The sequence below is a fragment of the Paenibacillus sp. cl141a genome, assembly GCF_900109305.1.
GTDB lineage: Bacteria > Bacillota > Bacilli > Paenibacillales > Paenibacillaceae > Paenibacillus_AQ > Paenibacillus_AQ lautus_A.
Genome location: NZ_FNZO01000002.1, coordinates 111,213 through 168,883 on the forward strand (window position 1 = coordinate 111,213; position 57,671 = coordinate 168,883).

At 51.8% G+C, this 57,671-nt stretch carries 54 protein-coding genes and 1 pseudogene (2 of these 55 cut by a window edge); 49 read left to right on the forward strand and 6 right to left on the reverse strand.

Annotated features, from left to right (window positions below; all coding sequences use genetic code 11):
- The 18 genes and pseudogenes from BMX45_RS05610 to BMX45_RS05690 form a co-directional block, all read left to right on the forward strand.
- Positions 1–81, forward strand: partial view of a phage tail assembly chaperone gene (locus BMX45_RS05610; RefSeq protein WP_009594601.1) — the 3' portion only. The gene continues 354 nt to the left of window position 1, outside the view; 81 of the gene's 435 nt are visible here — the last part of the coding sequence; the start codon falls outside the window, past its left edge; it ends in the stop codon at positions 79–81.
- A 23-nt stretch (positions 82–104) separates the two neighbouring features.
- Positions 105–239: a hypothetical protein gene (locus BMX45_RS32090; protein ID WP_302847869.1), complete on the forward strand. Its 135-nt coding sequence runs from the start codon at positions 105–107 to the stop codon at positions 237–239.
- A gap of 17 nt (positions 240–256) precedes the next feature.
- Positions 257–2,089, forward strand: coding sequence for a hypothetical protein (locus BMX45_RS05615; protein ID WP_090908878.1), 1,833 nt, complete (start codon positions 257–259; stop codon positions 2,087–2,089).
- A 46-nt stretch (positions 2,090–2,135) separates the two neighbouring features.
- On the forward strand, positions 2,136–2,780 hold the full coding sequence (locus BMX45_RS05620; protein ID WP_090908879.1) for a LysM peptidoglycan-binding domain-containing protein: 645 nt from the start codon (positions 2,136–2,138) through the stop codon (positions 2,778–2,780).
- On the forward strand, positions 2,777–3,754 hold the full coding sequence (locus tag BMX45_RS05625; RefSeq protein WP_090908880.1) for an XkdQ/YqbQ family protein: 978 nt from the start codon (positions 2,777–2,779) through the stop codon (positions 3,752–3,754). Before BMX45_RS05620 ends, BMX45_RS05625 begins: the two co-directional genes overlap by 4 nt.
- Complete coding sequence (locus BMX45_RS05630) at positions 3,747–4,136, forward strand: hypothetical protein (protein ID WP_090908881.1); 390 nt, start codon at positions 3,747–3,749, stop codon at positions 4,134–4,136. Before BMX45_RS05625 ends, BMX45_RS05630 begins: the two co-directional genes overlap by 8 nt.
- Positions 4,129–4,587: a DUF2634 domain-containing protein gene (locus BMX45_RS05635; protein ID WP_090908882.1), complete on the forward strand. Its 459-nt coding sequence runs from the start codon at positions 4,129–4,131 to the stop codon at positions 4,585–4,587. Before BMX45_RS05630 ends, BMX45_RS05635 begins: the two co-directional genes overlap by 8 nt.
- Positions 4,587–5,741 (forward strand): baseplate J/gp47 family protein, encoded by a 1,155-nt coding sequence (locus BMX45_RS05640; RefSeq protein WP_090908883.1) that lies wholly within the window; start codon positions 4,587–4,589, stop codon positions 5,739–5,741. The genes BMX45_RS05635 and BMX45_RS05640 overlap by 1 nt, the downstream gene beginning before the upstream one ends.
- Positions 5,742–5,748: 7 nt before the next feature.
- Complete coding sequence (locus BMX45_RS05645) at positions 5,749–6,300, forward strand: YmfQ family protein (protein WP_090909520.1); 552 nt, start codon at positions 5,749–5,751, stop codon at positions 6,298–6,300.
- 1 nt (position 6,301) lies between these two features.
- A complete protein-coding gene (locus tag BMX45_RS31710; RefSeq protein WP_254777971.1) occupies positions 6,302–7,600 on the forward strand; it encodes a pyocin knob domain-containing protein in 1,299 nt (432 codons plus the stop codon).
- Between the two features lie 18 nt (positions 7,601–7,618).
- A complete protein-coding gene (locus tag BMX45_RS05655; RefSeq protein WP_090908884.1) occupies positions 7,619–7,966 on the forward strand; it encodes a hypothetical protein in 348 nt (115 codons plus the stop codon).
- A gap of 27 nt (positions 7,967–7,993) precedes the next feature.
- A complete protein-coding gene (locus tag BMX45_RS05660) occupies positions 7,994–8,134 on the forward strand; it encodes an XkdX family protein (protein WP_090908885.1) in 141 nt (46 codons plus the stop codon).
- A complete protein-coding gene (locus BMX45_RS05665; RefSeq protein WP_254777972.1) occupies positions 8,118–8,483 on the forward strand; it encodes a hypothetical protein in 366 nt (121 codons plus the stop codon). Before BMX45_RS05660 ends, BMX45_RS05665 begins: the two co-directional genes overlap by 17 nt.
- 35 nt (positions 8,484–8,518) lie before the next feature.
- Positions 8,519–8,785 (forward strand): annotated as a pseudogene (locus BMX45_RS05670) (phage holin family protein).
- A 395-nt stretch (positions 8,786–9,180) separates the two neighbouring features.
- The gene (locus BMX45_RS05675) at positions 9,181–9,633 is read left to right on the forward strand and encodes a phage holin family protein (RefSeq protein WP_090908886.1); all 453 of its coding nucleotides are present in this window, start codon (positions 9,181–9,183) and stop codon (positions 9,631–9,633) included.
- A complete protein-coding gene (locus tag BMX45_RS05680) occupies positions 9,620–10,405 on the forward strand; it encodes a glycoside hydrolase family 73 protein (RefSeq protein WP_090908887.1) in 786 nt (261 codons plus the stop codon). The genes BMX45_RS05675 and BMX45_RS05680 overlap by 14 nt, the downstream gene beginning before the upstream one ends.
- 387 nt (positions 10,406–10,792) lie before the next feature.
- Complete coding sequence (locus BMX45_RS05685; RefSeq protein WP_254777973.1) at positions 10,793–11,248, forward strand: IS110 family RNA-guided transposase; 456 nt, start codon at positions 10,793–10,795, stop codon at positions 11,246–11,248.
- Between the two features lie 180 nt (positions 11,249–11,428).
- Positions 11,429–11,692: a hypothetical protein gene (locus BMX45_RS05690; RefSeq protein ID WP_244235395.1), complete on the forward strand. Its 264-nt coding sequence runs from the start codon at positions 11,429–11,431 to the stop codon at positions 11,690–11,692.
- A gap of 295 nt (positions 11,693–11,987) precedes the next feature.
- Here the strand turns inward: BMX45_RS05690 and BMX45_RS05695 are convergent, their stop codons facing one another.
- A complete protein-coding gene (locus BMX45_RS05695) occupies positions 11,988–16,952 on the reverse strand; it encodes a CBM96 family carbohydrate-binding protein (RefSeq protein ID WP_090908888.1) in 4,965 nt (1,654 codons plus the stop codon).
- A gap of 99 nt (positions 16,953–17,051) precedes the next feature.
- A complete protein-coding gene (locus tag BMX45_RS05700) occupies positions 17,052–18,371 on the reverse strand; it encodes a polysaccharide lyase family 7 protein (protein WP_090908889.1) in 1,320 nt (439 codons plus the stop codon).
- Between the two features lie 414 nt (positions 18,372–18,785).
- Here BMX45_RS05700 and dgt point away from each other — a divergent pair, with 414 nt between their 5' ends.
- The 3 genes from dgt to BMX45_RS05715 are packed head-to-tail and all read left to right on the forward strand — an operon-like array spanning position 18,786 to position 22,197.
- Positions 18,786–20,201, forward strand: coding sequence for a deoxyguanosinetriphosphate triphosphohydrolase family protein (gene dgt / locus BMX45_RS05705; RefSeq protein WP_090908890.1), 1,416 nt, complete (start codon positions 18,786–18,788; stop codon positions 20,199–20,201).
- Positions 20,202–20,225: 24 nt separating this feature from the next.
- Positions 20,226–21,167 (forward strand): LLM class flavin-dependent oxidoreductase, encoded by a 942-nt coding sequence (locus BMX45_RS05710; protein WP_090908891.1) that lies wholly within the window; start codon positions 20,226–20,228, stop codon positions 21,165–21,167.
- A 49-nt stretch (positions 21,168–21,216) separates the two neighbouring features.
- On the forward strand, positions 21,217–22,197 hold the full coding sequence (locus BMX45_RS05715) for a TRM11 family SAM-dependent methyltransferase (RefSeq protein WP_090908892.1): 981 nt from the start codon (positions 21,217–21,219) through the stop codon (positions 22,195–22,197).
- A gap of 13 nt (positions 22,198–22,210) precedes the next feature.
- Here the strand turns inward: BMX45_RS05715 and BMX45_RS05720 are convergent, their stop codons facing one another.
- Positions 22,211–22,522: an MGMT family protein gene (locus tag BMX45_RS05720; protein WP_090908893.1), complete on the reverse strand. Its 312-nt coding sequence runs from the start codon at positions 22,520–22,522 to the stop codon at positions 22,211–22,213.
- A gap of 149 nt (positions 22,523–22,671) precedes the next feature.
- On the reverse strand, positions 22,672–23,625 hold the full coding sequence (locus BMX45_RS05725) for a D-2-hydroxyacid dehydrogenase (RefSeq protein WP_090908894.1): 954 nt from the start codon (positions 23,623–23,625) through the stop codon (positions 22,672–22,674).
- A gap of 299 nt (positions 23,626–23,924) precedes the next feature.
- Between BMX45_RS05725 and thpR the strand changes: the two genes are divergently transcribed.
- From thpR to BMX45_RS05740, 3 genes are all read left to right on the forward strand, one after another.
- Positions 23,925–24,506: an RNA 2',3'-cyclic phosphodiesterase gene (gene thpR / locus BMX45_RS05730; protein ID WP_175495049.1), complete on the forward strand. Its 582-nt coding sequence runs from the start codon at positions 23,925–23,927 to the stop codon at positions 24,504–24,506.
- 97 nt (positions 24,507–24,603) lie between these two features.
- Positions 24,604–25,500: a cell wall hydrolase gene (locus BMX45_RS05735; RefSeq protein WP_090908895.1), complete on the forward strand. Its 897-nt coding sequence runs from the start codon at positions 24,604–24,606 to the stop codon at positions 25,498–25,500.
- Positions 25,501–25,542: 42 nt separating this feature from the next.
- Complete coding sequence (locus BMX45_RS05740; RefSeq protein WP_090908896.1) at positions 25,543–26,226, forward strand: metal-dependent hydrolase; 684 nt, start codon at positions 25,543–25,545, stop codon at positions 26,224–26,226.
- A gap of 98 nt (positions 26,227–26,324) precedes the next feature.
- On the opposite strand, the gene BMX45_RS05745 is transcribed toward BMX45_RS05740, so the two are convergent.
- Positions 26,325–27,500, reverse strand: coding sequence for an MGDG synthase family glycosyltransferase (locus BMX45_RS05745; protein ID WP_090908897.1), 1,176 nt, complete (start codon positions 27,498–27,500; stop codon positions 26,325–26,327).
- A 326-nt stretch (positions 27,501–27,826) separates the two neighbouring features.
- On the opposite strand from BMX45_RS05745, the gene BMX45_RS05755 reads away from it, so the two are divergent.
- The 4 genes from BMX45_RS05755 to BMX45_RS31230 all read left to right on the forward strand — a co-directional run bounded on the left by BMX45_RS05755 (position 27,827) and on the right by BMX45_RS31230 (position 36,564).
- The gene (locus BMX45_RS05755; protein WP_015737333.1) at positions 27,827–28,408 is read left to right on the forward strand and encodes a TetR/AcrR family transcriptional regulator; all 582 of its coding nucleotides are present in this window, start codon (positions 27,827–27,829) and stop codon (positions 28,406–28,408) included.
- 212 nt (positions 28,409–28,620) lie between these two features.
- Complete coding sequence (locus BMX45_RS05760; RefSeq protein ID WP_090908898.1) at positions 28,621–30,888, forward strand: YhgE/Pip domain-containing protein; 2,268 nt, start codon at positions 28,621–28,623, stop codon at positions 30,886–30,888.
- A 629-nt stretch (positions 30,889–31,517) separates the two neighbouring features.
- Positions 31,518–36,113 (forward strand): glutamate synthase large subunit, encoded by a 4,596-nt coding sequence (gltB, locus tag BMX45_RS05765; protein ID WP_090908899.1) that lies wholly within the window; start codon positions 31,518–31,520, stop codon positions 36,111–36,113.
- 304 nt (positions 36,114–36,417) lie between these two features.
- Entirely contained in the window at positions 36,418–36,564 is a 147-nt protein-coding gene (locus BMX45_RS31230; protein ID WP_009590439.1) for a hypothetical protein, read from the forward strand.
- 98 nt (positions 36,565–36,662) lie between these two features.
- Here BMX45_RS31230 and BMX45_RS05770 read toward each other — a convergent pair whose 3' ends face one another.
- Complete coding sequence (locus BMX45_RS05770; RefSeq protein WP_009590422.1) at positions 36,663–37,031, reverse strand: helix-turn-helix domain-containing protein; 369 nt, start codon at positions 37,029–37,031, stop codon at positions 36,663–36,665.
- Between the two features lie 328 nt (positions 37,032–37,359).
- Here BMX45_RS05770 and BMX45_RS05775 point away from each other — a divergent pair, with 328 nt between their 5' ends.
- From BMX45_RS05775 to BMX45_RS05875, 21 genes are all read left to right on the forward strand, one after another.
- A complete protein-coding gene (locus BMX45_RS05775) occupies positions 37,360–37,770 on the forward strand; it encodes a hypothetical protein (RefSeq protein WP_090908900.1) in 411 nt (136 codons plus the stop codon).
- A gap of 116 nt (positions 37,771–37,886) precedes the next feature.
- Positions 37,887–38,576 (forward strand): CpsD/CapB family tyrosine-protein kinase, encoded by a 690-nt coding sequence (locus BMX45_RS05780; RefSeq protein ID WP_009590428.1) that lies wholly within the window; start codon positions 37,887–37,889, stop codon positions 38,574–38,576.
- Positions 38,573–39,625: a nucleotidyltransferase domain-containing protein gene (locus BMX45_RS05785; RefSeq protein ID WP_090908901.1), complete on the forward strand. Its 1,053-nt coding sequence runs from the start codon at positions 38,573–38,575 to the stop codon at positions 39,623–39,625. The genes BMX45_RS05780 and BMX45_RS05785 overlap by 4 nt, the downstream gene beginning before the upstream one ends.
- Positions 39,626–39,890: 265 nt before the next feature.
- Positions 39,891–40,703, forward strand: a complete 813-nt coding sequence (locus tag BMX45_RS05790) for a hypothetical protein (RefSeq protein ID WP_254777974.1) — start codon at positions 39,891–39,893, stop codon at positions 40,701–40,703.
- Positions 40,700–40,981, forward strand: coding sequence for a PqqD family protein (locus tag BMX45_RS05795; protein ID WP_090908903.1), 282 nt, complete (start codon positions 40,700–40,702; stop codon positions 40,979–40,981). Before BMX45_RS05790 ends, BMX45_RS05795 begins: the two co-directional genes overlap by 4 nt.
- On the forward strand, positions 40,971–41,408 hold the full coding sequence (locus tag BMX45_RS05800) for a signal peptidase I (protein ID WP_090908904.1): 438 nt from the start codon (positions 40,971–40,973) through the stop codon (positions 41,406–41,408). Before BMX45_RS05795 ends, BMX45_RS05800 begins: the two co-directional genes overlap by 11 nt.
- A gap of 18 nt (positions 41,409–41,426) precedes the next feature.
- The gene (locus BMX45_RS05805; RefSeq protein ID WP_254777975.1) at positions 41,427–43,667 is read left to right on the forward strand and encodes an ABC transporter ATP-binding protein; all 2,241 of its coding nucleotides are present in this window, start codon (positions 41,427–41,429) and stop codon (positions 43,665–43,667) included.
- Entirely contained in the window at positions 43,664–44,161 is a 498-nt protein-coding gene (locus tag BMX45_RS05810; protein ID WP_090908905.1) for a DUF1854 domain-containing protein, read from the forward strand. The genes BMX45_RS05805 and BMX45_RS05810 overlap by 4 nt, the downstream gene beginning before the upstream one ends.
- Positions 44,162–44,456: 295 nt before the next feature.
- Complete coding sequence (locus tag BMX45_RS05815) at positions 44,457–45,218, forward strand: YveK family protein (protein ID WP_090908906.1); 762 nt, start codon at positions 44,457–44,459, stop codon at positions 45,216–45,218.
- A gap of 225 nt (positions 45,219–45,443) precedes the next feature.
- Entirely contained in the window at positions 45,444–46,337 is an 894-nt protein-coding gene (gene galU, locus BMX45_RS05820) for a UTP--glucose-1-phosphate uridylyltransferase GalU (RefSeq protein ID WP_090908907.1), read from the forward strand.
- A 16-nt stretch (positions 46,338–46,353) separates the two neighbouring features.
- Positions 46,354–47,058: a sugar transferase gene (locus BMX45_RS05825; RefSeq protein WP_090908908.1), complete on the forward strand. Its 705-nt coding sequence runs from the start codon at positions 46,354–46,356 to the stop codon at positions 47,056–47,058.
- Between the two features lie 204 nt (positions 47,059–47,262).
- Positions 47,263–48,222, forward strand: a complete 960-nt coding sequence (locus BMX45_RS05830; protein ID WP_090908909.1) for a GDP-L-fucose synthase family protein — start codon at positions 47,263–47,265, stop codon at positions 48,220–48,222.
- Positions 48,219–49,217, forward strand: a complete 999-nt coding sequence (gene gmd / locus BMX45_RS05835) for a GDP-mannose 4,6-dehydratase (RefSeq protein ID WP_090908910.1) — start codon at positions 48,219–48,221, stop codon at positions 49,215–49,217. Before BMX45_RS05830 ends, gmd begins: the two co-directional genes overlap by 4 nt.
- Positions 49,214–50,674: an oligosaccharide flippase family protein gene (locus BMX45_RS05840; protein ID WP_254777977.1), complete on the forward strand. Its 1,461-nt coding sequence runs from the start codon at positions 49,214–49,216 to the stop codon at positions 50,672–50,674. Before gmd ends, BMX45_RS05840 begins: the two co-directional genes overlap by 4 nt.
- A complete protein-coding gene (locus BMX45_RS05845) occupies positions 50,671–51,471 on the forward strand; it encodes a glycosyltransferase family 2 protein (protein WP_090908911.1) in 801 nt (266 codons plus the stop codon). Before BMX45_RS05840 ends, BMX45_RS05845 begins: the two co-directional genes overlap by 4 nt.
- Positions 51,461–52,309, forward strand: coding sequence for a glycosyltransferase family 2 protein (locus tag BMX45_RS05850; RefSeq protein WP_015737317.1), 849 nt, complete (start codon positions 51,461–51,463; stop codon positions 52,307–52,309). The genes BMX45_RS05845 and BMX45_RS05850 overlap by 11 nt, the downstream gene beginning before the upstream one ends.
- A 56-nt stretch (positions 52,310–52,365) precedes the next feature.
- A complete protein-coding gene (locus tag BMX45_RS05855; RefSeq protein ID WP_090908912.1) occupies positions 52,366–53,550 on the forward strand; it encodes a hypothetical protein in 1,185 nt (394 codons plus the stop codon).
- Positions 53,547–54,836: a hypothetical protein gene (locus BMX45_RS05860; RefSeq protein WP_090908913.1), complete on the forward strand. Its 1,290-nt coding sequence runs from the start codon at positions 53,547–53,549 to the stop codon at positions 54,834–54,836. The genes BMX45_RS05855 and BMX45_RS05860 overlap by 4 nt, the downstream gene beginning before the upstream one ends.
- An 11-nt stretch (positions 54,837–54,847) precedes the next feature.
- Complete coding sequence (locus tag BMX45_RS05865; protein ID WP_090908914.1) at positions 54,848–56,080, forward strand: glycosyltransferase family 4 protein; 1,233 nt, start codon at positions 54,848–54,850, stop codon at positions 56,078–56,080.
- A 34-nt stretch (positions 56,081–56,114) separates the two neighbouring features.
- Positions 56,115–57,479, forward strand: coding sequence for a sugar phosphate nucleotidyltransferase (locus BMX45_RS05870; protein ID WP_090908915.1), 1,365 nt, complete (start codon positions 56,115–56,117; stop codon positions 57,477–57,479).
- A gap of 34 nt (positions 57,480–57,513) precedes the next feature.
- A protein-coding gene (locus tag BMX45_RS05875; protein ID WP_090909525.1) for a VanZ family protein crosses the window boundary here: on the forward strand, positions 57,514–57,671 show its 5' portion. Its footprint extends 391 nt past the window's final position; only the first 158 of its 549 coding nucleotides appear in the window; its start codon is at positions 57,514–57,516; the stop codon falls past the right edge of the window.

Below are 57,671 nucleotides of genomic sequence, written 5' to 3' on the forward strand. Positions count from 1 at the left end.
GCCGGAGAGCTGGATGCCGTAGGCGATAAAGTGCTGGAGCTGTCCGGCTTCGGGGTCGAGATCGCTGACCTAAAAAACTGATCGGCTCCGGGGGAATGACGACGATGCTGTATCATCTATGGGTCCGGCATCACCTTCGTCCCGGAGATTTTTGGCGGCTCCCGCGAGGCGAGCGCCTGCTGCTGGTCGCTTTCTCCCAGGAGGAGATCGAGGGCATGGCCGGTCAGAGTGTGAAGTGAACAGGAGGTGAAACGAAATGGCTGAAGCCATGAACTACCGCATGAATCTGGTCATCGATCCGAAAAACGTGATCAAGGCCAACCGCGAGCTGCGGGCGATGGAGCGTTATTTTGAGCGGATCCAGGGCCGCGTCATGCGAATCGGACGTACCCGCATGGCGCCTGAAATCGTGCTGAAGGACAGCGCCTCGAAGGGGCTGGACAACCTGCTGGCCAAAATGCAGCGGGTGAAATCGCAAGTCATCCAAGCCTCGGCAAATGTGAAGCTGAATGTGCAGAAACAGGTTGATACGAATCTAAACCTGAGCGTGCAGAAGCAGATCGAAGCGAGCGTTCAGGTGGATTTGCGGGCGGCAGGGCTTGGTTTTTCTCCGTTGATACAGGCGCTGGAGACGAATACCGGGGCGTTGAATCAGCTTACGAGTACGCTTGGATCGCTTGAATTTGGAGGTGGCGGTGGTGGAGAAAAATCTGGATGGGATACTGCTCTGAATTTTTTTGTCAAAGCAGCCATGTGGGGGGGAGCTGTGCGAGGCGGAGCTCAGTTGAAAGGTAAATACAAAGACATGCGGGGAGCTTTCGGGAGTAAAACTGCTGAAAATAAGGCCGCTGAAACTAAAGGCACTGGAAAGCCCGCTGGAACTATAATCACCGGGAATAAGTCCGCCGAGAAAAAAACTGTTATAGCAAATAAAGATAAAAAGGATGGTAAAAATAAGGGATTACCACCCCGTCAAAACACAGCTGCTGCTCCTGAAACTAAACAGGTAAGTAAGTCTTCAACTATGTTAGGAAAGTTTCGCAATAAAGCAGAAAAAGTAGGTGACTTTGTAGAAACTGCTGGCATGTTAGGACAAGGGGCAGTGAATGGGCTTAAATTGGTCTGGGATGGAGCCAAAAATGTATTTGGCGGCGGCGGTGCCAGCGGCATCGTATCCGGCGGCGCGGCGAGCACTGTTAAGGCCGGTGCAGGTTCAGATGCAATAAAACAGGCAGCAGATGGAAGTATTCGAGCTAGCGTAGCAAAAAATGCCGGCAAAAGTGGCCTAGGCTCCGGCTTAATGAAGGGGCTTGGCAAACGCGCCCTTGGCCCGTTGAGTTATATAGCCGATGCAACCGCAATCGCTACCGCTAAGCCTGGGAAGGAACGAAACCAAGCGATAGGCTCTACCGTTGGCGGCGGCATCGGAAGCACAATTGGCGGTCTTGTTGGCTCCGTGATCCCGGTTGCAGGTACCATGATCGGCTCAACGCTCGGCGGCACCGTAGGAAGCTATATTGGCGAGAAGGTGGGCGGCGCCATTACCGGTATCGGTGATAAATTCAACGAGGCTAAGGAGACGGTGTCGAAATGGTTCTCCAACACGTTTTCCTTTGGGAAAAAAGACAAGGAAGCTGCTCGACCGAAGGAACCCCCTTCGAGTGCAGCTGCCCTTCCGGCTCCCATTATCCCGAAACCAGCGCCGGCTGAATTCAGTAAGCCGCTGCTGCCGAATCCAACATTGAACCCGACATACGGTCCATATATGCCGCCTAGCCATGCTACAAGCATGAGTACTATTGGGCCACCCGCGAGTGCAGCGCAAAACCAAGCTTTTGCAGGGAAGCCGACGTCCCCGCAATCCGTTCAGATCAGCCCGGAGCAGATGAGCACGATATCCGGCCTGCTGATGGATTTCAAAACGGAGACAACCGTGAATTACAATCTACCTTCAGGCGCGGTACAGGTAACGGTGCACGAGGAGCACCCGATCGATGTGGAAGGATTGATTCTTCTGATCGGGCAGCGGCTGAGAGGCGAATTCAGCAAAGCAGCCCAGAACCGGAAGCCGACTCCGATGGCCTATTGAAGATGATGCGGTTCGAAGGCATCCATACAGAAAGGAGGGGCCCCAGGTGGAGTTTATTTTGAAGAACGGCAAAGGCATGACATTCCGATTCCCGGTCAATCCCGAGGAGGTAACCATTTCAAGGCAAAAGGGACTGGAAACGGCCACGATTCTCAACTATGGAGAGTTTGATTTTCCGCAAGGGAATCGGATTAAGGAGATATCGTTCTCTTCCTTTTTCCCGCAAGAGTATGATGCAGCTTTTTGTAAAGGCCATGAGAGAGATCATATCAAACCGCAAACCGCGATGAACAAACTCAATGAGTTTCTGGCGTATAAGACTCCTCTGCAATTTGTCATTACCAAGATGGCGGTGAACGTGCCGGTGTACGTCGCCTCCCATCAGTCCACGTTCCGGGGCGGAGAGGTTGGGGATGTGTATTTTGACATCACGCTCCGGATATGGAGCGACATGAAGGTGGCCAAAACGGCAGGCAGCAGCGGGGCAGCAGGAACCAATAAAAAGCCCCGGGCCGACATGAAGGAAAAGAACAAGACGTACACCGTGAAGTCAGGGGACTCACTCTCCAAAATCGCCAAGCTGGAGCTCGGGGACAGCTCGAAATGGAACCAGATCTACAAGTTGAACCAGAAGACGATCGGCAAAGACCCGAACGCCATCAAACCCGGGCAGAAGCTGGTGCTGTTATGAGTTACAAGGTGATTTTGCAGGATCAATACGATCTGTCTCCCTTGGTGGAAGCTATCAACCTGCGGGATTCGCTTGAACAAGTCGCTTACCAGGGAACCGTCAATCTGGTCGTCACGCCGGATATGCCGCCGATTTCGCCGGGAATGGCGATCCGGATCAGCGGGATTCCATACGGCAAAAAAGATTATGTCCCCCTACTGCACCCGGCTGTCGTGTGGGAAGTGGAAACCTCCAATAATGGGGTGAAGCGGATGACCCTCACGCTGTACGATCGGACGGTATATCTGGACAAGTCGGAGGATGAATATCTGTTCCCGGCGAAGCAGACCGCCACCCAGCGGTTCAAAAAGTACGCGGCGGACTGGAACCTGAAAATTGCGGTTTTGCCCGATACCGAGAAGCAGCTGGGGCGTTCCGTTTACCGGGCGCAGTCGATCTACGCGAGCATGTTCGCTGATCTGCGGGAGACGGCCAAAGCCGGCGGCAAGCTGTATCATCCGCGGATGATCTCTTCAGGGCTTGAGCTGTATGAGTTGGGAACGAACAAAGAAGTCTATATCTTGGAGGCTATCACGGATACCACGCAATCGCGGACGTTGGAGGGCGCGGCGACCAAGGTCAAGGTGCTGGCGACAGCCGCCAGCGAGACCGGGCAAGAGGTTCCTTCCAAGGTAATGGCCATCGAGGAGAAGGATATCGCCAAATACGGCCAACTCCAAGCGATCATTCAGGATGATGAAGTGAAGTCGCCTGCGGCTGCCCGCCAGCTAGCACGGAGCAAACTGAGGGGAATCCGGGAGACCATCTCCCTTAATGCACCCGATATCAATACGATCCGTGCAGGTGATGCGGTCATGCTGGGCTCGATGAAGCTGCTCGTGATTTCTGTCAGCCGTGAGCTGGGAAACCCCGGGAGCATGATGCTGGAGCTGGGGAGTTATGACGATGTAAAAAGGAGGTTTTACCTTGAATAAAGACCCCTATGGACAATTGGCGTCCTCCTTATATGCCTCATTGAACAAGCAAACCCGTCAAGCCATGGGCGGCGTAGGGGCCGTTCTCGGCACGATAACCTCGACGGGACTTAAGCTGGATGATTTTAAGCATGAGCTGCAGGATTATATGGTAGCAGAGCTGCCAGGAATGCTGTCCTTGCCCCGTTATACGGCTGCTGGTACCGCCACTTTGGGAGGACAGCCGCAGGAAATGACATTTGATGTGGAAGAAAATGAAGTCGAAGATACCCTTTTTGAGCTAGGGAAAGGCTTGAAACCGGGGGACCGCGTGCTGGCCGTTCGGGTCAACAGCGGCAATGACGTGGTCGTTGTGTGTAAGGTGGTGAGCAGCGGTGGCTAATTTGTTTCCGGAGAACGAGGACATGGTTTGGACGGATGCCACGGATCCGGAGGTACTGGAGGGTGAAGGAGCTGTTTTTGGACGGAGCTGGCGGTATGATTTTGATGCCGGTGAGTTCGTGATGACTCCCACCCGGAAGATTCCGGTTGCGGACGACAAGGAAGCCTGGGTCATCTGGTGCGAAAAAGCGATTCGTACGCCGCGATACCGCCATTTGATCTATACGCGCGATTATGGCAGCGAGCTGGAGGAACTGGTCGGCAAAGGCTATGACCGATCTCTGCAAGAGAGCGAGATTCAACGCATGGTGACCGAGACGCTGCTGGCGGACGCACGAACGGAGAGTGTGGATCAGTTTCTTTTTGAATGGGAAGGAGAAGCCTGCCGTTTCAACTGCCGCATTACGAGCGTCCGGGATGAGACGGAAATCATAGAAAGCGTGGTGATCTGATGGCAGATTTGCCGTTATATTTGTTGGATCAGACGGAAGAGAACATTATGAACCGCATGCTGAACAAAGTGCCTTCGGACATCGACAAGTCGGAGGGCTCTTTTATTTGGGATGCGCAGGCGCCGGTTGCCTTTATGCTGTCTGAGGCTGCCTTGTGGGCGCAGGAGCTGCTGCGTCGTGGCTTTGCGAGCACCGTAGCAAGCGATCATCCCGATATCCGGTCTGCCGAACTCGATCTGAGGACGGCAGAGCATGGGATTACCCGGCGTGAAGCGGTCGCATCGTCCGGCAGTGTTGTGTTTACGGGGAAGCCGGGGACGACCGTGCCTGCCGGAACCTATGTCGCTACGCCAGCAGATGAGGGCTCCGGGGAATCCTCCGTGGAGTATGTGACAACATCAGGCGTTATGCTGAGTGATTTGGGTACCGGTTCGGCGCCAATCCGAGCTGTCATGCCGGGCAGCAGCGGCAATGTTCCTGCAGGCGTCATTCAGCTTATGATGACGTCAGTCAGCGGTGTAACATCGGTTACGAACCCGGAACCGACGCGGAGCGGGACGGATACCGAAAGCGATCAGTCGCTTCTGGAGCGTTTTTACGCCAAAGTCCGAAGTCAGGGAACGAGCGGCAACAAAGCGCAGTACATGCAGTGGGCCAATGAGATTGCCGGCGTTGGCGGCGTGGAAGTGGCGCCGTTGTGGAAAGGGCCCGGCACCGTTGGGCTGTATCTACTGGATACGGACAAGCGTGCGGCAAGCCCGGATATCGTGGATGCCGTTCAGCAGCACATTGACCCGTCCCAGGATGGACAGGGAGAAGGCGTTGCTCCGGCGGGCCCCGTTATTACCGTGATGCCCGCGGCGGAAGTTCCAATTAATATCTCCGTCAAAGTGCAGCGTACGCAGGAGCAGCCTTCGACGATGGACGAAATTCGGAAGCTGATCGAGGATGGCGTTCGGACGTATTTACAGCAGATTGCTTTTAATAGGAAAGATCCGTTGGTAAGATACACTCGTATTGCCGCCGTACTGCTGGATATCCCGATTATCGTCGACTACTCGGATTTGACGATTAACGGCCACACCGAGCAGCAAAACATCGAAATTGGCTCCGGTCAGGTCGCGGTGCTGGGGACGGTGAACGTAAGTGAATAATGTCCGAATGAACAGCTTGCGCGGACGCGAGCTGTTTTCTTATCTTCCGGCTTATTACGAGACCTCCCGCGTCATGCAAGCCGATATGGATGCCAAGGGCAGCGAGCTGGACGCGCTTTATCAAGCGCTGAACTCGGCAGCAGACCAGTTCTTTGTCCGTACAGCGACCTGGGGCCTGGAGCGCTGGGAGATGGAGCTTGGCATTCCCACCGACCGGAACAAGCCGATCGAGCAGCGGCGGGCGGTGCTGGAGTCCAAGCTGCGTGGAGCGGGAACCTTCTCGGGTGCGCTCGTGAAAAATGTGGTGGAAGCTTATGACGGCGGCACGGTCGAGGTATCCTTCCAGCCCGAGGAATGGGGCTTCACGGTTAAATTCGTGGATACGCTCGGCATCCCTCCGAATTTGGAGGATTTGAAGTCTGCGATCGAGGAGATCAAGCCGGCGCATCTGGCGGTGGCGTATGCGTTCAACTACTTGTTGATACGCGATATTCATGACGTGATGACTTTGGGCGAGCTTGGGCAGACGCCGTTAAACAAATTTGCAGGAGGTGTTTGAGTTGTCCAGTAACACACCGAATTTAGGACTATTAAAGAAAGACCCTATGGTGGATGGCAATGAAACCTTTAACATCGAGACGATGCTGAATGAGAATTGGGATAAGATTGATGAGGCTGTGGGGCAGGTCCGGGAGGATCTCGATAATGTGACAGTGACGGTACCGGATGCCTCGTTAATAACAAAGGGTATCACTCAGCTATCAAATGCAACAAACAGCACATCTGAGTCTATGGCAGCTACACCTAAGGCAGTTAAGGATGCCTATGATCGAGGAAGTGTAGGCATAACGGCAGCGGCGGCGGCACAGACCAAGGCAGATGCGGCAGAAACACCAGTAGGTTCGCAGGCGAAGGCGAATGCTGCGGAGACGAATGCGAAAACTTATGCAGAGAATTATACTAAGCAGAATTCGGCCATTGCAGCATGGTCGGCTGGGTATAGATCGGCCAAACATCTGTCGAGTGGTACAGACCTGAATACAGTCTATGACACGGGATTTTATGATGGCTATGGTCTGGGTAACGCCCCTAGCAGTAGTGATTGGTATTTCTATCAGATGATTTCCCACAGTTCAGGACCCACAACTTGGAGGACGCAAATCGCATACAGCTTTAATGATGCCAATTCGACTTTCAGACGTACGCAAACAAACGGAAATTGGTCGCCGTGGATGCGGATAGGTGAGAATCTCATCGATGCCCAGACTATGGATGTCAGCATACAGGTACCAGGACAATACCCAACCATCCAGGCGGCAATTGACTCCCTAAAAAAGGTCAACTTCGGCACTAGAATCATTGAAGTAGCGGCAAATCACATCGAGAGTGGTAATGTAGAGATTAGGGGGTTCATCGGCGGTGCTATCAGCATTTCAACCCTCTGGACGGGGGATGCAAATGCGAGATTCCGCATAAACGGGAATATAAATGTCGTCAACTCAACATGTACGGTGAATCTCTCTAAAATAACCCTCAACACCGCTGGTGCCTTCATCAACTGCCAAGCAAATGTCGAACTATACTGTTTTGATATTTACAAGTCAGTTGGTGGTAATGGCATCTGGGCGGGCAAATGTACAGCCATTATAATTGGAGGTAACATATCCAACTGCACGGGTTCGGCGATCTCCGTGTTTAACAGTGGCCGATGCACAATCAGGGGCGTTACTGGGTCCAACAACAGCATCGGTATCGATTGCACGTCGGGTATTGTTCACATCGGTGGCGGGTTCTCTCTGACAGCCAGTACGTTATTTTCCACATCAGACGGCGGTAGGGTATTCCAAGGTAGAGCTTAATGAAAGGAGATGATTAGGTTGGCTACAGCTTACATTATTAATCAAGAGTCCAGGGTGGTAGTGGTTATTCCAGATGTGGAGAAGATAGAGGGCAACACTGTTTGTGGAAAAAATGCCTCAGCCTCGGGGATTGACCTCAACCAAACAAAAATTATCGTCATCGAGACATCCTTGGATATTAAACGTGGTGATACATTCCCAGATGAATATGAGGATATAAGTGAACAATTCAGGAAGTTAAGCAAGGATGACCAGATCGATGAAATGAACACAACGATCGGAGCACTCTTGTTAGAGAACGCTAATCACAGGGCTATGTTAACATCTCTCGAAGATAATGTAGGGGGGCTCTACTATTTGAAATAGCTGAGTTTAAAGGAGGAGCTATATAAAATGTGGTATCCAACAATTAAACAGTATTATGATAACGGTCACCGGTCGTACACAGACGAAAACCTGAAGACGTTTGTGGTGGCCAAGATGATCTCACCAGAAGAATATAAACAAATCACCGGAATTGAATATGTATCGTAGTGCGCCGCAAGGCGTATTTTTTATGCCCCTGGGTGGTCCTCCGGGGGCTCTTTTAATGCTCAGTGAGTTGGTGGGAAGAAGGATAGACTGGACAGTGCTTACAGTGATCATTTCTGTAATAGCAGCTTTCAACGGCATTCCACTGGGTCGGTATGGGAAGACAAAATCCTTCAAAGATGAGGTAGCTAGAGAAGCTACAACTGATGCATATTTATACACAGATGTATCTTACATCAAGCGCGGTATTGATGATATTGAAGTGGATGTCCGTATTCAAGGACAGCGAATGGAATGGTTGACAGAACGTTTGACTCGAGTTGAAGAATCCGCAAAACAAGCGTACAAGTGAATAGATGAATTGAAAGAATAGGATAGGAAATGAATATGGATTGGCATATGATTTTTGAATTGATTGATCCAAGGCTGCTAGCGGTGGTTGCTGTATGCTGGGTTATTGGGTTCGTTCTTTAACATACGCCGTCTATACCTGATTGGAGCATCGTGTACATCGTGGTTATAGTTGCCGTTATTTTGACCGTCAGCTTGCTTGGCTGCTCGATTGAATACGTAATACAAGGGATCTTGTGCGGGTCCTTTGCAGTGTTTGGGCATCAGGCAGTCAAGCAGGCTAAGAATGGGGCATGCGAATGATCTACTGTAATGACCATATACCCCAAGCAACGCCTTGTAACCGTCGCCCTGGGCTTGCAATGTCACCATCAATAATAACCATTCCCTGACACGATACCCAAAATAAACAGCCCAAACTATAATTGCGATCCCTAACCCCCTATAACCAATAGTTAGTTCCAGATTTTGGTTTGCGATGACTGCCGATCTTGGCGAGAATGCCGGCGGCGTAAACTCGGTCGATCCCAGAAACGGAGCGTAAGCACATGGCGCCAGGTATGCCTTCGAGAATGCGCTCGATCGCTTTGTCTAATTCCTTGAGCTGAGCTTATATACTCCCGATCGCTTGAATGGACGTTCCAAGCATAAGGTTCAGAAAAGCTCTCAAAAGAAATACTCTGCGAGGAGGAAGAATTATGTATGAGCACATCGGTCAGTTGTTTAAGATGCTGGTGGCGGGGACGGGGGCCGTGACAGGGTACGTCTGGGGCGGATGGTCGCTGCCGCTGCATCTGCTGTTGTGGTTCGTGGTGATCGATTGGTTGACCGGATGGGGCGCGGCCTGGATGAACGGCGAGCTGCGCAGCCGTATGGGTTATACTGGAATCGCACGCAAAATGACCATTTTTCTCATCATCGCCCTGATGCATCTGGTAGATCGGGTGCTGGGAGAGATGAATTATTTTCAGAATACGGTGATCTTCTTCTATCTCGCGAATGAGCTGCTGTCTATTATTGAGAACGTAGGAAGAATGGGGGTACCGATCCCCCAGTCCCTGCGTAATGTGGTACAGGTATTCCAGATCAAATCCGAAGAAGGGGATAAGCCAACCGCACGAAAGGAGGAGAAAAAGGATGAAGCCCTCTGAATTTATAGCCAAGCTGGCACCTATTGCTGCACAGGACATGCGTCGGTACGGGGTACCCGCTTCGCTTACGCTTGCCCAGGCAATCCTGGAATCCAACTGGGGAACGAGCGGCCTGACGCAAAAGGCGAACAATCTGTTCGGCATTAAAGGAACCGGCCCAGCGGGCAGCGAGACCATGCAGACAACGGAATACCGGGGACAGACGCCCTATACGACCCAAGCTTCATTTCGAAAATACAACCATTGGCATGAATCGGTTGCCGATCATACCTGGCTGATTCTGAACGGTACGCGTGACAAGCCGCAGCGCTACCATGGCGTGTTATGGGCGAATTATAAAACGGCGGCAACGGAGATTTGGAGAGGTGGCTATGCCACAGACCCCAATTATCCCAAAAAGCTCATTTCCATCATAGAGCAGCATTCGCTCCATCAATATGATGTGCCTAGTCCGGAGGAGGAGGAACGCATGAAAATCGAACAATTAACGGCAGAACTGCAAAAAACACAGGACCAAGTTCGGCAGCTTAACGAGCAATATGCCTCGGCAATGAAACTGCTAACCGAGCAGGGCAATGCCATCAAGCAGATGAATGCCAGGCTTAAGGCGGCGGAGGCGGAGAAGCCTGCGAAGGTTCCGTCTTGGGCGGAACCGGCGGTACAAGCTGCAAAACAGGCAGGAGTACTTCATGACCCTGAGGGCAGCTTCGATTTTTACCGGATCATGACCGTGCTTTATCGTCTGGGGATTATCCATAAAGAGAGTAAGTGAAATCTGAGTTTTCTGTAAGAGACGATTCCATCTAATTAACATGGCAGGGGTTTATTCTTTTGAATGACTTTGGATACAGCTTTCCTTGAACTTGAAGTATATGGAAAAAATAAAAAACCGCTTGGTCGCCAATAGGCGGCCTTTCGTATTATCAGGTTAGCCAGAATCTTCTGGTTGGCCTTTTTTTGTGGTCGTTTTACGATGGGGGGAGCCGGGAGAACGTGGCGGCTTTAGGGGCAATGAACCCGTAATAAAAACTGTTCTCTCACGACCTCCAAAAGACCATGTTTGAGCTGGTAGGGGCGGTAGACCCCGCATCACAAGCGAAGCTATGGATTTGGAACCATCGTGAAAAGACCGGTGAAATCAAGGAGAAGGAGTGAGGAAATGGTGCTGACGATGATCCGGCAGCTGGACGAGTTGGAAAAGCAAATGGAGGACATGGCGGCAAACCTGTCCGAAGTTGAACTCGTGAAAAGCATTCCGGGAATCGGAACGAAACTGGCCGCAGCCATTATAGCTGAAGTGGGTGATGTCAAGCAGTTCAGCGATGCAAAGCAACTCGTGGCGTATGCGGGCCTTGACCCGTGCATCTTCAGTTCAGGAAAGTTTACAGCAACGAATACAAGAATAACGAAACGGGGCTCTAAAAGACTCAGACGTTCTCTCTATTTGGCTGTGCAATGTGGGATGCGGAAAAACGCGAATGCAAGAATTCGTTCGTATTATGAGAAAAAAAGAAAAGAGGGCAAGCCCTACAAGGTGGTCGTGATCGCTTGCGCCAACAAGCTGTTGCATCACATTTTCGCCATCTTGCAGAAGGGGCAGCCCTACCAAGCTTAAACCATATTTAACCAAAACCTCCATAGATGTGGAGGTTATTCGGGTTGGTCGGAAAAAGTATATCACGAAAAGAGAATTCATCCAAGCTGAAATGCTTGACAAACATTAGCTGGTTTTTATTTGGCACGGGTTTTACAGGGAAAATCCCTGATTATATAAACCAGAAGGAGAATAATCATGATGGCAAAGTATCTGTTAACGCATGTAGAAGGGGAAAAGGCTTATCCGGGTGTAGAGGAATTCGATGGGGATATTCATGCTTACATGGAATCAAAGGCATTGTATATCCGTACCATTCCCTTGACTAGCGGTGTGAACGGAAATTATGTCTACGCCGACGGTCAGAAGGACCGCTTCGGTGATTCCGTCACGCTGGGACTTCTGACTTTTGTGCAGAATACGATCCCCGCCCGGCATATTCGCTGGATTATTGCCCCGTTGTAGAAGGAGCTGGCGCATTGGCGGTAGGCGCGGTATAAATTACCGCTTATATGTAATATTTATCGGTCAATATGTTTAACCAAGCATGAATAGCCGGAAAAAGAAAAGTCGCCTAGCGGCGACTAAAATAAAGCAGCGATGCAGTTTTCGATGATTTTTCTACTCCGGGTTGCCATAATGTAATATTTATCAGTCAATATGTTTAACCAACTGGGAAACCAACTAATTTCTCGACGTAAAAGTTAGAATAACGTGCCTCCCCACGCGTTGCAGGCATTATACCTCACCTTACCTCACTTCACTTCACCCTCACCGTCCCCACCGAATTTGCTTGATTCCCCGCATGATCCGTAACGGTATAGGTCACCGTGTAGATTCGGCTTTGACCGCGTGCCGATTTCTCCGCTCGCAGCCGGAAATGAGTGTCATGGGTACCGAAGTCGGCATCCTGAACATCCGGTCCTCGATTACCTCCCTTGCCTTTGCTTTCGCTATTACCTGCGTCCTTATCTTTCTCAATCAAAATATCCTGGATATCTCCTTTCTGCCCTTTGCCACCTGTACTCTCCATGGTGATGGAGGTTAGCACGATGGACGCAACGCCAGAGCCTTCATCGCTGGATTCGAGGCTGGCGCGAATATCGACCATTTTGTGATTCGGCGCCTTCAATAGGGAAGGCGAGAGCGTAACCGTAAGCACCGGGGCGATTTTATCGATGTTCGACACGGTTGCCGTTAGGGTGCCTTCGTTGCCGTCCTCATCTGCATATTCGAAGGTAAATGAACCATTCTCGGTAAATTTGTAAGTTGGAGATCCGTCGTTATTCGTAACGGTAATCGGACTCTCCGAGACCAAGGCAACTACAACGTCCCCATTCGTTGGGGCCGTCGTGCTGTTCTCCAGGCCCACCTTGAAATCGGTATACGTGACGCCAGGTGCTGCCGTGAAGTTCTCGCCGATATTGTCCAGCGTATTGCCGCTTAGCTTGATATTCTTGCCTGCCTGGAGCTGAATTCCGTTGCTGTTGCCGGTGATGACGTTTTCCAGAATCTGCACGTTCTCCGGGTCTCCGGCTCCGATGCCGCCCGCGTTGGTGTCCCCGTTGTCGTGCTCGAGCAGGATGCCCCAATAATGCTCGGCGGTGTTCTGGCGGATCGTGTTGCCTTTGATGATCGTGCCCGGTCCGTTCAGAATATTGATGCCTGCCGCGTTAGGAATATCGATGGTATTCTCGATGCGGTTGTTCTCTATGATGGTATCCGGCGAGCCCATCGATACGACAATGCCTTCCCGGGCATTGCGGATCGTATTGTCGTGGATATAGTTTTTCGGGCCGGATTTGCTGTGATTGGTCGGGGCGGTCCCCCCGGTATTCCCGATGCCGATGCCGCCGCCATACGGCATGTCGGTGATCAGGTTATCGTGGATCTCGTTAAAATACTCCAGCTCCCCGTGCAGATCAATTGCATCCAGCCGGACCTGTTGGAATTCGTTGTGCCGGATCACATTGTTATGGGCCACATATTGAATGAGTGCGCCGTGGCGCAGGTAAGGCCCCTCGAAGGAGGAGTCCTCGACCAGATTCCACCTGGTATCGTTGGCAAACCCGCTGCGGTCGACCTTCGGCATGCCCTGAATGGATACGCCGTACCCGGCACCGCCCGGCCCAAGGTCCGTGGCATTACGGAACGTGGTGCTGCGGACGACGATGTCATGGCTGTTCTCGATACGGACGCCCATGCGGCTGAATTTCTCGATCGTCACGCCGTCGATCGTGATGTTGTACGATGGCGCCTCGCCATAATTGGCGGCAATGATCATCATGTCGGGGCCGCCGGCATCCGGGTTGTTGATCCTGTGATCCGTCGTGTACTGGCCATCCCAGGCAGATGTCAGCGTCAGATTGGAGATGGTCAGATCATGCTGCTTGGCAGATCTCAGCATCGTGCTGTTGCGGACCTTGTTCAGCGAGGTCTTCAGAATCGCGCCGTTCTGGCTTTCCCCGCGTAAATTGACCTCGGATTTCAGCATCAGATTGGTCAGTCCATCGGGCGCACTGTTTAAGTTGTAAACCCCATTCGGGAAAAACACCTCGTCGCCCGGGAGCGCTTCATCCATTGCTCGTTGGATCGCCGGTTGATCGTCCGTTGCATTGTCTGCAGGATCAGCCCCGTAATCGACCACGTTCAACGTCCTTCCGGTAGCAGCAAAAGCCTGGTGCACCGGATGGTCGCTGCCGTCCGCATTCTTCATGCCTGGAGCGGTAAAAGGAACGGTACCCTCCGGCGGCTGCGGCACAAAATCCGGAATGATCGCAACGGGCGTATCCCCCTTAGCGAAAGGCGGATAGATATGAACTTCGGTTAGGCTCGTATAGGCACTGCCGTCCGAATTGCCGCGCCCGGTCAGCTTCACGTAACGCGCACTCGTGTCCGGAACGTCAAAAGGCTGCATCGCGGTAGTGGTTCCGCTGCTCGAACCGTTGAAGAGCGGAGACCAGGTCACGCCGTCATCGGAGGCTTCGATATCGATCTCCGTAGCGCGAACGTCCCCTTTATAGAAGGCGATGCCGAGATAACCGATGTCCCGGGCCTCGCCGAGATCGTACTTGATCCACGGACCGTCGCCAGCAGCAGACCAGCGGGTGTACAGATTTTGGTCCAGGGTATTATCCTCGATGTTGCCGTCGCTGCCGCTTGCCGTGACCGAGGCCACTGGCCAAGGCGCTAAGGGAGCGCTAAGCGTCGTAACCTGCAGCGTCAGCGGAACCGGACTGACGTTTCCGGCGGCATCCACGGCCTCGACCTTATAGCTGTACTCCGTGTGCGGTGATAGTCCCTCCGCTTCATGGCGGATGATGTCGGAGCCGAGCTCCATGACTTTGACGCCGTTTTGATAAACGTTGTACTTCGCGACGATCTTGTTGTCTTCCGCCGTCGGCCATGACAAATGTACATAATCTTCGCCAATGCTGCCGATGGACAGGCGGCTTCCGTCCGGCCAGGACGGCGGCGTCGTATCCTGACTGGAATCCAACCATTCGCTCACGACCATGGCAGGTCTCGGATTGCTGGAGCCGTTGGCTTCCTTGGTATAGATATTGACGCTGACACCGGTATGGGCCGCATCCGCCAGGAGAAACGATACGCTGCCATCTGTTAGGTGACTGCGGACATAGTCCGTCACATCGACGCTGTACACCTCCGGCCGGCCGCCATTCTCGGCCTGTACGGTAAACGATCCGATATAAGCATTTGGATCGAGAACGTTCATGGGTGCATTGTTCCAAGTCAGTTGGCTTTCGCTCCAGGCTGTATCCTCGATCCCGTAGATGGAGAGCTCAAGATCCGTGTTGCTGGTCCCTTTTTTTGCGGCGACCTGGAATTCGTACCGGTAATCGGGATCGCTCAGAGCGGAAGCATCGAATTTGAAATAGACATACCTTTTGATGGTTGTACCGGATGAAACGCTAAACAGACCGACGCTTGTGCCTGTAGCGGAATTGATATTGGCGGCCGGTTTGGAGCTGTCGATCAAGGCATCGTCCGAGGGCTCCAAACGGCCGATCTCAACGGGAATGCCCGGTGAAGGATCGGTCGGGTCGGAGGGATCAGTCGGATCCGTCGGATCAGGAGGCGTGTAGCCGTCTTTGTAGAGAATCGGCGTCGTGACCTCCAGATTTTTTACGTGCTGCTCCATGAAGGCCCAAGCTTCCGCGTCCGCGGTTGTTTTGGCTTCTCCGGCAAAGCCATGGCCTTGGCCGGGAACGACTTCGAAATCGACCACAGGAACATCGGCAGCCGTCAATTGATTGGCGAAGGTGACGCTGTCGGTATAAGGTATGGTGGCGTCCGCGTCTCCATGCCGAATCCAGAACGGCGGATCATCGGGAGTGGCGTACGTTCCGGGCATGGCAAGCCGTGCTTCAATCGGGACGGACAGGGCGTTATGCCCGCCGAGCAGCTTCGTGACCGAACTGTATCGGTCGGCAAAATCGGTCGTGAAATCGGCAGGTCCGTACCAGTCCACCACGGCCTGCACCTTGGTGGAGTATTCCGGCCAGCCACCGGCGCCTTCGATATCAGGCAGATTTACCGTATCCCCGGTATCCAGCGTGACCGTGTCCTCCAGGGTCAGGTCTCCCGTCGTTCCGAGCAGGGAAGCGAGATGCCCTCCCGCCGAAGTGCCCCAGACGCCGATTCGGCTCGGATCGATGTGGTATTGCTCGGCATGGGCGCGCAAATAACGGATGGCCAGCTTCACGTCTTGAATTTGGGCCGGGTAAGGCGCTTCGGGAGTTAGACGATAGCTTAAGGAAACGCCGATGTACCCGCGTTTAAGGACATAGTTGCAGATGCTGCCCAGGGCGTTTTTGCGGTCGCCCTTATTCCAGCCTCCGCCGTGAATGTAGATCATGACCGGCATGGGCTCGGCCGGGGGAGTGCTCGGAACGGCGATGGACGTGTAGAGGTCCCGGTCGCCGGCTTTGCCAATCAAAACGTCCTCATAAAGGGTTACGCCTTCCGGAGCAGGGTAGGGGCCGGTTTCGGCCGGCGGGGGTTCAGGCACGGGATCGATCGCAGGCGGAATGCCCGGGATGGCCTGACCGGACAGCGAGACGTTGTCGATATACATATTGGCGTTCATCGGATCACCTACCCGGAACTGGATTCGCACGTTCGGATTGCTGTTGGCTTCCGGCGGCAGCGTCCAGGTTTTTAACGTGTTGGATTCGCTGCGCGGCGCTTCAGGAGTTCCCGGGGCCAGCTTGAAATCCTCCAGCAGGCTCCAGGTCGCGCCTTCGTCGCCGGACCACTCTGCCACGATGCTTCCGCTGACATAAGAAGAGGCCCTCGTATAATAGCTCAGCTTGATGTTGCCGTAACCCGTCGTATTGACGGGCAGATAGACGGAATCGGTCACGTCGATTTTCATGAGGTTCGGCGTGGACGGCGCGCTGCCGGATACGGAGGTCTTGGCTTTGCTTCCGCCTTCCCCGGTTTGAACCCAGGGCAGGGGAACGACGACTCCTCCGGTGGTGCCATATCGCTCGGAATCGAAGTTATCGGAGAAGAATAGAACATCCGGACCTTCTGGCTCCGGTAGGGGATCGGAAGCTGAGGCAACAGATTCTGCCGCAAGATCGAATTCTGCAACAGATTGTGCAGATATAACAGGAAGCTGCCCTGGGGATGCCATGACGCTCATGGTTATGAGCAGGCAGAGGACTAGGCATGAGAACCGGTAAAGTTTCTTCTTCAACGTTTCATCCCTCGCTTTTCGATTGGTAGTTGAAGCGTGTTTAAGAACGCCCGGAAGCAGGCGCTGGACTGTCCCGGGCATCGGATGGACTAGCGGAGGTTACGGATGCACGTGCGTTAGAGAGAAGAACGTAGCTCTGACATGGTCGGATTGATCGGAGGTGGTATCGGATTTGTTCTGGTTATAGACGCCTGCCTTGAAATAAAGATATTTATCGTTGTAACCGCTTGGGAGGGTATGAGTCACGGTGGTGGCCGATCCGCCCTCCGGGGTTACTTTTACCGTCATGAGCAGTCCGGTCACCTTGATTTCATAGCTCCATGTCTGGCCGAGGGCAATGCCGTTTACAGGGTTAAGCTGGTTCGGTCCGCCGAGAATGTTCACCCAGGTGTTGTTGTTGTCCAGATCATCGGTTCCAAAATAAACGGCCCCCCTGCTGTCCGAAGGACGCTTGTGGTAATAAAGCCGTATCGGCTCGGTGCTGGGTCCATGGATTTGCCCGACCACGACGCGGCCGATTTTATCGGCTTCGCTACCGCTGACCGATACACGATCCACGCGTAAGGTAGCCTTCATCGCTCCATCCACGCCGCCGGCCTGCGACTTAATGGATGGGGAGGAGGTAGAGGTTACCCAATTATTGGCCCATGAAGAGGCGCTGTTCGTCGACGGATTCAGCATTTCCCGAAGCTCGGAGCGGGTGTAGGTGCTGTTCGTGGTGGTCTCGCCGATATTAGGGGATGTGAATACCATGCCGCCGGTGACGGGATCGGTATAGAACCAATCCGGATGCTCATAGCCGCCGGCGAGTGCGCTAGCTGGAATCTCGGACGCGTCAGGCAGGGTGATTTTCCACTTGGTTAGGTCAAAATTGCCCGAAGGGGGTTTAGCCGGGTCAAGGGTTCCGCCTCCTCCATCCGTAGTACCTCCCCAAATTTCGACCTCTGTGTAACTGTTCCAGTCATTGGAGGTGTTGCCGTAGCCCACAATGCGTACATACCGGGCTTCAGCGACGGGGATGGAGAAGGATTGCAAATGGTTGTTTTGAGCGCTAGTGACAGCGTTCCGTGCTTGAAGCCAGTTGGAGCCATCGATTGAAGTTTGGATATCGAAGGTGAATGTGCGCGAATCTCCGTTGTAAAACGCGATCTTGACTAATGAAACCGGTTGGGCGGACCCCAGATCCAGTCTCAGCCAAGTGCCGTCGCCTTCGCCGGACCAGCGTGTGCTAAGACTGCCGTCCACCGCTTTCGATGCATCGCAAGCACAGCGGGTGTCGTAGCTGCTGGCCGATGCGGAAGCCGGGTACTTGCTCTCATTAGCTGCGATGCTCTGTCCTTCAAATAGAGGAGCAAGCAGCATGGCTGCACTGATCAGGCAGAAAGTCATTTTTTTGGATAACGCAAACCTTCGTTTCACGGCGATCCCTCCCGTAGGTTGATTGAATCGTTAATAAATATCATGTCCCTCCTTTCTGCGGTGCGCTTCAGACTGTATGACAGCGCTTACCTAAAACGTAGCAAGAATGTGCGCACAGGTCTTGTGTTAATCCTATAAGCACTTGGTATTTTTGCATAATGGGAGGATTTATTGCGCCTTCTGCCCTCCCGCAGCTTTCCTGGACGGTGAAGCATCACGTATTTGGATTTCGTCATACCTGACTCGGACAGGAAATATCTTGCTTGGCGATAACGGATAGGATGAGCCGGGTATACAATGAGGGAACAGGCAAAAAGGCAATAACATTTTTCTTCGGATGCCGTATGGCATATAATCTAAAGAACGAAAGATTCCGAATCGACCCTAAATAGATAAAAAACAGGAGTGGGACAAATGACACTGAAGGAGCTTAGAGAGCATCGCCAATATCCGGAGCAAACGAAGTCGGATGCTTCACGCGCGGTATACGAGCGGGATTATTCGCGCCTGATCCATTCGCCGACGTTCCGCAGGCTGCAAGGAAAATCGCAGGTATTCGGCGCCGGCACCGGCGATTACTACCGGACGCGCTTAACGCATTCGCTTGAGGTGGCGCAGATTGCGAGAGAAGCGGCACGGAGCCTGACGCGTCTTTATCCCGAAGTGCTGCCGGAGCAGGCCGAGAACGCAGGGCTGATGATTGATCCCGAGGTGGTGGAATGCGCGGCGATCGCCCATGATTTCGGGCATCCTCCGTTCGGCCATAAGGGCGAAGAGGTGCTGCAGGGCATTCTGGAGAAACTCATTGACCGGAGGACCGAGAAGGAGCTGACACGCCAGCCCGGTACGCCGACACCGGAGCAGGCGGCCGAGGTGCAGCAGGCCATGCGGCGCAAATATGAGCATTTTGAAGGGAATGCGCACAATTTCCGACTGATCATGTTTTTGGAGAAAAGGGAGAACGTAAACGGCCTCAACCTGTCGGATGCGGTGCTGCTTGGCATCAACAAATATCCGTTCTCCGGCCTGGATAATCCCAAGGGGATGTACCGGCATGAATGGGAATACATTTCCCATATCCGGAAGGAGTGGCAAATACCCGGCACGCACAGAACACTGGAAGCGCAGCTTATGGATCTGTGCGATGACATCGCGTATTCCGCGCACGATCTGGAGGATGGCATCAAAGCCGGGAAGATTGAGGTGCACGAGCACTTTTTGCGGGACAGCCATCTCAACAAGTTGATCGTGCAGAAGATCATGACGCTGGAAGACGAGGTGTGGAAGGGATGGACCAAGGAGCAAATCCAGCCGAAGGTGGATTTGGTGCTGGACGAGTTTCTGAAGATATGGAACGAAAAAATGCCGACCTGCGAGAATGATTATTCACGTACCCGGCGTGAGGTCAAGGCCTACTGGGTCAGCCTGTTTGTGGGCAGCCTTGGCGTGATCGCGAACGGGGATTGGAAAAAGGTCACGTTTGTCAAAGACGGCGTCGAAGACGAGGATATGCTGCGCACCGTCAGCGTCCTGAAAAGTTTCGCTTGGGTGACCATGATTCGCGACCTGCGGGTTCAGCGCCTGCAGAAGCGCAGCGAATGGATCATCAAGCGCTTGTGGGATGCCTTTCTGGATCCTGTCGCTTCAACGGCGATCATTCCATCCGACTGGCTCCAGCGATACGAAGCGGACCAGAAGCGGGCGAATCCGATCTGGACGTGGGAGCATATGGTGATTGATTATATCGCAGGGATGACGGACGCTTTTGCCGAGAAAATCTATAACGAGTTGTATGGACTCAAGGTAGGTTCAATCTATGATTTGGATTAGTACCGACGATACAAGGGGGATGGCATGAATAGCCAATTGAAACTGAGCGTGCTTGATCTGGTTCCGCGATGGGGAGAGAGCTCGTTCGAAGAAGCCTTGCAGCAAGCGGTGATACTGGCACAGTCTGCGGAACAATGGGGCTACGGGCGATACTGGGCAGCGGAGCATCATGATCTGGAGCATCTGTCCTGTGCATCGCCCGAGATCCTGCTGTCCCATATCGGCGCCCGAACAACGCGCATCCGGCTTGGTTCCGGGGCCGTGCTGCTGCCCCATTACAGCCCGCTGAAGGTGGCGGAGAATTTCCGCATGCTGGCGGCGCTGTATCCCGGTCGCATCGATCTCGGGATCGGGCGGGCGCCGGGAGGTTCGGCCCATACGAGCATGGCGCTTAGCGGGAATTTCCTGGGGCATGTGGCGGATTTGCCGCAGCGAATTCGGGCTTTGACCGAACTGCTGGAAGACCGGTATCGCTACGACGATGTGCCGGTGGCAGCCAAACCGGTACCCGCAGCGCAGCCGGTGATGTGGATGCTGGGCACGAATACGAAAGGTGCCGGGTATGCAGCCGAATTCGGGACGGGCTATGTATTCGGACAGTTTATGAGCGATACGGACGGGGCGGAGATTCTCCGTTCTTACAGGGAAGGCTTTCAGCCAAGCGCTGATCTGAGAGAACCGCGTGCGATGGTGGCGGTGAGCGTGATTTGCGCGGAGACGGAGGAGCAAGCAAGAAAGCTGGCCGCGTTATTTCCACGGCCTGGGGAGAGCGACCTTCCTTCGGAACCGACGGATTCCGATTCTTCAGGTCCATCCCGGAGGCTAATCATCGGCACGCCTGCAAGCGTGAGAGATAAGCTGCAGATGATGGCGGAAAAATACCGGTGCGACGAGTTCCTGGTCGTTACCCCCGTGAGCGATTACGATGCCCGGCTGGAATCGTATCGGCTGTTAATGGGGCAGTAGCGACTGCTGCACACTGCTGCACATATATAATAGAAGAGAGACGAAATACATGATGAATACGAACGACTTTGACATGACCTTCGGTCCGTCCTCCATGAGCGATAAATCATCTTATCTGTATACGTATGCCTGTCATGAAACCGAGCGGGCGCTATGTTTGATGGAGCTGACGGAGCTGTTCGGTCAGGGGCCTGACGGAGCGGACTGGCTGGAAAGCGAGCGGCGGGTCGATCCGGATCGCAGCCCGTTCCTATCGGCCTGCCTTGACGTCAAGATGACTGGAGATTCCATCGAAAGCATCGCCGAGCAAGCAGGCCGCATTCGACTTAACCAAACGACCTTCAAAGTCGTCTGCCTTAAGTCTAGCGACCGTTTCAGCTATGATCAATTGCGCGGTTACGAACGGATGGTAGGTGGCCAAATCGAAGGAACGGCGCAGATGAAATCTCCGGATGTCACGCTCGGTCTGATATCCCTGAACGGAATCTGGCGATTGGGGCTATTGCACGAGCCTGAACGTGCCTGGCTGGAGCATAAGCGGAAGCCGCAAAATTATTCGACAGGGCTCAGCTCGAGGGTGGCCAGGGCACTGGTCAATCTGGCCGTGCCTCGGATAAGCGGTGCCACGCTCCTGGATCCCTGCTGCGGAATGGGGAATGTATTGATCGAGGCCTTCTCGATGGGAATCCCGGCCGAGGGCCGTGACATCAATCCGCTCGCGGTTCGTGGAGCAAGAGTGAATCTGCGGCACTACGGTTATGATGACAACAAAGTTGCCATTCAGGACATGAATACGCTGCAAGGACATTATGATGCCGCTGTACTGGATTTGCCGTATAATCTGTGCTCCGTCTTTCCAGAGGATGAGCAGTTGCGGATGCTGAAAAGCTTACGTCGCTTGTCAGATCGCGCTGTCATCGTTAGTACAGAGCCGCTTAGAGAGCAGCTGACGGACACAGGGTGGAAGGTGGTGTCTCATTGTACGACCCGCAAGGGGAGCTTTGCGAGAGATATTTGGCTGTGCGAGTAAACGGCCATCCAATTTAATCGGCAGGATCATATCGATACTTTTCCAAATCAATGATGCCTTTGTGATTGACGGCAACGCCTTCGTCCTGCAGATACAGCTCCTGCATGAGCCTGGACTCATCGTCTTGGATGGCGATTTCTCCTTTGGCGTTGATGACCCGATGCCACGGCAGCTTGTGAATATGACTGAGGGTGTGAAGTATTCTAACGACCTGCCGGGCGCCCCTTGGGCTGCCGGCCAGTCTGGCCACCTGTCCATAAGTCATCACGTATCCTTCCGGAATGCTCTGAATCACTTCAATGACGCGTTTTGTAAACGGCTGCATTTATGTGTGCTCACTCCATTTTCCATATAAATAAAAAGGGCGTCCCGACAGGCATGGAAAACCTCGGGACGTTCCTTTTTTTGACAAGCTCCTTAAACCAAAGCGCGGATCTAGATACGAAATGGTGCTTCACGACTTGTTGCCTGGTCTTAGTACGACTTGCTGTAATCGATCACATTGCGGGACAACGGCTCTCCGTTTACGTAGTGCTTTAAATTCTCCAGGAAAATATCCACGGCACGCTCGCCGTATCGATCCGTATCGCCTGCCATGTGAGGCGACATGATGACGTTGTCCAGGTTCCACAGCGGATGGTCCGCAGGAAGCGGCTCTTCCTCGAAGACATCCAGTCCCGCGCCTGCCAAACCTCCGGATTGCAGCGCTTGAACCATGTCGTCCGTGACCATGGTCTGGCCGCGGCCTACGTTCACGAAGAAGGCGGAGTCCTTCATCGCCGAGAATCTTGCCGTATTGAACAGTCCGCGGGTTTCATCGGTCAGCGGCAGGATATTGACGATATAATCGCCTTGCGCCAGCGCTTCATCGAGCTGATCGACCTTATACATCGATTCCACGTTAGGATCAGACTTGCCGGAGTTGCGGACCCCGACGGTCCGCATGCCGAACGCCTGGGCCACCCGTGCCGTATGGCTGCCGATTTGGCCGACGCCGACGATGACGATGGTTTTGCCGGCCAATTCCGTGAACGTGCCGGATGTATCCCACTTGTTGTTCGACTGCTGACGGATCGCGAGATGAAGGTTGCGGTTGAAGGCCAGGATCATCGCAAAAATATGCTCCGTGATCGGTACGCTATGTACGCCGCTGGCGTTGGTCAACTGAATGCCTTTTTCCTCAAGTTCCCGGAGCGGCATTTTATCCACCCCGGCCGACCAGGCTTGAATCCATTTGAGTTTACTGTCGGCGGACAATACCTCGTCCTGCATGGAGCGTGACCATCCGATCATGATGTCGGCATTCCGAACGATGCTTCCCGTCAGCTCTTTCGCTTTTGTCACCAACAGGTCATAGTCGGGGGCAATCTCCTTGATTTTTTGCTGCTGCTCGGCGGTTAAATCATGTATGGACAAGATGTTCGGCATGGTACTACCTCCTAAGGAATATGATGTTCAACCAGAATCATAGCGAAAATCTCTTAGGGAACATATTATCAGAAATCATCGCCTTGCGCATGAACGAACGGACGCGATTGGTAAAATTGTACATGAATTATTGTCCGATTTATGGTAAATTGAAGCTTCATCATATTTTTAGGCGAAATTTGATGTACCCCTCATACTATTTTCAGATGTTCTTGCTCAAACTATAAACGAACCAGGAAAACATGGTGGCAGTGCTTAGACTGCTAGCGATAAAAGATGATTGGAAGGAAGTGTCGTAGTTGAGCCATTCGGCTGAGGGAGCTATGGATCGTTTGTTTGTTGCCGTGCGTCTGCCTTCGGAGGTCTCCTCCCGAATACAGGATTGGACGGAAACATTGAGGAAGCAAGCCAATTTCAAAAAATGGGTTCATCCGCAGGATTATCACATTACGTTACAGTTTCTGGGCGATACGCCTTCTCATCGCATAGCGGAGCTGACCGGGGCGCTCCAGGAGGTAGCCAAGGAACGCAAGCCCTTCAAGCTCAGTCTTTATGATGCCGGCGTGTTCGGGGCAAGCGGCTCACCAAGGATTCTATGGGCTGGGGTCGGCGGGGATCTGAATGCGCTCGCTGAGCTGCAGCAATCGGTCGTGTCGCGGATGGAATCTTTCGGATTCGTCCCGGAGGAGCGTCCATTTCGACCGCATATTACGGTTGGCCGGAAATTTCAAGGAAATCAACCATTTTCTATGGATGTTATCGGAAAAGGACCCGAACCTATCCAGTGGGACGTGCTAGAAATGGTTCTTTTTCGAACAAATTTACATGCGAGTCCGATGTACGAAACCGTAGGTGTGGCGCGGCTTTCGACCATTTTCTGAAATTGAAAATAGAATGTTCATAAAATTACCATGTTTTCAACGCCTAAAAATGTGGTTACATAGTGTAGAAATGTGCCGACATCATAGGAGGAAAAATATGGTTATGAAAGTGCTACGGCAAAATCGCTGGGTTGCGCTGCTCATCGGAGCGCTCTTTGTGAGTTTGTCTCTTATAAGTTTGCTTGGAATGCAATCGAAATCGACGGAAGGGAAAGAGCCAAAGCAGGACATGCCCACATTTGTAACGGCTGCTCCGGCTCCGGAAGGCGTCCCTGATCTCTACGTAAAAGCTGCGAGTACGCAGCAGGATAGGGAACCTGTCAACATTTTGTCTTCAATTGTTTTCCAAGAGTGGAATAAGCCGGGGAGCAAGGTCCATGCTTTTTCAAACGCAAAAGGCATTGGTTTAGCCTCCGGGAAGATCGACTCGAAAGCATCATCGAAGACTGCAGATGAGAAGAAGAAAGCAACCAAATCTCAGGCTGCGGACGGGAAACCGGCAAAACAAAAGGGGACTCATGTCGTCAAATCCAAGGCAGAAAGCCTATCACCCCCCACAACATTATTCTTCACAAGAACAAATACGTTAACCCAGGACCAAAAAGACAAAGCGACCTGGACCTATGATTTGTCAGCTGAAGAAGTGCTTCTGCTCCAGAAGATTGTCATGGCAGAGGCGGAAGGCGAACCGTACGAAGGCAAGGTGGCAGTTGCCAACGTTGTCTTAAACCGGCTGCGGTCAGCCAATTTTCCCGATACGATTACCGATGTCATCTATCAAAAGCATCAATTTAGTCCTGTAGCGAACGGGCGTCTTAAACGTGTCCAGCCGAACGAAGAGACGATTAAGTCCGTGAATGCGGCGCTTCATGGCCAAAAAGAGGTGAAGGACGATACGTACTTCTTCCTGTCTTTGAAGCTGGCTCAGGATCTCACGGTGCATCATTCCAGGACGTTTGTTAAAAAAATAGGAAATCACTCTTTTTACAAGTAGTGCCCATAAGGGTAAACTAGGATGTAGGAGGTGTGTTTAACCATGAATATTACGTATTATGGCCATTCCAGCATATTGGTGGAGGAAGGCGGCGTTCGTGTCATCATCGACCCGTTGCTGTCCGGTAATCCCGGTTCCGGCATCGAACCCAGTGACGTGAAAGTGGATGCAGTGGTTCTGACGCATGGGCACTCCGACCACTTTGGCGACTGCATCGAAATTGCGAAGCAGAATGATTGTCCGATTATCGCGGTGTACGAACTCGCCGTGTATTGCGGCCAGCAGGGAGCCAAATCCCATGGAATGAATATCGGCGGAAGCGCGCAGTTCGATGGTTTTAAGGTGAAGTTTACCCCGGCCTTCCATTCTTCCTCCATCTCGGTGGGGGATACCTGGATCTATGCGGGGCAGCCTGGAGGCGTCATTCTGACCATGGGCGGAAAAACGTTCTATCATGCTGGCGACACAAGTTTGTTTGGCGATATGCGCCTGATCGGAGAGATGAACGACATCGATGCTGCCGCGCTGCCGATCGGGGATATGTTGACGATGGGCCCGCAGGACGCCCTGCTGGCCGCACAGTGGATTCGTGCGAAGCATGTCATCCCGGTGCACTATGACACGTTCCCGGGCATTAAACAGGATGCAAGGGCCTTCTGCGACGAACTGGCCCAAACGGGCATTCAGGGTCATCCGTTGAAAGCAGGAGAAACGCTGGAAATATAGATCGATTTATACTTAAAAAAGCTTCCCTGCCACATAGGACAGGGAAGCTTTTTGGTAGAGGATAAGTGCATAAGCGCGTGCTTGGAACAGGATGCATATTAGGGCTGGTCCGCCAATATTTTGACGGCATCTTCGGGATAAACGGGGATGCGTCCTTCGGTCAGCAATCCCATCACCTGGCCGGCGCAGTGGTCGGGCTCCAGATGCGGCGTGCGCTGCCGGACCGCTCCGTTACGCTTCTTCTCCACCTGGTCATAATGATCGGACAGCAGGTTCAACCACTTGTCGATCACGGCAAGGGAGTCGAGAATTTCCCCGTAGCCTTCGCTGACAAAGAAGTGGGAATTCACTTCTTCCTGTCCCGGGATAGGCTCATAGAACAGCATCGGAATTCCCTTGGCGGCTCCTTCCGTGCATGTCATCCCGCCGGGCTTCGTAATGAGAAGATCGGACACGTCCATCAGTTTATGTATATCGTCCCGATAACCGAGAACATGGATGTTGGGATGTTGGAAGATCGGATCTTCGCGCATGCTGGCAACCAGCTTATCGTTCTGTCCCATACAGAAGACCAGCTGGATATCATCGGCCCTGGCGGCCAGCTTGCTGAGCAGCTCCTTGTTGAATACGAGGCCCCATCCGCCTCCCATGATCAGCACGGTGGGCATGTTCTTTAATTCAAGCTCGGCCTGCAGCGCCATCCGGCTGCCTCTTTCCCAGAACTTCGGATGCACCGGAATGCCGGTCACATGGATGAATTCAGGCTCAATCTCCCGCAGCATAAGCATTTTTTTTACAAGAGGCGTCGATACGAGATATTCATCCACTTCCGGATTAACCCAGGTGCCGTGCGCATCATAGTCGGTAATCAGCGTATAAAGCGGAACATCAAGCCCCTGGCGCTTCAGACGGGAGACCACGGCGTTGGGAAACGGGTGGGTGCATATGATCAGATCCGGTTTCAGCTCCTCGATGACCCGCTGGGCCTGCGCATAGAAAATCCGATGCAGCGCGAGCCGCGCCAGACGGTTTAACGATTTCTTATATTGCGAACGGTACAGCATGCCAACAAGGCGCGGCCGGGTGCTGACGGTTTTTCGATAAGCGGACAAGATCAACGGCCCCACGGTGGGATTCAAAAAATTGCCAAGTTCAATGACGCGGCAGTGGATGCGGGGATTCATCCGCTGTATACCTTCAGCCAACGCATACGCCGCTTGCGTATGTCCTGTGCCGAAACCCTCTGAGAAGAGGAGCACTCTTGTATATCGCATGGTTTCACCTACTTCTTTCTCCCTCTATCTTACAAAACAGGAATCATTTTTTGAAGAGCGGCGCGAAAAAAAAGAGTATGCATCCTAAGTATACGCGCAAAAGGGAAAAGCATTTCAATTATTTTACCGGCGGACTTTTTCTTTCATTAGACGTTATGATAAGATTTGAACCCTGCATCCGCATTTTCAAAAAAATTTAACGAAAGATATTGCAACGCATCCGATAATCTGGTAAAGTGATTTTTGACCGAATGACCAGAATTGTATTTTGGTCATTTTCGAAAGAAAAGGCCAATCATTAGAAGATCGTAGAAGGAGGGGTAAGCATGCCAGCTGTGGACCGACGGAAGCAGGTGCTAGATGCTGCCTCCAAGTCGTTTGCTTTGTTCGGATACAAAGCGACGACCATGGAACAGGTGGCGAAGATTGCAAATGTTGGGAAAGGCACGATCTACACGTTTTTCACGAATAAGGATGAGCTGTTCGACGAGATCCTGCTATCGGCCATCATGGAGATGAAGCGACTGGCCGAACGGGAGATACGGAAGGACAGGGATTTCTTTGACAATCTCTACCGGGTGCTGGATGCGCTGCTTGAATTCCGAAGCGAGCATGAGCTGTTCATCAAGCTGTCGCAGGAAGTTCGGGACATCGGCACGCCGAAGGCGCATGAGGGATTGACGAAAGTGGAGAACGGAATCGTCGGGTATCTCAAGGGAATCGTGGAGAATGCCATTTCGATCGGTGAGATCAAGCCGCTGGATGCTCAGGTGGTATCCTTTGTGATGCTGAAGCTGTACGTTGCGCTCACGACCGACTTCAATCAGCTTCACAAGCCGCTCAGCAAGGAACAGATCAAGGAATATATGATGGTGTTCTTGGCTGACGGGCTCAAAGCCTCCTCGTAAGAGGAAGATGCAATCTCCTTCGTGATGAGGAAGGCGGACTCTCTTGGCTTGAGGGATCGCCTTCCTTGCCAGGGATCGTTTTTTTTGGTCTAAACTGACCGAATGAGCATATTGGTCATTGTGTGCTGGAATGAAAATGTGATCTGCCGTAAGCGCAGATTCATGTCGGCTGGTAAGCTGCTGTATCTAGATAAAAAGAGGAGAGAGACTGGATGAAGTCATTATCTGTGTTTGTCAAAGATCTTGGCGCTGCCGTTCGGAATAAAAAAATATTGATTCCGATCATCGCGGTGCTGTTCATACCGGTCATGTACAGCGGTATGTTCCTCGGGGCCTTCTGGGACCCGTACGGAAAGATGGAGGATTTGCCCGTTGCGGTCGTCAATAACGACCAGGGCGCCGTTTTTGAAGGAAAGACGCTTCACGCCGGCGAGGATTTGGTGGCCGAGCTGAAGAAGGGAAAAGATTTTAATTGGCAGTTCGTTAACCGGAGCGAAGCTGAGCAGGGCATGCAGGATAACAAATACTACATGACCATCAGCATTCCGGAAAATTTCTCGCAGCAGGCGACAACGTTAATGGATGAACATCCGCAGCCTGCGCAAATCGTATTTGAGCCGAACGAAGGCTACAACTTCCTTGCGGCACAGATCGGCGGATCTGCCGTGAAGCAGATTCAATCCAAGGTGTCGGCGAAAGTGACGGAAGCCTACACGGAAACCCTGTTCGATCAAGTGGCCAAAGTATCTGACGGCCTAAGCGAAGCGGGGGGCGGCGCCACGAAGCTGTCCGAAGGTGCCGTGAAGCTGGACGACGGCGCGGTGAAGCTCAAAGAGAACCTGGCTAAACTCGTCAGCGGCACGCAGGAACTGCAAGACGGCATCGCGCCATTGACGGAGGGCGTGCAGGAGCTGAATCGCGGTGCCGGCAAGCTGAACGCAGGAGCGGGTACCCTCGCCTCCGGCTTGGATCAGCTTAAGGCGGCCCACAGCCAGCTGCAAGCAGGGGCTGAAGAGGCCGGCAAGGGCGGCGCCAAGCTTCAGGCGGGCATTGAATCGGCTGCAGCCGGCAGCACGGCGCTGAATGAAGGCCTGCAAGCCAACCAGGCAGGGGCGGCCCAGCTAGCCGCTGGCGCGAAGAGCGCTCATGATGGCAGCGGCAGCCTGAAGGCCGGCCTGAATCAATCGCTGGAAGCCACGGCTGCGCTGGAGCAAGGCGCAAAGGCCGTTGCGGACGGCCTGAAGCAGCTGGCCGAGGGCAATCCGGAGCTGGCGCAAAGTCCGGAGGTTCAGCAGCTGCTGGCCGCGAGCCAATCCGTTGCCTCCGGCACGAGTGAGCTGAATGCCGGTCAGAAGCAGCTGGCGCAAGGCGCAGCGGAGCTGAACCAAGGCACGCAGCAGCTGCAGGAAGGCGCAGGCAAGCTGAGCGCCGGCGCGAACCAGCTCGCTGACGGCGGCAAACAGCTCGCCGCGGGCGGCCAAGAGCTGCTGGCCGGCGCCAAACAGCTGAACGCCGGCCAAAACCAATTGGCCGACGGCATGAAGCTGTTCGGCACGAAGCTGAGCGAAGCGGCGGCCGGCGGCAAGGAGCTTGCCAGCGGCGCGGCCGCCCTGTCGCAGGGCACGCAGCAGCTGGCAGGCGGAGCCGGCAAGCTGGGAAGCGGCGTAACGACCCTCGCCGACGGCTCGAAACAGCTGGATTCCGGGGCTGGCGAGCTGGTCAACGGAATGAACGAATTGAAGGAAGGCAGCGGGGAGCTCGCAGGCAAGCTGAACGAGGCTGCCGACAAGACTGGCGGTATCCAAACCACCGACGAAACGGTCACGATGTTTGCCGGACCGGTACAGGTTGATGAGCATAAAGTGAACGAAGTACCGAACTACGGTACCGGATTCGCACCATACTTCCTGTCGCTCGGCTTGTTTGTCGGAGCTCTGCTCTGCACGATTATTCTGCCGATTCGCGAGGCATCGGTACCGAACGCATCGGGCTGGAACCGGTTTGTCAGCCGTACGCTGTCCTTTGCCGGCATGGGATTAATTCAAGCGCTGCTGGCTTCGGTTGTCATGCTGTACGGATTGAAGCTTGAGGTTCAGAGCGTTCCGCTCTTCTATCTCTTCTCCATCATTACCAGCTTGTCGTTCATGTTCCTGGTGCAAATGTTCGTCACATGGCTGGATCAGCCTGGACGCTTCGTTGTCATCGTCATCCTGATTCTTCAATTGACAACGAGCGCAGGCACGTTTCCGGTAGAGCTGATTCCGAACTGGATGAAGGCTTTGAATCCGCTGCTGCCGATGACCTATAGCGTAAAAGGCTACAAAGACGTCATTTCCACGGGAAGCTTCGACGGCATGTGGGCCAACGTGGGCGTACTGGCCGGATTCGGTCTGGTGTTCCTAGTGTTGACCGCCGTGTACTTCCTGGCAATCCGAAACAACAAGCAAGCAGTAGACGCCGATACAGCGGTGACTGCATAAGAAGAGCTTCTATATAATATGTAAGGAAAAGGACTTCCCCGAAGGATCGAACCGATCCAGGGGAGGTCCTTTTTTGATGAGGCGATATAACGTGGCGATCATCGACGCGATACCGGGTATGGTTGCGTCAAAGTTCATCGGCCCCCCTCAACCTGCTGCTGGAAATACTCCCGAGAACCGATCATGAAGGAGCTTCATTTTATATAGGATGGATGGTCAGGATGATCACGGCTTCACTGCCGGAGAGAGGAGTGAGCGGCCAAAGCGGAGCGATATGATAACAAATTACGAAAAAAGTGATGAAAACCGCTTGTTCGGAATGTTCTATTTGCATGTTTTTTTGCACTATTCTACATAATATTTAACTAACTTTTGTGATTACTCTCACAAAAACAATTCTTATCAAATTCATAAAAACTTTGAATTGCCTGCATTGTATGACGGTGATAAAATATATAGAACTAATTAATCTTACGTGTTAGGTAAATGTTAACCCTTGTCGCTTTTGCACAATACTGCATCGCCTCAAGACAGTGTGTCCACTGCAGGAGAGGATTGATGTCCAACCTTTACGTTTTTTCTCTTATTGATCAGCAGCATTTATTCTATAAAAAGAAAGGTTGCATCTTATGAAACATACTGATTTTCCCCAGAAACAGGGCCTCTATGATCCGCAGTTCGAAAAAGATGCTTGCGGTATGGGTTTCGTTGCCCATATCAAGGGTAAGCCATCCCATGAAATCGTCAGCAGCGCGCTGACCATGCTTGCCAATATGGAGCATCGCGGCGGTCAGGGCAGCGAGCCGAACTCCGGCGACGGTGCGGGGATCATGTTGCAGATTCCTCATTCCTTCTTTGCTGCCGAAGCGGCAAAACTGGGCTTTGAGCTTCCCGAAGCCGGACATTACGGTGCAGGCATGCTGTTCCTTTCCCATGATCCTGCCGTCCGTTCGGCGCATGAGGAGCAGTTGGCTTCGATTATTGCCGAAGAAGGCCAGACTCTGCTTGGCTTCCGCGATGTACCTACCCATGATGAAATGCTGGGCAAGTCCGCAAAAGCGGCAAAGCCGTATGTCCGCCAAGTGTTCATCGGCCGCAGCGCCGACATTCAGGATGATCTCTCGTTCGAGCGCAAGCTGTATGTCATCCGCCGCCGCGCCGAGCTGGCGATCCGTTACAGCGGCAAGCCCGAAGGCGACAGCTTCTACGTATCCAGCCTTTCCTGCCGAAAAATCGTATATAAAGGCATGTTGACGACGGAGCAGGTGGGGGAATTTTACCTGGACTTGCAGGATGAGGGTTTGGAATCGGCGATTGCGCTCATTCACTCTCGTTTCAGCACGAATACGTTCCCGAGCTGGGAGCGTGCGCATCCGTACCGTTTCATGATTCACAACGGCGAAATCAATACGCTGCGCGGAAATGTGAACTGGATGCACGCGCGCCAGTCCATGTTCGAGCATGAGCTGTTCGGAAGCGATCTGGAGAAGGTGAAACCTGTCATCAACCCGGACGGTTCCGATACCGGGATGTTCGATAATACATTTGAATTCCTGTACCTCAGCGGTCGTTCTCTGCCGCACGTGGCCATGATGATGGTTCCCGAGCCGTGGAGCAACCATGAGAGCATGGATAAGACCAAAAAAGCATTCTACGAATACCACAGCACGCTGATGGAGCCATGGGACGGACCAGCGGCGATGGCATTCACGGACGGCGTTCAGATCGGCGCCACCCTGGACCGGAACGGGCTGCGCCCATCCCGTTATTACGTAACGAAGGATGATCTGATCATTCTGTCCTCCGAAGCGGGCGTTCTGGACGTTGCGCCGGAAAATGTGCTGTACAAGGATCGCTTGCGTCCTGGACGCATGCTGCTTGTCGACACGAAGGAAGGCCGTATCATTTCCGACGAGGAAGTCAAGGCCAGCATCGCCGCTGAGCTTCCGTATTCCGAATGGCTGGATGAGCATCTGGTAGAGCTGCATGATCTTCCTGATGCGCCGGAACTTCCGGATCCGAAGCATGAGAATGTGCGTCAGCTCCAGCAAGCGTTCGGCTACACGTACGAGGAGCTGCGCAAAGTGATCGAGCCGATGGCGATCACGGGCGCGGAAGCGATCGCTTCCATGGGATATGACGCACCGCTTGCGGTGCTGTCCGACCGCCCGCAGCGGCTGTTCAACTACTTCAAGCAGATGTTCGCCCAAGTGACGAATCCGCCGATCGATGCGATCCGCGAGGAGCTGGTCACTTCGACGGCGACGACGATCGGACCGGAGCGCAATCTGCTGAAGCCGGAACCGGAGAGCTGCCGCCACATACGCCTGGATTCGCCGGTGCTGTCCAACGAAGAGTTTGCGAAGCTGCGCCATGTCCGCCGTCCTGGCTTCAAGTCCATGACGATTCCGATTTTCTTCCCGGCGGCCGAAGGAGCCGAAGGGCTTCGCAAGGCGATTGACACCCTCTGCGAAGCCGCGGACCGAGTCATCGCCAAGGGGCATAACATCTTAATCCTGTCCGACCGCGGCGTGGATAAGGACAATGCGGCGATTCCTTCGCTGCTAGCCGTTTCGTCGCTGCATCATCACCTGATTCGTCAGGGAACCCGGACCAAGGTGGCGATCCTGCTGGAATCCGGCGAGCCTCGCGAAGTGCATCATTACGCCCTGCTGCTTGGTTACGGCGTGAGCGCGGTCAACCCGTATCTGGCGTTCGAAACGTTGGACGACATGATACAGGAAGGCATGCTTCGCGGCATCTCGCATGAGAAGGCTGTGAAGAATTACATTAAAGCGGCAAGCAAAAGCGTCGTGAAAGTGTTGTCGAAGATGGGGATTTCCACAATTCAGTCCTATCGCGGCGCACAAATCTTTGAAGCCGTCGGCCTGAAGGAAGATTTCGTGGAGAGCTACTTCACGCGGACGCCGTCCCGCATCGGCGGCATCGGCCTGGAGGAAGTGGCCAGGGAAACGCTGGCCCATCACGAGCGTGCTTTTACCGACAAGGACGGCAACGATAAAGCGCTGGATTCAGCCGGCGAATACCAATGGAGAGCGGACGGGGAAGAGCATTTGTTCAATCCGAGAACCATCCATTTGCTGCAGCAAGCCGTCCGGACCAATGACTACGCAACTTACAAGAAATACGCCGAGCTCGTGCAGGGTGAGAATGAGCAGCATCTGACGCTGCGTGCCCTGCTCAAAATCAAGCCGGCAGGCAAACCGGTGCCGCTCGATGAGGTTGAATCCGCGGAGTCCATCATGCGCCGATTCAAAACGGGCGCGATGTCCTTCGGCTCCATCAGCAAGGAAGCGCATGAAAGCCTCGCGATCGGGATGAACCGCATCGGCGGCAAGAGCAATACGGGTGAAGGCGGAGAGGATCCGGCCCGCTTCATTCCGGATGCCAACGGCGATTCCCGCCGAAGTGCCATCAAGCAGGTGGCGTCGGGACGTTTCGGCGTCACCTCCAATTACCTGGTGAACGCGGACGAAATCCAGATCAAGATGGCGCAGGGAGCGAAGCCGGGTGAAGGCGGACAGCTGCCGGGCCGCAAGGTATACCCTTGGGTGGCCGAGGTCCGCGGTTCGACGCCGGGCGTAGGGTTGATCTCGCCGCCGCCGCATCATGATATTTACTCCATCGAGGATTTGGCGGAGCTGATCTATGATCTGAAGAATTCCAATCCACGCGCGGATATCAACGTGAAGCTCGTATCGGAAGTGGGCGTGGGCACGATTGCCGCAGGCGTTGCGAAGGGCCGCGCGGACATCATTCTGATCAGCGGCTACGATGGCGGCACGGGTGCTTCGCCGCAAGGCTCTATCCGTCATGCAGGTATGCCTTGGGAGCTTGGGCTTGCCGAGACCCATCAAACCCTCATCATGAACAATCTGCGCGACCGCGTGGTGCTGGAGACCGACGGCAAAATGCTGAACGGGCGCGATTTGGTGGTGGCGGCTCTGCTTGGAGCCGAAGAGTATGGATTCTCAACGGCACCATTGATTGCCGTCGGATGCATTATGATGCGCGTCTGCCAAATGGACACCTGCCCGGTTGGCGTAGCCACGCAGAATCCGGAGCTGCGCAAGAACTTTACGGGAGATCCGGAGCATGTCGCCAACTTTATGCGCTTTGTCGCACAAGACATGCGCGAGCTGATGGCCGAGCTTGGCTTCCGTACCATTAACGAGATGATTGGTCGTACGGATTGCCTGGATGCCGTCAAAGCGGAACATCACTGGAAGAAGAAAGGCGTGGATATTTCGGCATTGCTGTATACGCCGGAGCTTCCGGAGGGCAGCACGCGCTACCGTACCCAAAGACAGAATCATGGTCTGGAACAGACGCTGGATATGCGTTCGCTGATTAGCACCGCGGCGCCGGCATTGGAATCGGGAGCTGCGGTGAAGGGGACCTTCCCGATCACGAACGTGGACCGTGCCGTGGGAACCATCCTGGGAAGCGAAGTCACGCGCAAGTATGGTGCTGCCGGGTTGCCGGAAGACACTATTCAATTCAACTTCGTGGGTTCCGCAGGGCAGAGCTTCGGCGCATTTGTGCCGAAAGGGATGACGCTGACGGTTGAAGGGGATGCCAACGACTATATCGGTAAAGGCCTTTCCGGCGGCAAGCTGATCGTGAAGCCCTCACCTAAAGCAACCTTCAAAGCTGAGGAGAACATTATTGCGGGGAATACCGCATTCTATGGGGCTACAGGCGGAGAAGCCTATGTAAGAGGCATTGCCGGCGAGCGCTTTGCCGTACGTAATTCGGGCGCGAACATCGTCGTTGAAGGCGTCGGCGATCATGGATGCGAATATATGACCGGCGGCCGGGTGGTCGTTCTCGGGGAAACCGGACGCAACTTCGCGGCCGGGATGTCCGGCGGCATAGCCTACGTCTATGATCCTGAGGGAACCTTCGTGGATCGCTGCAATCTGGAGATGGTGCTCCTGGAACGCGTCGAGGATGGAACGGAAGCGGAAGCCCTCCACCGTCTTGTCCGGCAGCATGAGCAGTATACCGGCAGCGTGCCGGCACAGCAAATTCTGGGAGACTGGGATCAAGCGCTCAGCCGCTTTGTCCGTATCATTCCGAAGGATTACAAACGCATGCTGCTGCATATCGAGAAGGTGCAAGATCAAGGCCTGACGGGGGAAGCAGCGCTCCTCGCCGCCTTCGAGGCGAATATGAAAGAGCTGGCACGTACAGGGAACTAGTATTTCAAAACGAATTACGGGAAACCACATTGTATTCTTTAATGAATGCAATGTGGTTTTTCTTCATATATAAATAAATTACAAGGGTTTAAGCATCTTCTATGATGATGACAGGATTCACCAAAAGAAAATTCGACAAAATTAGAACCGGAAGCATAGGACAAAGGCTCCACAAGACGACAGCATCATGTGATTTCATTCGTTATAATATTGGTAAGTAAGTTGTTGAGAAGATATGCGTTATCATCGTGTTCATGCAGCAGGGATGGAGATGAAACTATAGATAAGCGAGGTAGTTGAAGAAATGAGTGTGGACAAGGAGAGAGGCTCCGGAAGCACCGAGCAGCGGCTTGACCAGCAGAAGACGAACATCGACATCAATAAGCTCATGACTCAATTGGGAATCCATCCTGATAAATGGCTGCAAATGGAGGAAGCTCATAACGATTAATACATTGGTCATTGCTAAACATGACTCTAGTGAAAATCCCCGATACCGCTATGTTGGACATAGATGAGTAACGGGGATTTCCATCTTCATGATCTGCATTATTTCATGGAGCGTTCCATGCGAACAAAAGCAATAAATCTTTTGGCTTCCTCTTCGGTTAACTTGCGGCCATCCACCGTGAGATTGAACCGCTCCAGCAAATCCTGGTCCGAAAGCTCAAGTCCGTCCACAAATGAGCGAACCTCCGGATCAAGTACCGATTTCTCCAATGTTGTTCTCCCGATCAGATAATCTATGGATACGTCAAAGAGGTCTGCCAGGCGGGTCAATGTTTCAAAATCCGGCTTGCGCCGGTTTTTTTCGTAATGGGATAGTGCAGCACGAGTAATGCCGACAGAGGTAGCGAGTTCTTCTTGAGTCCACCCGCGCTGTTCACGTAGTTCTGCAATTCGTTCTCCGTAGTTCATGCTTGGATCCCCCTTTCAATTGCTTGGCATACCTGATGGTGTGATTAGAAAAATGCGTCGATTTTATATAAAGCAGCTTAATGTACGTAAAGTCACGGTTTGGTGATGAGAGGGTCGTAAAATTACGCAACATCCTAAATTTACACACGGAAGGTAGAAAATGACGATTTTTCTATTGACTCGATACGATATGTATCGTAAAATTGGAAAATAAAACGATACAATTTGTATCTGTTATCATTTTTAGGGTGACACTTAGTATCATTTTATCCATCGATAAAATGTCCCATACCAGAATTTATAGAAATAAAGGAGAATTAAATTCCTGATGTCAACCGAAACGAAGCATCTTATTAAGGTAGGGATTAGAGTCATGGAGATTGGTCCCCTGAGCCTGCACGGCAGAAGCCACGATGTGACGCCGATCGAGCTGGGTCCGGAGAAGCTTGTTTTCCTGTGTCCCTGGGATATCCCCATGAGTCCCAAGATAAAGCTGCGTTATGAGATCGATGACATGTTTGATCATATTCAGGTTTATGGGAGGATACAGACTCAAGAGCCATTGCATGATTATCGGTTGTATCAGGTTCAAATATGTACGGATCGTGATCAAAAAGCACGGATAACGGGCATGCTTAACCGGATGATAAGCAGTCACGTGGCGTTTAGCCATGCCGTTTATCAAAATTACATATATCGTTCGCCAGGCCAATATAATAAAAAGCTAATCATACAGTAACAAACTAGATACAGACATTTTACTATATTTAAGATGCTTGGTCATTAGTTCTTTTACCTTAAATCCGCTCACTCTTATCACAGGGATCGGACTATTTTAATAGGCAGGTGAGTTAAATGGCGAGAAAATACAAAAATCCTCTGGTTACCGTCATTAACCCGAAATCTCCGGCAGCGGAATCATATCGGGGGCTAAGGACGAACATTCAATTCTCTGTTCATGACAAACAGGTTAGGGTGATCATGGTTGGCTCGGCTCAAATGAACGAAGGCAAAACAACCACAGTTAGCAACTTGGCCGTCGCCTATGCGCATGAAGGCAAAAATGTGCTGTTGATTGAAGCGGATTTGCGCAAACCTTCACTGCATCACGTATTCGGCGTATCGAATGATACCGGATTGACCAATGTCTTGGCCCAGCAGGTAGACGTTGAAGACGTCATTCGGCCGACGGCGGTTACGAATCTCTCCGTCATAACTTCCGGCTCCATTCCATACAACCCTTCCGAAATGCTAGGTTCCCACAACATGCAAATGTTAGTTCACGATCTTAAGCAACGCTACGACATGATTTTGTTTGATACCCCACCCATATTGGCAGTGAGCGATGCGCTTATTGTCAGTGCTTTATGCGATGGCGTCGTTTTGGTTGTACTGGGTGGGAAGGTGAAGAAATCCCAGGTGAGAAAAGCCAAAACTCAGCTTGAGCATGTTAAGGCCCATCTTCTTGGGGTAGTGCTTAACAATATAACGATCAGAGAAAATGAAGCAGAGCAGCTTTATTACGGTAGCAAGTGGTTGAAATGAAGAACCGCGACATTCTGGTTATGTTTCTGGATGAGTTGTACCAGGGGAGGCTTCCTTCCCTGAGTGAATCTCAATATGACAAACTGATGGAAGATATCGAATTGTTTGATATCGGGCCCCAGGTTTACTCAGAGCTTCAGCGAAAACACCTTCTTCTTCAAATCCCGGAAAACTTCCGGCGCAAATTAAGCTCTGATGCCAATACCGTACTCTTACAGAACCTTTTTATAAAAATCGAGCTCAAAAAGATCCTGCAGACCTTCGAAGCGTCCTGTATAGAAGCGATCCCTCTCAAGGGAACGCTGCTTGCAGAACGCTATTTTGGCGGTCTCGCAGCGCGCGGCACGACAGATATCGACCTGCTTGTAGGCAAGGAGGACTTACATCGAGCCGCCACGCTGTTGACGAATGCTGGATTTATTAAAGCAGCGGGCGATGCTACGCATTTTCATGAAGAATACGTCAAATCATTGGATAACGATAATTTTCCCTCGCTAACCATTGAATTGCATTGGAATATCAGCAGAGAGGATTTTACGGCTACGGATGTGTCCCGTTTGTGGGACGAAGCTTGCGTGATGAGCGATTTTAATTACATTTACGAGCTAAGCCCGTTGCACACCTTTTACCATATTTGTCTGCACGGCATGAACCATCATATGATGTCGATGAAATACTTTGTAGACATTGCAACGCTTATACATTCCCTTGATACAAGGCTGGATTACGAGAAACTGTTGGATATGGCCGCTGCGGATCGAAATCTCTCGAAGGTATGGATCGCTTTGAATCTGGTTTACAGCATGTTCCCGCATCTTCAGGCACGATGGCCGCTGCCGCTGCTTTCATACAAGTTTAAATATCCAGGATGGAATCTTGAAAAGGCGCGTAAAGTTATGCAGGGTCGCAAGGGCTTTAGTTACTCATGGTTTAGAATGATGACCGCCTTCACGGTCCATGATACTTGGAGGCAGCGCTGGTCCCAGGTAGGATTCCTTATTTGGAATTTGCCGCTGTTGTGGATAAGAAAACGTGAAATTTTCAGATAGGATATTTTTACTATTTTTTGGTTGTGATATGTAGCATTATCTAGTTGACATGATACAAATTGTATCATAAACTAATGCTCAAGAAGGAGGTGTTAAGTATGAAAAAGACCTACGAGGCTCCAAAAATTTTGGCACAGGGCAAAGTGGAGTTTGGCACGACTCGTCCCAGCAACCCGGGCGGCGGCGGAAACCCTATTTGGTAGTATTTATACATTCCTTTGTTCATCGGTCCATAAAGCGCTTCGCTGGAATTGAATTATTATAGGTGGAAGTCGAGGTTGATCATATGTATGTAGCAACGGCAATAGTCGGAAAGTCCCGGGTGTCCTTTAAAACCGAATCGAAACGGATAGCCGAATTTGTCGCCAAGCGATTTAGGGTATCCGCCATTTCTGGTCAGGATCCTCAGGCTGATTTGTATGTTCGTATTCGAGGTGGGTACGGAGAGCCATTTGATGATGGACCTGTCCAGATTTCTGTATCCGAACATCTAATTAACTTCAAACGCTGTGATTATCATATGATTTCATCCCGGGATTACAGTTCGGCGGAAATCCATGTCTATGACGAGTTTGCCCTGAAGCATGCATTAATTAATTTGTACAGCTCATGGCTAATCCATGGAGAGCGCGGACTGCTGATCCATTCCTCTTGTGTGGTTCAAGACGGCAAAGCGTGGATGTTCGCAGGCCAATCCGGTGCAGGTAAGTCGACTGTCGCTGAGCTGTCGCGTCCCCGTCCGATTTTATCTGATGAAGCTACGTTTCTGTACATAGAAGAAAACGGACGTGTAACCGTGTTTGATTCTCCATTTCGCAGCGAGATGGAGAATCCCTGTGAACTTGAGGAAGCCGAATTATTCGGCATCCATTACATTATTCAATCCCCTGAAGTGGAGCGTGTGTCCATAACGCCGTTAGATGGATTCGCGCTAATGCTGGATAAGGTGTTTTATTGGCGTCATGATCCTGAGGAAACAAGAAATATGATTGCTTTATGCAAGAAGGTCGTGCAGCAAGTACCTTCCTATCAGCTCTATTTTCAGAAAAATGATACGTTTTGGGAGAGGATTTCATGAGCCAAACACAAACAAGGCTGCTGATTAGAAACGAGCATGTTGAAAGCGAAATGATCGGAAACGAATGGATATTGCTGAATATGAAGGAGCATGTGGCAACCAAGCTGAATGAACTCGGGGGGTATATCTGGAGCATCATTCCGGAATATGGGCACATGGACGGAATCATTGAAAAAATTGCGGAGGAGTATGACATTGACCGTCATACTGCTGAGCAGGACGTAAAACCATTTATTGAAGAACTGTTGGGCAGCGGCCTTCTGACGTATGCTGGATGAGGCCAGAATCGCCAACGAATGGATGGAAAGACGCGGGGGGATCCAACTTCCCTCCTTGGGGCGCAGCATGTACCCCTTCATGGTGGAGGGGGAGCTAAGTTCTTTTGAAAAGCTCAATCATGAGGAAGCCAGAATCGGTGAAGTCTATCTCTTTGTTACAGGAGCGGGAAGCCTCGTCTGTCATCGGCTTCATGACATTCAGGGCGAAGGCAGCTTGAAACGATACATATTTAAAGGGGACACCAACATTGTCCCGGATGAGCCGGTACGGAAAGAACAAATCTTGGGACGGTTTACCGGTACTTATAAAAGGAAGGGTTGGATTCCTGCCGATCATTGGAAATTGTCGATTCTAACCTGGATAACGCTCAACATACCGCTGTGGCCAAAGATGGTAAGGCGGTATTTGTCGTTAAGAAGGCTTTAAATAGAAAGATGTGATGATATGAGGATATTACGAAAACGAGGATCGAGGATTTCGGAACGACCGGAAACGCACGGCAAAGAGACGCCTTGGTTAATATTGCACGGAGACCTGAATCGTGATGTGCGTTTTGAACCGTTGCAGCTTGTGTTTACAGCTTCCAGGCTGCAGGTGCTGGATCGGGAAGGAAGGGAATTGCTGGAGATTCCCAAGCGTAAAATGATGAACATCGGCCTGGTTGAGGTCATCGGCGGTGGTTGTCTTGTCGCTGGAACTGCGGATGGCCCGATTGAAATTTTACGATTCACGGAACCGTACCTTGAGTCCTGTCGCAAGGCTCTGCCGCAAGTCGAACAGTGGGTGGCAGATTCATCGCCGCATCGTATGGACCGGCGCGGCGATTTGGATGAAAAGAAGGGGAAATGCGACCGCTGCGGCCGGGCAAAACGGACAGCTTCCGGTTTCTGCATACGCTGCAATCCGAAATGGAGTACGGTGTCCCATCTTCTTCAGCGGAGCAGAGCCTATAGATCTTCTATCATGATGATGGGGATCATCGTAATCGTTACCGTTCTTGTATCCCTGGCTCCACCCTATGTAATCAAATGGATTATTGATGAAATATCATCGCCTGCTCGCTCGGACGGGGATTCCGCGTCATTGATATGGTTGGCCGCAATGCTCGCCGGTTTGTATATTCTGCAGGCATTGCTTCAGATGATCGAAGGTTATACGGCCATTAGGATCGGTGGACGCTTCCTTGGGGAAATTCGCAGAGATATGTTTCATGCCCTGATGAAACAATCGATGCGTTTTTTTGATAATCGGCAGGTATCTCAATATATCGGACGCATTAATCAGGATACCGATGCGCTCAAGAATTTTATGTCCCAAGGGATTGTTCATCTGACCTCTCAGTTTTTATCCGCTATTTTTATTATGGGAATGCTGTTCTATTTGGATTGGCGTTTGACCCTGATGATCCTTCTGCCGCTGCCGCCGCTTGGAATCCTTGTGATGCGTCTGTGGCCGAAAGTCCGGGACATGTGGTATGCCCAGTGGCAGTCGTCCATTCACGTTCAAAATATGGTAGGGGAGGCTCTTCAGGGAATACGAATCATAAAAGCCTTCTCCAAGGAACATGCCGAAAAAGCACGTTTTGATCAGGTCAATCAAAAATATGTTCATCGCATGATTTCAATTCAGAACTTATGGATGTTCATGACGCCGCTCCTCACGTTATTCATTTCACTGTTTGCAGCCCTCGTATGGTTTGCCGGAGGACGGAGCGTGCTGGAAGGCAGCATGACTGTCGGAACATTAAGCGCCTATGCATCGTATTTGATCATGTTCTTCGGTCCTGTCAAATGGTTGGCGCAATCCGCCAGCTGGATCAATGAGGTGCTGGGATCGGCCGAACGAATCTTTGAGGTGATTCAAACGCCTGCCGAAGTGAAGGATGACGAGAAAGCTCCGCGCTTTAACAACGTTCAAGGTGAAATCGTCTATAATCAGGTGGCTTTCGGCTATACGCAAGATCGGCGAATTCTCCAAGGGATCAACCTTCGAATAGCACCTGGCGAGATGATAGGCATCATCGGTCCGTCAGGAGCGGGGAAGTCGACCTTGATCCATCTGTTGTGCCGATTTTATGATCCGGACGAGGGAGACATCTATGTGGACGGACGAAGGCTTACCGGCATTAAGCAAGAGGAATTAAGGAAAAATATTGGGGTAGTGTTTCAGGAAACCTTCCTCTTCGATGGGACCATAGCGCAGAATATCGCTTATGGATGCCCCGAAGCCAGTACAGAGGACATCATTCAAGCGGCAAGGACCGCAAATGCGCATGACTTTATATGCCGCCTCCCTGATGGCTATGAGACAAAGGTAGGAGAGAGAGGGCATCGGTTGTCCGGAGGAGAGAGGCAGCGTATAGCCATTGCCAGAGCCGTGCTGCTCGATCCCCCGATTCTGATCTTGGATGAGGCGACCTCCTCGGTCGATATGGAGACCGAAGCTGTCATTCAGGAGGCGCTCGATACGGTGGTTCAAGGCAGAACGACTCTTGTCATTGCTCATCGGCTGTCGACTCTTCGGCGAGCGGATCGGCTTCTGGTTCTTGAAGGAGGGAGGCTAGTCGAGAGTGGAAGCCATGAAGAGCTTCTGAGACGCCAAGGGGTATATCATCGTTTGCTTCATGCAGCGCAGGCGAAAACCCCGAATGACGAATGGATACCGATGCAGGAGGTTGCTACATGATGGTAGCGAGAAGGGAAGTAGGGGCTCAGGACCAAAGTCTTCGACTCTATCGTAACGGGAGAGGTGAACTAGAGGCGGAAATGAACCGAGAGACAATCGGTAAAGTGCGCCTCGTTCTGACATTTCCGATCACGAAGCCGGAAGGGTACATTTCTGTACGCTCTGTATTGGATCAAGAGGTTCATTTTATTCTTTCGCTGGATGAACTGGATAAGAAAAGCCGGTCGGCTGCCAGGGAAGAACTGCAGCGAAGCTATTTGATACCCGAAATATTAAAAATCATGGGAATCAAGCGCCGGGGCAGGAATTGGCTATGGGAAGTGGAGACGACGTACGGCCGGATCTCATTTCGCATAGACCAGCCGCAAGAGAGCATCGATTTCCTCTCGGAGAATGATTATACAATCAAGGATACGGAGGGCAGACGATACGTCCTCCGCGATGTGGCACGTCTCGACAAACAGAGCAAGCTCTATTGGAATAAGATCAATTAGTTATAACGACTCACAAATGAGAGAATAGAGTACCAAAAAATGTAAACGCCTGCCGAATGGGGGCGTTTTTCTTTTTTGTTTCAGCCATGCATTTATATTTGTGTACGCTTACATGCCTAGAAATCATGTTAAAAGATCTGAATTTGCTTTCGATTGTGTAACAAAATGTATCGTTTGTAGGTAAATAAGACCAAATCAGTATTGACATGATACGAATTGTATCGTAAATTGAAGATGCTATATGATACAAAATGTATCTACGGAAGCACATTTGCTTATGGACGGAGGAAATTCAGTGGAACTTGAAATTAAAGAGTATGCAACCGTGTTGAAGAAAAGGCTGTGGTTAATTCTCCTCGTGGTTGCCGTGGTCTGCGTACTCGTTGGATTTTACAGTTATCGAATGGTTGAACCCCAGTACGAAGCAAGCAACAAGATGATCGTGACCAATAAGACCGAAGAAAAAAAGTCTGTCCTTAGTTCAGATGATATGGATATGGGGATGCGTCTGGTTTATACATACAAAGAAATTATCGGAACTAGCGTGATTCTGGAAAAAGTGGTTGCGCAGCACCCGGAGTTGAAGCTGACCGTGAAAGACCTGATGGATATGATGGTGGTCGATACCGTACAGGATACACCGGTCATGACGATATCCGTCAGAGATTATAGTTACGATGGCGCGCTCAAAGTCGCAACGGCTGTTGCCGACGTTTTCAAATCCGAAATATCCTCTATCATTCCCGGCGGGAACATCACCATCCTCTACGAGAATAACGCCGATCCCAGACCGGTTACTCCAAGTCCCCTGTTGTATGTTGTGATTGCTTTCGTTGTATCGCTGATGCTGTCGATAGGTTTCTGTTTCTTGCTCGAATATTTGGATGATTCCATCCGCACTGATAAAGAGGTTGAACTGGTTCTCGGGCTTCCGACACTGGCCGTCATCCAGCACTTCAGGTCAAGCGACTTCAAAGCCAGAGGCAGCTCCGTATCAAGACGCAGTCCGGTTGAACCGCCCGGTTCCGGAAAGGCCATCGTTAACGCGTCCGAATAAGCGCTGATTGTTAAAGCATACATCAGGTAATGCCTACTGAACCTCTACCACCGTAGGCACTCGATTATGCTGTGGGCATCCGTCAAACAGGATGGCTTAGACGTTCATCGTCGATGGCGTAAAGTGAGGAAGGGTTAGATGCCCTCTCTTGTTTACATAGAGCTTCACATGGAATACCCAATTTTCCGGTAAAACGAACGAATTAGGATAGAGGAGGAACGGACAATGGCAACCATTAAAAAGGCTATCATTCCTGCTGCCGGACTGGGTACGAGATTCTTGCCAGCTACAAAAGCAATGCCTAAAGAGATGCTTCCGATCGTGGATAAGCCTACGATCCAGTACATTGTGGAAGAAGCGATTGAGTCCGGTATCGAGGACATCATTATCGTTACAGGCAAAGGCAAGCGGGCGATTGAGGATCATTTCGACCATGCATTTGAACTGGAGCATAAGCTTAGGCAGACCAAGAAGCTTGAATTGCTTCATGAGGTGCAGCGCCCCTCTCGCATGGCGGACATTCATTATATTCGCCAGAAAGAACCCAAAGGACTCGGGCATGCTGTATGGTGCGCACGAAAGTTCATAGGCAACGAACCGTTTGCCGTCCTGCTCGGGGATGATATTGTTCGTGCGGAGAAACCCTGCATCAAGCAGTTAATCGAACAGTATGAACAGACCCGGAGTTCCGTGATTGGCGTTAAGTACGTATCTCCCGAGGAAGTACACCGATATGGAATCATTGACCCGTATCCGGTGCCCACCATCGGAGGGCTGTCCAGAGTGCAAGGAATGGTAGAAAAACCGAAAGCCGAGGACGCACCTTCCAAACTGGCGATCATGGGACGTTATATTCTGACCCCGGCGATTTTCTCTTACCTGGAGCAGATGGAGGAAGGAATCGGCGGAGAGATCCAACTAACGGATGCCATTCAGCGAATGACTGAAATCGAGGAAGTGTATGCCTATCAATATGAAGGTACGCGCTATGATGTCGGGGAAAAGCTCGGGTTCATTCTTACATCGGTTGAATTCGCTTTGATGAAAGAGGAGCTGCGGCTCCCCCTTTTGCACGGACTAGAGCAAATGATACATAAGAACCGAACGTTGGCTAGATAGGAGATTGAATCAAGCCATGAATATCGAAACGATGGAAACAAGAACGTTGGAAACTGCTGCAGCCGAAGAATTTCCCGTGATGACAGGTGCGAGCTCTTTTCCGGTGAAGCCCCGTTTAGGGTACTTCCGGTTGAAACGGGCGACGGATGCCGTGCTATCCGCTGTTGGCCTTATTCTTCTTCTGCCTCTGTTTATGATCATCTTCGTGTGCATGAAGGTGGAGAGCCCCCGAGGACCGATGCTGTTCTCGCAGATTCGGGTAGGCAAGAACGGAAAAACGTTCAAAATGTACAAAATTCGCTCCATGGTCGTTAATGCGGAACAGCTTCAACAGAAGCTGGTTCATCTAAATGAGGTTGAAGGTGCCATGTTTAAAATGAAGAACGACCCACGGATCACAAAGGTGGGACGCATTCTTCGAAAAACGAGTCTGGATGAACTCCCGCAGCTGTGGAACGTACTGAGAGGCGAGATGAGCCTGGTCGGACCGCGGCCGCCGCTCCCTGCGGAAGTAGAGGCCTACACCCCTTACGACATGCAGCGGCTGAGCGTGGTTCCGGGCTGTACCGGCTTGTGGCAGGTAAGCGGCAGAAACGCCCTGGGGTTCCGCGAAATGGTGGAGCTGGATTTAAGGTACATCCGTGAACAATCCACGACCCAGGACATTCGGATCCTGTTCAAGACGGTCCGGGTGTTCATGGGGTCCAAAGATGCTTTTTAGTTAAAGTGCATGTTCAAAAAGGCTGGTTTTCAGCACCGAGAAGGTTGGATGAAGCTAGGGACGTCAGGAGCGGAGCGTACGTAGTTTGTACGTGAGCACCGGAAGGCCCGGCTGAATTCAAGATTCGATGCCGAGTGGCTTCCTGATTCACTTCGTGATCAAAGGCGGGCTTTTTGAACAACCACTTAAAAGGAGATGGCGGTTATGAATTTGGATTCCCGAATATATGTGGCTGGTCATCGCGGTCTCGTGGGATCTGCCATAGTCAGGGCATTGGAGTTGCAAGGATATCGCAACCTGGTTACCCGTACCAGCCAGGAGCTGGACTTGCGTGAACGTGATCGCGTGGAACGCTTCTTCAGCAGTGAAGGGATAGAGTATGTGTTTCTAGCCGCCGCCAAAGTCGGCGGCATCATTGCGAACCGGGATTACCCAGCGGATTTCATACGGGACAATCTTCTAATCCAGAATAATATCATAGATCTTTCCTATCGGTACGGGGTAAAAAAACTGCTCTTTCTCGGGTCTACCTGCATCTACCCCAAACTGGCTCCGCAGCCAATGAAGGAAGAATATTTGATGACCGGCGCCCTCGAGCCCACCAATGAGCCCTATGCCGTAGCCAAAATCGCGGGAATCACGATGTGCCAGTCGTACAATCGGCAGTATGGTACCCGGTTCATTTCGGCTATGCCTACGAACTTATACGGCCCGAACGATAACTACGATCTGGAAACCTCGCATGTTCTTCCCGCGCTGCTGCGCAAGATACATGAGGCCAAGGAGACAGGTCAACGCGAGGTGGAAATTTGGGGTACCGGTCAGCCGAAGCGCGAATTCCTTTACGCCGACGATCTTGCCGATGCCTGTTTGTTCCTGATGAAGCATTACGAGGAGAATTCAATTGTCAATATCGGTTGCGGAGAGGATGTGTCCATCCGTGAACTTGCAGAGAGCATAGCCTCCGCTGTCGGTTATGACGGAAGTTTTGTCTATAACGCCTCAAAGCCCGACGGTACACCCAGAAAGCTGGTGGATGTCAGCAAGCTGACGGCCCTTGGCTGGAAGCCGTCGATCAGCCTTGAGCAAGGATTGGCCCGAACCTATGAGCACTATTTAGAATCGCAACAGATCTACAGTAAATCCGTTGGAGGATCGATATGAAAAGAGCATTAATCACCGGCGTTACCGGTCAAGACGGTTCGTATTTGGCTGAGTTTCTTCTAAGCAAAGGGTACGAGGTTTTTGGATTGCGCCGCCGGACCAGCACACCCAATTACGAGAACGTGATCCATATTAAAGATAAGATTCACTGGATATCCGGGGATCTGACCGATCTCGCCTCGTTAATCGAAGCGGTCCGTATCGCCGATCCGCACGAAGTGTATAACCTGGCAGCCCAGTCCTATGTAGCCGCTTCTTGGCCGCAGCCGCTGGCAACGGGCCAAATGACGGCGATCAGCGTAACCAATATGCTGGAGGCGGTCCGGCTGGTGAAGCCGGAGGCGCGTTTCTATCAGGCGTCCAGCAGCGAAATGTTTGGCAAGGTCGTGGAAACGCCTCAGAAAGAGACAACGCCTTTCTATCCCCGGAGCCCTTATGGGGTAGCCAAGGTATACGGCCATTGGATCACGGTGAATTATCGCGAAAGTTTCGGGATGTTCGCATGCTCCGGCATTTTATTTAATCATGAATCGCCCAGAAGGGGATTGGAGTTCGTTACCAGGAAGGTTACGGATGCCGTTGCCCGGATCAAACATGGTTTGCAGCAGGAGCTGAGAATGGGGAATCTGGATGCATTGAGGGATTGGGGATTTGCAGGGGATTATATCAAAGCCATGTGGCTCATGCTCCAGCAAGAGCAGCCGGACGATTTCGTGATATCAACGGGCGAAATGCACACCGTAAGGGAACTCCTCGAGGTCGCCTTCTCTTACGTGGGCTTGCATTACGAGGATTACGTCGTCATTGATCCCGAATTCGTGCGTCCTGCAGAGGTTGACCTGCTCCTTGGCGATTGCACAAAAGCTAAAGAGCAGCTCGGGTGGGAGCTTGAGGTCAGCTTTGAACAGCTGATTAAGATGATGGTAGACGAGGACATGAAGCGGGTGCGCGCAGAGATCAAATACCAAGAAGCGCTGTCGGCGGCATACGTGTGAGAAGCAAACGATCGTCCGGCACGCGGCATAAGTTAGAAAGGTTTCACGATCTTCGCAAACTCACCCGTAATCGAACGGTCAACGGCGGTTTGTGGATATTTGCAGGGCGGGCATTCTTTGCAGGGTCCGCGCTGCTCATTAATATCCTACTGTCCAGGGTACTCAATACGGCAGCCTTCGGCGCCTATTTGATGGCTTTCAATATCGCCTTTTTTGGCGGCGTGGTTGGCACGCTGGGTTTGAACCAGAGCATCATACGTTTTTTGGCCGAGCAGAGGGAGAAAGGAAAGCAGACATGGGCCCGTAAGACCGCGCTGCTGTCTTTGAAGATTGCGATGATCGGAGCAGCCGGTACAGGCATACTGTATACATTGCTGCAGCTGACGCTGCTTCGAGGGGTTTTGGGCTCGGAAATTATGGCATCCGCTGCGTTATGGACCGGGCTGTGGATCATGTTAACGGTTCTGCAAAATGTAATGGCCGAAACCTTTCGGGGACACGGTGATGTGAGGCAGGCTACATTGTTTAGCGGCGTTTTGTCCAACTTTCTGATGCTGGCAGGTTTAGGGTTGTTGATGTGGCTGGGGCGTTCATCATTATCGTTGGAGCATGCGCTCATCTTGGTTACGGTCTGCATGGGGATTAGCTGCATCGTCGCCGGTTGGAGATTGCTGAAGCTTCTCCAGGGAGGGTTCCGGAACCCAACGAATGAGCCGGCCGCAGATCATGGACCAAACGCCCGGCAGCTGCTTGCCGTCTCTCTCCCGATGATGGCTTCGAACGTCGCGCTGTTTATGCTCACCTCTAGCGATATCTGGATTCTGGGCGTTTTTTACGATGAGAGCGAAGTGGCGATTTACGGTGCAGCCGTACGCTTAATGGCCGTGCTTAATTTCTTCGTCGTGTTGATGAATACGCTGATGACAAGCATCATTTCCAAGTATTTCGGCAGCGGCCAGTTCCCGAGCATTCAAAATGCCGGCCGGATCATTGTTGGCATATCTACGCTGCCCGCAATCCTCATTGGAATGGTTTTTATGCTGATGGGCGAGCAGGTGCTGCAATTGGCATTCGGATCTGCCTATGGCTCAGGTCATGCCATTCTGGCCGTCTTGTCGCTGGGTCAGCTCATCAATTTATTTGCAGGCCCGTCAGGACTCCTTCTGACCTTAACCGGCCATGAGCGGGCCATGTTGAGAATCACGCTGATCACCAGTGTCGTGACGGTAATTGCGGCCGTGACGGTCGTTCATGCATGGGGACCGTTTGCGCTTGCCGTCGTGATGGTATGCGGTTTGCTTGCGCAGAACGGTTGGATGTGGGTAGAGGTGCGGCGAAGACTCGGCATTTCGGTGCATTTCCATCCCGTTGATCTGATACGTCAGTTGATGCGTCTGGCGGGCAGGAACAAAAACATAGAACAGCAAGTTCGATTAAAGGGAGCCAGTTACAAATGATACGGACTCAATGGGTAGAAGACAGATCTGAAGTTTTTCTCTCCGTAGTCACGGTCTGCAGAAATAATCTACAGGGTCTGATCAAAACGTGGCAAAGCGTGAAGTCGCAATCCTGCTCGCTCGAATGGATCGTCGTTGACGGCAACTCGGATGACGGCACGCTGGCTTTTCTTCAGAATATTGAAGATGAACGAGTGTCCTTTGTCAGTGAACCGGATCAAGGGATATACGATGCGATGAATAAAGGGCTGGAATGTTGCAATGGCCAGTATGTTGTCTTCATGAATTCCGGCGATCGATTTTATGATGATACGATTGGCGAACGGCTTCGTGTGCAAGCTATCCAGCATCATCTCCCGGATTTGCTGTATGGCGATGCGCTTGAAGAAGCGCGGTCGGGTGAACTGTTGTATAAGACGGCCCGCAGTCATAAGCGCATGTGGTACGGCATGTTCACGCATCACCAATCCATGGCTTTCAGGCGGGGAAGCTTGAGCAGCATCAGGTATCGTCTGGAATACCCGATCGGAGCGGATTATGCCCTGACAGCGGAACTCTTGTTGCAGGGAGGGACCGCAGCGTACCTCCGTAAACCCATATGCATTTTTGAGCAGGGCGGTATCTCCCAAACCCAGCATAAACAAGGCCAACGGGATCAGTGGTTTATCCGCAAAACCATTCTCGGGATGCCAGTCGTCCTCCGCGCTGCGATCGCGCTGCTGCAATGGGGCGTTCGTTTGGTTAAACATAGCTTTCCTAAATTCTATAAGAGGGTGCGCTTTTCCTATGAAAAATAAAATCCCGGTGTCCGTCATTATCATGACGAAGAACGAGGAAAAAAACATAGCCAAGTGCTTGGCTTCGGTGTCCGCTTTTGACGAGGTGTTCGTCGTGGATTCCAACAGCACGGATCGAACATGTGCCATTGCACGGGAAATGGGTGCACATGTCATCAATTTTACATGGAATGGCCAATATCCGAAGAAAAAGCAATGGTGTCTTGAGGAGCTGCCGTTCCGCAATGACTATGTGTTTTACGTGGATGCGGATGAAGAAGCCACCCCCCGGCTGGTCGCCGAGATGGAGGGGTTGTTTCAAGAAAAGCGGGATTTGGCGGCAGGCTATTTCGTGGCGTATGACTATGTATTCATGAACAAGGTGCTGAAGCACGGGCACAGGATGTATAAGCTGGTATTGTTCCACCGTCGTTTAGGCAGATTTCTGGATCATGACGATCTGTCGGCGTCGAACATGTGGGAAGTGGAAGGGCATTATCAGCCCCAGATTGACGGAAGTACCGGGGTGCTCAGCAGTTGTATGGTGCACTATGATCACGATTCCTTGTTCGATTATTTTGCGAAGCATAACCGTTATTCGGATTGGGAGGCGGTGGTGCGCACCAATGGCGGTTTTCGAAACCTGAACGAATCCCAAATTTTCATCCGAAGCCTCCAGAAGAAACTGTTCGACCGAATGCCTTTGAAGTGGGCGGTTGCATTTATACACTCTTATATCATTAAGCTTGGCTTTCTCGATGGTTCCGCCGGCTTCCACTATGCTTTCGCACGTTCGGTTTATTACTGGCAGATCGGAATCAAGATGTCGGAGCTCCGGAAAGTAAGCCAGGGGACATGAACAGCCGTACTGCTATCGGTAATCAGTTGTCCCCGGTCCCGGCTGGAGGAGGAATTATGGGGGGGCTTGCCTTTATTCTGGCCCTCTTGATTTATGCGATCTTCAGCGCGCCTTTTCCAGCCAATCCCGGCATGACGGAAGTGCTGATCGCGGCGCTGCTGATATTGTTTGTTTCGCTTCCGACAGGAATTCTGGTCATGAGCGGCGGTTTTACGCTGTATCGCAGATATGACACCGTCCCCATGCCGCTGCATTTGGGCTTTTTTGTGCTGTTGTGGCTGGGGCTGCTGAATGGAGGCGTCATATATCGTTGGGATTCAACGGATATACTGCGTGATCTTATTCCATGCGTATATTTGTTTGTCCCTTTATTGCTGCTTCCCGCAATGAATCGTTCCAAATTCAAATGGCTGTCTATTCTTCCGTGGCTCATCGCGGTAATGGGCGTTATTTTATCCATCAGATTCTATATGGAAGTTCGCATTTCGCCGCTGGATATCGGGAAAATGTATTATTTTGATAATTTTCTGTATCTGCCCTATGACCCGAGCGTATCGTTTGCCGGCGTCTTCCTGACGATTATGGCCGTGCATACGTGGAAAAGCACGAATCCGCTCCGCTGGCTAAGCAGCCTGGCCATGCTGATCGGCGGTTTTTTGGCGTTAGGTTCGCTCATGGCCGTAGCGCAGCGGGCCCCTCTGGGGTTGGCTGCCCTATGCTTTGCGGTGTATTTCGGCGTAAGTTCCGGAAGGTCTGTACGGAAGTTGATCGTCATTATCGTGATCTTGATAGGAGCCGGGATTCTGGCCCAGGAGCAGATCACGAGCTCGTTTGATTTGCTGTTATCCAAGCAGGTGAACTACGGAGCGAACGGGAAGACGGATGAATTGGCGGCTGTGCTTCAGGAAACGTCCAAGTCGGTGTATACGCTGCTGCTTGGTATAGGCTGGGGGGGACTGTTTTTTGATCCGACCTACATGTCCGAGGTCTCGTTTACTCATTCGGCGTTTACCTTCTTCCTGTTAAAGGGAGGAGTTATCGGCATTACTGTCTTCTTGGCTTATCTGAGCTGGATTATATGGAAGTGCTTAAAGCGCGTAAACATGCAGAATCTCCCGTACATGCTTGGAGCCGGGGTTCCGATCATGATCGGATTGTTGTTCCAGCCCAGTTTCAAGACGCTCTCCTACGGAATGCTCCTCACCGTTCTGATCTTAAAAGATAAGGAGTCAATCCCATGAATCACAATCTGAGTTTCCCTGCTGATACATTGCATAATCGGGGCAGAAGCTCAGTGGCCAACTTGGGGGGATTCGGATTTATAGCAGCATTGCTGTTATATGCCTTGTTCAGTTCCCCTTTTCCAGCGGAGCCCGGCATCGCGGAAGCTTTGATTGCTGTTCTTCTGATCTTGTTTGTATCGATCCCGACCGGAATCATTGTTATGGGCGGCGGTTTCTCGTTATATCGGCATTACGGTACCGTGCCTGTCGTTATTCATGTCGGCTTCTTCTTTTTGCTGTGGATCGGGCTTCTGAACGGCGGTGTCGTTTATGGGTGGGATATGACGGATATTATTCGCGATTTGATTCCGTGCGTATATCTGTTCGTTCCGCTCCTGCTCTTGCCGGCAATGAAACGCTCAACGCTCAATTGGCTTGCGATATTGCCTTGGATCATCTCCGTAATGGGCGTTATTTTATCCATCAGATTCTACGTGGTTGTACAGATTTCCCCTCTGGAAGTGGGCAGAATGTATTACTTTGATAATTTTCTGTATCTTCCGTATGATCCCAGCGTTTCGTTTGCCGGCGTATTTCTTCCCATCATGGCGGTTCATACATGGAAAAGCTCCAGCCCGTTTCGCTGGCTGGGGAGCCTCGTGATGCTGATTGGCGGTTTCCTGGCCCTCGGGTCTCTCATGGCCGTTGCGCAGCGCGCGCCGCTTGCGCTAGCTATGCTGTGCTTTGCCGTTTACTTCATCGTAAGCTCGCGCAAATCGATGAATAAGCTGATCATCGGTCTGATCATTCTTATCGCCGCAGGGATGCTTGCCCAGGAGCAGATATCCAACTCATTTGAATTGTTGGTATCCAAACAGGAGGATTTCGGCGCGAACGGAAAGACGGATGAGCTCGCCGCCGTACTGGCTGAAACGTCTGCCTCTCCGTATTCCATGCTGCTGGGAGTGGGGTGGGGAGGCCTGTTTCACGATCCAGCGGTAAACAACATTCTTGTATCCTACACTCATTCGGCGGTTAGCTTTTTCCTGCTCAAGGGAGGGCTGATCGGGATTGCAGTGTTGATGACTTATCTGATCTGGATCCTGTATAGGGCTCTTCAGCGGTTTACGATCACCATGCTCCCCTACATGCTGGCAGCCTTTGTACCTATCATTATCGGGTTGTTGTTTCAGGTCAGCTATAAAACCTTGTCGTACGGAATGATCCTTACCATGATCTGTTTGATACACAAGGATCCCGGTAGCGTTCATTCAGGCGGCGAAAAGAACATTCCAGGACAGTAAGGGGACATGAAATGAAAAAAGAAATCGTGTTTGTGGCCAATTATTTTCATCCGGATTATGCTTCGTCCGGGCAGCTGCTAACTGAACTTTGTTTGGAGCTCCAGCATGATTTTGATGTGACGGTTATCGCCGTTCAGCCGGAAAACGTAAACCACGTCCAGAAGAAAAGAATGTTTGAATACGATCAACTGGAACGTATACGGATTATCCGTCTTCGTACTCCTCAAGTGAATAAGCGAAGCAAATTCAGCCGCATCCTGTTTATTCTCTCCTATTTTCTATTAGCTGTTATCGCATTGCTTCGCATTAAGAAAGTGGATGTCATCTATACGATATCTTCTCCTCCGATTATAGGTGGATTGATTGGCGCCATCGGCAAGGTGCTGAAACGCGGAAAACTCGTCTATAACATCATGGATTTTAATCCGGAGCAAGCCGAAGCTATCAGTTACACGAATCGAAAATGGCTGTTTCGTCTGGCCAAGAGAATGGATAATTTGAGTTGCCGCATAGCCGACCATATCATCACGGTTGGACAGGACATGCAAGAGACGCTGAACAGCCGCTTTCGTGGACGCAGGGTACCGAGCAACAGCGTAATTAATAACTGGACTGACGAGCAGGATATCACGCCGCTGCCCCGCAGCGATGCTAACGTGTCGAAGTTTTTGAAAGATCATGATCTGCAGGGGAAGTTTATCGTGATGTACTCGGGGAATCTCGGTCTTTATTACGATCTGGAGAACATTATACGGGTCGCTTCGGATTTTAAGGATCATCCGGATATCCTGTTCGTTTTTATCGGCGATGGCGCCATGAAGCCTGAGATGCAGCGATATGTGGAAGAGAATGGACTGGGGAATGTTCGGTTCCTTCCGTTTCAGCCTAAAGAAAACATCAAATACTCTCTGTGCGCTGCGGATGTCCATTTGGTCGTCAATCAGAAAGGGATCAAGGGCGTCTCGGTTCCAAGCAAAATCTACGGTGTCATGGCCGCCGGCAAGCCGATACTAGGCGTTCTCGAGCAAGGAAGCGAAGCCGCCGTCCTTATTAAGGAAAGCGGATGCGGCGTCGTTGTGGAACCGCAACAATACCGCGAAATCTCGCAGCACATAGCGAATATGTATGCATGCGGTACGGAAACGTTGGAATTGACCGGACGTGGCGGAAGATTGTATTTGGAACGGTATCTTGCCAAGGCTCAGTCCATCGACAAATACCGGACGCTCCTGCAGTCCATATAGACGCTGTGATAAAAGGATGGAGGGAAGTAGTAAGATGAAGATTATTTTATTGTCCGGCGGTTCGGGTAAGCGTCTGTGGCCTCTCTCCAACGAGCTTCGTTCCAAACAGTTCCTTAAGGTGCTCCCTGGAGAAGAAGGAGAATCCGAGTCCATGGTGCAGCGCGTTTGGAAGCAATTGCAGAGGAGCAACCTGGCGGATTCATCCTTTATTGCCGCAGGCATATCGCAGATTGAAATTATTCGAAATCAGCTTCCCGGCAGGGTGCCGATCATCGTAGAGCCGCAGCGCAGAGATACGTTCCCTGCGATCGCGCTAGCCGCCGTGTATCTGTATTCCATAGCCAACGTCAATTTACAGGAAACCGTTACCGTACTGCCGGTAGATCCTTTTGTGGAGGAGCCGTTCTTTCATACATTATCTTCTTTGGATCGCGTTTTGGAAGAGTCCGGAGCGGATATAGCGCTTATGGGGGTCAAGCCAACCTATCCTTCGGAGAAGTACGGTTATATTCTCCCTGAACAGACGGAGGATGCCTCGGCCGAGTACCGCAACGTAAAAAGCTTTAAAGAAAAACCAAGCGAAGAGCAGGCTTCGCAATACATCGCTCAATCCGCTTATTGGAACTGCGGCGTATTCTCTTTTAAGCTGGACTATCTGATCCAGCTTCTGATCGATAAGGGACTGCCGATTCAATATGAGGAAATGTCCAAACAGTATACCAGGCTCTCGAAGATTAGCTTCGATTATGAGGTGATCGAGAAGGCTCAGCGCGTCGTGGTGGTTCCTTATGAAGGGAGCTGGAAGGATCTAGGAACTTGGAACACGCTTACAGAGGAGATTCCATCGCCGATCAACGGGAAAGGGACCCTTAGCGACGATTGCTACAACACCCATTTGATTAATGAACTGGATATTCCGGTAGCGGTGCTGGGACTCTCCAATGTCGTGGTAGCCACAGGCGCAGACGGCATCCTGGTTACCGAGAAATCATCCAGCCCGCGGTTGAAGGAATTTATTTCTCATATCGAACAACGGCCCATGTATGAGGAACGCCGCTGGGGATGGTACCGTGTACTCGATCTGCAAAAGCATAAGAACGGACACGAGGTTCTTACCAAGCGGATTCGGATTGATGCTGGAAAGAACTCCAGCTATCATTATCATCTGCATCGCGAAGAATACTGGACGATCACCAGCGGTACAGGTGAAGTCTGCATTCAAGACCAGGTAAAGTCCGTTCAGGCTGGGGATGTGCTCAAAATACCCGCCGGCACCTTGCATGGGATTCGCGCGCTTGAAGATCTTGAATTCATAGAGGTTCAATCCGGTACCGAAGTATCAGAGGAGGATACGATCCGGTTAACCTTTCAATGGGAAGAGATGACCCAGTTCGTCTAAGGACAAAGGTAATTTCATGACGGGGGAGAATGCCGTGGGCAGAAACAAAAGCAGCTACAGGAGCAGGAGGCTCCTGTTTATCATCGTCATCGTATTCGTTTGGATGAGCATCATTTTTTTCTTCTCCTCCCAGTCGTACCAGCAGCAGGATCTAAGGCCGTGGCTGCAGGAGCACTTGCCATCAGCGGCGAT

Excerpts from the sequence above, each read along its gene's own strand:
- BMX45_RS32090 (WP_302847869.1), top strand. The coding sequence starts at position 105 with ATGCTGTATCATCTATGGGTCCGGCATCACCTTCGTCCCGGAGATTTT.
- BMX45_RS05615 (WP_090908878.1), top strand. The coding sequence starts at position 257 with ATGGCTGAAGCCATGAACTACCGCATGAATCTGGTCATCGATCCGAAA.
- BMX45_RS05625 (WP_090908880.1), top strand. The coding sequence starts at position 2,777 with ATGAGTTACAAGGTGATTTTGCAGGATCAATACGATCTGTCTCCCTTG.
- BMX45_RS05640 (WP_090908883.1), top strand. The coding sequence starts at position 4,587 with ATGGCAGATTTGCCGTTATATTTGTTGGATCAGACGGAAGAGAACATT.
- BMX45_RS05645 (WP_090909520.1), top strand. The coding sequence starts at position 5,749 with ATGAACAGCTTGCGCGGACGCGAGCTGTTTTCTTATCTTCCGGCTTAT.
- BMX45_RS05660 (WP_090908885.1), top strand. The coding sequence starts at position 7,994 with ATGTGGTATCCAACAATTAAACAGTATTATGATAACGGTCACCGGTCG.
- BMX45_RS05675 (WP_090908886.1), top strand. The coding sequence starts at position 9,181 with ATGTATGAGCACATCGGTCAGTTGTTTAAGATGCTGGTGGCGGGGACG.
- BMX45_RS05680 (WP_090908887.1), top strand. The coding sequence starts at position 9,620 with ATGAAGCCCTCTGAATTTATAGCCAAGCTGGCACCTATTGCTGCACAG.
- BMX45_RS05685 (WP_254777973.1), top strand. The coding sequence starts at position 10,793 with ATGGTGCTGACGATGATCCGGCAGCTGGACGAGTTGGAAAAGCAAATG.
- BMX45_RS05690 (WP_244235395.1), top strand. The coding sequence starts at position 11,429 with ATGGCAAAGTATCTGTTAACGCATGTAGAAGGGGAAAAGGCTTATCCG.
- dgt (WP_090908890.1), top strand. The coding sequence starts at position 18,786 with ATGACACTGAAGGAGCTTAGAGAGCATCGCCAATATCCGGAGCAAACG.
- BMX45_RS05710 (WP_090908891.1), top strand. The coding sequence starts at position 20,226 with ATGAATAGCCAATTGAAACTGAGCGTGCTTGATCTGGTTCCGCGATGG.
- BMX45_RS05715 (WP_090908892.1), top strand. The coding sequence starts at position 21,217 with ATGATGAATACGAACGACTTTGACATGACCTTCGGTCCGTCCTCCATG.
- BMX45_RS05720 (WP_090908893.1), bottom strand. The coding sequence starts at position 22,522 with ATGCAGCCGTTTACAAAACGCGTCATTGAAGTGATTCAGAGCATTCCG.
- BMX45_RS05725 (WP_090908894.1), bottom strand. The coding sequence starts at position 23,625 with ATGCCGAACATCTTGTCCATACATGATTTAACCGCCGAGCAGCAGCAA.
- BMX45_RS05735 (WP_090908895.1), top strand. The coding sequence starts at position 24,604 with ATGGTTATGAAAGTGCTACGGCAAAATCGCTGGGTTGCGCTGCTCATC.
- BMX45_RS05740 (WP_090908896.1), top strand. The coding sequence starts at position 25,543 with ATGAATATTACGTATTATGGCCATTCCAGCATATTGGTGGAGGAAGGC.
- BMX45_RS05745 (WP_090908897.1), bottom strand. The coding sequence starts at position 27,500 with ATGCGATATACAAGAGTGCTCCTCTTCTCAGAGGGTTTCGGCACAGGA.
- BMX45_RS05755 (WP_015737333.1), top strand. The coding sequence starts at position 27,827 with ATGCCAGCTGTGGACCGACGGAAGCAGGTGCTAGATGCTGCCTCCAAG.
- BMX45_RS05760 (WP_090908898.1), top strand. The coding sequence starts at position 28,621 with ATGAAGTCATTATCTGTGTTTGTCAAAGATCTTGGCGCTGCCGTTCGG.
- gltB (WP_090908899.1), top strand. The coding sequence starts at position 31,518 with ATGAAACATACTGATTTTCCCCAGAAACAGGGCCTCTATGATCCGCAG.
- BMX45_RS31230 (WP_009590439.1), top strand. The coding sequence starts at position 36,418 with ATGAGTGTGGACAAGGAGAGAGGCTCCGGAAGCACCGAGCAGCGGCTT.
- BMX45_RS05770 (WP_009590422.1), bottom strand. The coding sequence starts at position 37,031 with ATGAACTACGGAGAACGAATTGCAGAACTACGTGAACAGCGCGGGTGG.
- BMX45_RS05775 (WP_090908900.1), top strand. The coding sequence starts at position 37,360 with ATGTCAACCGAAACGAAGCATCTTATTAAGGTAGGGATTAGAGTCATG.
- BMX45_RS05780 (WP_009590428.1), top strand. The coding sequence starts at position 37,887 with ATGGCGAGAAAATACAAAAATCCTCTGGTTACCGTCATTAACCCGAAA.
- BMX45_RS05785 (WP_090908901.1), top strand. The coding sequence starts at position 38,573 with ATGAAGAACCGCGACATTCTGGTTATGTTTCTGGATGAGTTGTACCAG.
- BMX45_RS05795 (WP_090908903.1), top strand. The coding sequence starts at position 40,700 with ATGAGCCAAACACAAACAAGGCTGCTGATTAGAAACGAGCATGTTGAA.
- BMX45_RS05800 (WP_090908904.1), top strand. The coding sequence starts at position 40,971 with ATGCTGGATGAGGCCAGAATCGCCAACGAATGGATGGAAAGACGCGGG.
- BMX45_RS05805 (WP_254777975.1), top strand. The coding sequence starts at position 41,427 with ATGAGGATATTACGAAAACGAGGATCGAGGATTTCGGAACGACCGGAA.
- BMX45_RS05810 (WP_090908905.1), top strand. The coding sequence starts at position 43,664 with ATGATGGTAGCGAGAAGGGAAGTAGGGGCTCAGGACCAAAGTCTTCGA.
- galU (WP_090908907.1), top strand. The coding sequence starts at position 45,444 with ATGGCAACCATTAAAAAGGCTATCATTCCTGCTGCCGGACTGGGTACG.
- BMX45_RS05825 (WP_090908908.1), top strand. The coding sequence starts at position 46,354 with ATGAATATCGAAACGATGGAAACAAGAACGTTGGAAACTGCTGCAGCC.
- BMX45_RS05830 (WP_090908909.1), top strand. The coding sequence starts at position 47,263 with ATGAATTTGGATTCCCGAATATATGTGGCTGGTCATCGCGGTCTCGTG.
- gmd (WP_090908910.1), top strand. The coding sequence starts at position 48,219 with ATGAAAAGAGCATTAATCACCGGCGTTACCGGTCAAGACGGTTCGTAT.
- BMX45_RS05845 (WP_090908911.1), top strand. The coding sequence starts at position 50,671 with ATGATACGGACTCAATGGGTAGAAGACAGATCTGAAGTTTTTCTCTCC.
- BMX45_RS05850 (WP_015737317.1), top strand. The coding sequence starts at position 51,461 with ATGAAAAATAAAATCCCGGTGTCCGTCATTATCATGACGAAGAACGAG.
- BMX45_RS05855 (WP_090908912.1), top strand. The coding sequence starts at position 52,366 with ATGGGGGGGCTTGCCTTTATTCTGGCCCTCTTGATTTATGCGATCTTC.
- BMX45_RS05860 (WP_090908913.1), top strand. The coding sequence starts at position 53,547 with ATGAATCACAATCTGAGTTTCCCTGCTGATACATTGCATAATCGGGGC.
- BMX45_RS05865 (WP_090908914.1), top strand. The coding sequence starts at position 54,848 with ATGAAAAAAGAAATCGTGTTTGTGGCCAATTATTTTCATCCGGATTAT.
- BMX45_RS05870 (WP_090908915.1), top strand. The coding sequence starts at position 56,115 with ATGAAGATTATTTTATTGTCCGGCGGTTCGGGTAAGCGTCTGTGGCCT.